59 protein-coding genes, 1 tRNA gene and 1 pseudogene (1 of these 61 cut by a window edge) are annotated in these 55,570 nt (G+C 71.6%); 35 read left to right on the top strand and 26 right to left on the bottom strand.

Annotated elements, in window-relative coordinates; all coding sequences use genetic code 11:
* Positions 1-467: 467 nt before the first annotated feature.
* The 7 genes and pseudogenes from msrA to GCL84_RS27115 all read left to right on the top strand — a co-directional run bounded on the left by msrA (position 468) and on the right by GCL84_RS27115 (position 5,256).
* A complete protein-coding gene (gene msrA, locus GCL84_RS27085) occupies positions 468-1,136 on the top strand; it encodes a peptide-methionine (S)-S-oxide reductase MsrA (RefSeq protein ID WP_156758407.1) in 669 nt (222 codons plus the stop codon).
* A 45-nt stretch (positions 1,137-1,181) separates the two neighbouring features.
* Positions 1,182-1,487, top strand: a complete 306-nt coding sequence (locus GCL84_RS27090; RefSeq protein ID WP_156758408.1) for a type II toxin-antitoxin system Phd/YefM family antitoxin — start codon at positions 1,182-1,184, stop codon at positions 1,485-1,487.
* Between the two features lie 8 nt (positions 1,488-1,495).
* The gene (locus GCL84_RS27095; protein ID WP_156758409.1) at positions 1,496-2,017 is read left to right on the top strand and encodes a type II toxin-antitoxin system RelE family toxin; all 522 of its coding nucleotides are present in this window, start codon (positions 1,496-1,498) and stop codon (positions 2,015-2,017) included.
* Between the two features lie 455 nt (positions 2,018-2,472).
* Positions 2,473-2,583: pseudogene (locus tag GCL84_RS27100) on the top strand (peptide-methionine (S)-S-oxide reductase MsrA); the annotation flags it as partial.
* Positions 2,584-2,757: 174 nt separating this feature from the next.
* Entirely contained in the window at positions 2,758-4,323 is a 1,566-nt protein-coding gene (locus GCL84_RS27105) for an Eco57I restriction-modification methylase domain-containing protein (protein ID WP_207710103.1), read from the top strand.
* A gap of 44 nt (positions 4,324-4,367) precedes the next feature.
* Positions 4,368-4,667 (top strand): YiaA/YiaB family inner membrane protein, encoded by a 300-nt coding sequence (locus tag GCL84_RS27110; RefSeq protein ID WP_156758410.1) that lies wholly within the window; start codon positions 4,368-4,370, stop codon positions 4,665-4,667.
* Positions 4,668-4,677: 10 nt separating this feature from the next.
* The gene (locus GCL84_RS27115) at positions 4,678-5,256 is read left to right on the top strand and encodes a YdeI/OmpD-associated family protein (protein ID WP_156758411.1); all 579 of its coding nucleotides are present in this window, start codon (positions 4,678-4,680) and stop codon (positions 5,254-5,256) included.
* A 50-nt stretch (positions 5,257-5,306) separates the two neighbouring features.
* Here GCL84_RS27115 and GCL84_RS27120 read toward each other — a convergent pair.
* Positions 5,307-5,379, bottom strand: a tRNA-Gly gene (locus GCL84_RS27120).
* A 229-nt stretch (positions 5,380-5,608) separates the two neighbouring features.
* Between GCL84_RS27120 and GCL84_RS29555 the strand changes: the two genes are divergently transcribed.
* The 11 genes from GCL84_RS29555 (at position 5,609) to GCL84_RS27175 (ending at position 16,084) form a co-directional block, all read left to right on the top strand.
* Entirely contained in the window at positions 5,609-7,084 is a 1,476-nt protein-coding gene (locus tag GCL84_RS29555) for a sigma-70 family RNA polymerase sigma factor (RefSeq protein WP_197523536.1), read from the top strand.
* Between the two features lie 154 nt (positions 7,085-7,238).
* Complete coding sequence (locus GCL84_RS27130) at positions 7,239-7,676, top strand: DUF983 domain-containing protein (protein ID WP_156758412.1); 438 nt, start codon at positions 7,239-7,241, stop codon at positions 7,674-7,676.
* 57 nt (positions 7,677-7,733) lie between these two features.
* Positions 7,734-8,597 (top strand): Fpg/Nei family DNA glycosylase, encoded by an 864-nt coding sequence (locus GCL84_RS27135; RefSeq protein ID WP_156758413.1) that lies wholly within the window; start codon positions 7,734-7,736, stop codon positions 8,595-8,597.
* 40 nt (positions 8,598-8,637) lie between these two features.
* Entirely contained in the window at positions 8,638-9,912 is a 1,275-nt protein-coding gene (locus GCL84_RS27140; RefSeq protein ID WP_156758414.1) for a histidine kinase, read from the top strand.
* 50 nt (positions 9,913-9,962) lie between these two features.
* Complete coding sequence (locus GCL84_RS27145; RefSeq protein WP_156758415.1) at positions 9,963-10,811, top strand: S49 family peptidase; 849 nt, start codon at positions 9,963-9,965, stop codon at positions 10,809-10,811.
* A gap of 75 nt (positions 10,812-10,886) precedes the next feature.
* Positions 10,887-11,696, top strand: a complete 810-nt coding sequence (locus GCL84_RS27150; RefSeq protein ID WP_156758416.1) for a LytR/AlgR family response regulator transcription factor — start codon at positions 10,887-10,889, stop codon at positions 11,694-11,696.
* A 1-nt stretch (position 11,697) separates the two neighbouring features.
* Positions 11,698-12,111, top strand: coding sequence for a hypothetical protein (locus GCL84_RS27155; protein ID WP_156758417.1), 414 nt, complete (start codon positions 11,698-11,700; stop codon positions 12,109-12,111).
* 48 nt (positions 12,112-12,159) lie between these two features.
* Positions 12,160-13,959, top strand: a complete 1,800-nt coding sequence (locus GCL84_RS27160; RefSeq protein WP_156758418.1) for a sodium/solute symporter — start codon at positions 12,160-12,162, stop codon at positions 13,957-13,959.
* A gap of 48 nt (positions 13,960-14,007) precedes the next feature.
* Positions 14,008-14,346, top strand: coding sequence for a rhodanese-like domain-containing protein (locus GCL84_RS27165; protein WP_156758503.1), 339 nt, complete (start codon positions 14,008-14,010; stop codon positions 14,344-14,346).
* A gap of 2 nt (positions 14,347-14,348) precedes the next feature.
* On the top strand, positions 14,349-15,248 hold the full coding sequence (locus GCL84_RS30755; protein WP_268891423.1) for a DUF4328 domain-containing protein: 900 nt from the start codon (positions 14,349-14,351) through the stop codon (positions 15,246-15,248).
* A gap of 623 nt (positions 15,249-15,871) precedes the next feature.
* Positions 15,872-16,084 carry a hypothetical protein gene (locus tag GCL84_RS27175; protein WP_156758419.1) on the top strand — a complete coding sequence of 71 codons (213 nt, stop codon included), beginning with the start codon at positions 15,872-15,874 and terminating at the stop codon, positions 16,082-16,084.
* Positions 16,085-16,550: 466 nt separating this feature from the next.
* Here the strand turns inward: GCL84_RS27175 and GCL84_RS27180 are convergent, their stop codons facing one another.
* The 4 genes from GCL84_RS27180 to GCL84_RS27195 form a co-directional block, all read right to left on the bottom strand.
* The gene (locus GCL84_RS27180; RefSeq protein WP_156758420.1) at positions 16,551-17,147 is read right to left on the bottom strand and encodes a DUF3558 domain-containing protein; all 597 of its coding nucleotides are present in this window, start codon (positions 17,145-17,147) and stop codon (positions 16,551-16,553) included.
* A gap of 3 nt (positions 17,148-17,150) precedes the next feature.
* Entirely contained in the window at positions 17,151-17,528 is a 378-nt protein-coding gene (locus tag GCL84_RS27185; protein WP_156758421.1) for a hypothetical protein, read from the bottom strand.
* A 97-nt stretch (positions 17,529-17,625) separates the two neighbouring features.
* Positions 17,626-18,381 (bottom strand): ESX secretion-associated protein EspG, encoded by a 756-nt coding sequence (locus GCL84_RS27190; protein ID WP_197523537.1) that lies wholly within the window; start codon positions 18,379-18,381, stop codon positions 17,626-17,628.
* Positions 18,382-18,426: 45 nt separating this feature from the next.
* Positions 18,427-19,620, bottom strand: coding sequence for a cytochrome P450 (locus GCL84_RS27195; protein WP_156758423.1), 1,194 nt, complete (start codon positions 19,618-19,620; stop codon positions 18,427-18,429).
* A 103-nt stretch (positions 19,621-19,723) separates the two neighbouring features.
* Here GCL84_RS27195 and GCL84_RS27200 point away from each other — a divergent pair, with 103 nt between their 5' ends.
* Both GCL84_RS27200 and GCL84_RS27205 read left to right on the top strand, forming a co-directional pair.
* Positions 19,724-20,647: a DUF5926 family protein gene (locus GCL84_RS27200; protein WP_156758424.1), complete on the top strand. Its 924-nt coding sequence runs from the start codon at positions 19,724-19,726 to the stop codon at positions 20,645-20,647.
* 16 nt (positions 20,648-20,663) lie between these two features.
* Positions 20,664-20,999 carry a DUF952 domain-containing protein gene (locus GCL84_RS27205; protein WP_156758425.1) on the top strand — a complete coding sequence of 112 codons (336 nt, stop codon included), beginning with the start codon at positions 20,664-20,666 and terminating at the stop codon, positions 20,997-20,999.
* 22 nt (positions 21,000-21,021) lie between these two features.
* Here GCL84_RS27205 and GCL84_RS27210 read toward each other — a convergent pair whose 3' ends face one another.
* From GCL84_RS27210 to GCL84_RS27250, 9 genes are all read right to left on the bottom strand, one after another.
* The gene (locus tag GCL84_RS27210) at positions 21,022-21,552 is read right to left on the bottom strand and encodes a ferritin (RefSeq protein ID WP_156758426.1); all 531 of its coding nucleotides are present in this window, start codon (positions 21,550-21,552) and stop codon (positions 21,022-21,024) included.
* Between the two features lie 124 nt (positions 21,553-21,676).
* Complete coding sequence (locus tag GCL84_RS27215) at positions 21,677-22,897, bottom strand: arginine deiminase (protein ID WP_156758427.1); 1,221 nt, start codon at positions 22,895-22,897, stop codon at positions 21,677-21,679.
* A 124-nt stretch (positions 22,898-23,021) separates the two neighbouring features.
* Positions 23,022-23,933, bottom strand: coding sequence for a non-homologous end-joining DNA ligase (gene ligD, locus GCL84_RS27220; RefSeq protein WP_156758428.1), 912 nt, complete (start codon positions 23,931-23,933; stop codon positions 23,022-23,024).
* Positions 23,923-25,374 (bottom strand): non-homologous end-joining DNA ligase, encoded by a 1,452-nt coding sequence (ligD, locus tag GCL84_RS27225; protein ID WP_156758429.1) that lies wholly within the window; start codon positions 25,372-25,374, stop codon positions 23,923-23,925. The genes ligD (GCL84_RS27220) and ligD (GCL84_RS27225) overlap by 11 nt, the downstream gene beginning before the upstream one ends.
* Positions 25,375-25,410: 36 nt before the next feature.
* Positions 25,411-26,259, bottom strand: coding sequence for a CPBP family intramembrane glutamic endopeptidase (locus GCL84_RS27230; RefSeq protein ID WP_156758430.1), 849 nt, complete (start codon positions 26,257-26,259; stop codon positions 25,411-25,413).
* 60 nt (positions 26,260-26,319) lie between these two features.
* Positions 26,320-27,105: a DUF2470 domain-containing protein gene (locus tag GCL84_RS27235; RefSeq protein WP_156758431.1), complete on the bottom strand. Its 786-nt coding sequence runs from the start codon at positions 27,103-27,105 to the stop codon at positions 26,320-26,322.
* Between the two features lie 97 nt (positions 27,106-27,202).
* Entirely contained in the window at positions 27,203-27,871 is a 669-nt protein-coding gene (locus GCL84_RS27240; RefSeq protein WP_156758432.1) for an IclR family transcriptional regulator domain-containing protein, read from the bottom strand.
* The gene (gene fahA, locus GCL84_RS27245; RefSeq protein ID WP_156758433.1) at positions 27,871-29,070 is read right to left on the bottom strand and encodes a fumarylacetoacetase; all 1,200 of its coding nucleotides are present in this window, start codon (positions 29,068-29,070) and stop codon (positions 27,871-27,873) included. The genes GCL84_RS27240 and fahA overlap by 1 nt, the downstream gene beginning before the upstream one ends.
* The gene (locus tag GCL84_RS27250) at positions 29,067-29,933 is read right to left on the bottom strand and encodes a hypothetical protein (RefSeq protein ID WP_268891424.1); all 867 of its coding nucleotides are present in this window, start codon (positions 29,931-29,933) and stop codon (positions 29,067-29,069) included. Before GCL84_RS27250 ends, fahA begins: the two co-directional genes overlap by 4 nt.
* A 67-nt stretch (positions 29,934-30,000) precedes the next feature.
* On the opposite strand from GCL84_RS27250, the gene GCL84_RS27255 reads away from it, so the two are divergent.
* Both GCL84_RS27255 and GCL84_RS27260 read left to right on the top strand, forming a co-directional pair.
* On the top strand, positions 30,001-31,176 hold the full coding sequence (locus GCL84_RS27255; protein WP_156758434.1) for a homogentisate 1,2-dioxygenase: 1,176 nt from the start codon (positions 30,001-30,003) through the stop codon (positions 31,174-31,176).
* Positions 31,177-31,258: 82 nt separating this feature from the next.
* Complete coding sequence (locus tag GCL84_RS27260; RefSeq protein ID WP_156758435.1) at positions 31,259-31,864, top strand: hypothetical protein; 606 nt, start codon at positions 31,259-31,261, stop codon at positions 31,862-31,864.
* A gap of 4 nt (positions 31,865-31,868) precedes the next feature.
* On the opposite strand, the gene GCL84_RS27265 is transcribed toward GCL84_RS27260, so the two are convergent.
* Positions 31,869-32,456: a TMEM165/GDT1 family protein gene (locus GCL84_RS27265; protein ID WP_156758436.1), complete on the bottom strand. Its 588-nt coding sequence runs from the start codon at positions 32,454-32,456 to the stop codon at positions 31,869-31,871.
* A 306-nt stretch (positions 32,457-32,762) separates the two neighbouring features.
* On the opposite strand from GCL84_RS27265, the gene GCL84_RS27270 reads away from it, so the two are divergent.
* The 4 genes from GCL84_RS27270 to GCL84_RS27290 are packed head-to-tail and all read left to right on the top strand — an operon-like array spanning position 32,763 to position 39,850.
* Positions 32,763-34,244 carry a cytochrome ubiquinol oxidase subunit I gene (locus GCL84_RS27270; RefSeq protein ID WP_156758437.1) on the top strand — a complete coding sequence of 494 codons (1,482 nt, stop codon included), beginning with the start codon at positions 32,763-32,765 and terminating at the stop codon, positions 34,242-34,244.
* Between the two features lie 10 nt (positions 34,245-34,254).
* The gene (gene cydB, locus GCL84_RS27275; protein WP_156758438.1) at positions 34,255-35,262 is read left to right on the top strand and encodes a cytochrome d ubiquinol oxidase subunit II; all 1,008 of its coding nucleotides are present in this window, start codon (positions 34,255-34,257) and stop codon (positions 35,260-35,262) included.
* On the top strand, positions 35,259-38,708 hold the full coding sequence (locus tag GCL84_RS30760) for an ATP-binding cassette domain-containing protein (protein WP_407924439.1): 3,450 nt from the start codon (positions 35,259-35,261) through the stop codon (positions 38,706-38,708). The genes cydB and GCL84_RS30760 overlap by 4 nt, the downstream gene beginning before the upstream one ends.
* An 11-nt stretch (positions 38,709-38,719) precedes the next feature.
* Positions 38,720-39,850, top strand: coding sequence for a GAF domain-containing sensor histidine kinase (locus GCL84_RS27290; protein ID WP_156758439.1), 1,131 nt, complete (start codon positions 38,720-38,722; stop codon positions 39,848-39,850).
* Here the strand turns inward: GCL84_RS27290 and GCL84_RS27295 are convergent.
* The 3 genes from GCL84_RS27295 to GCL84_RS27305 form a co-directional block, all read right to left on the bottom strand.
* Entirely contained in the window at positions 39,847-40,473 is a 627-nt protein-coding gene (locus tag GCL84_RS27295; protein WP_156758507.1) for a response regulator, read from the bottom strand. The two genes, GCL84_RS27290 and GCL84_RS27295, sit on opposite strands and share 4 nt — an antisense overlap.
* A gap of 6 nt (positions 40,474-40,479) precedes the next feature.
* Entirely contained in the window at positions 40,480-41,415 is a 936-nt protein-coding gene (gene coaA, locus GCL84_RS27300; RefSeq protein WP_156758440.1) for a type I pantothenate kinase, read from the bottom strand.
* 170 nt (positions 41,416-41,585) lie between these two features.
* Positions 41,586-42,188: a macro domain-containing protein gene (locus GCL84_RS27305; RefSeq protein ID WP_156758441.1), complete on the bottom strand. Its 603-nt coding sequence runs from the start codon at positions 42,186-42,188 to the stop codon at positions 41,586-41,588.
* Between the two features lie 123 nt (positions 42,189-42,311).
* On the opposite strand from GCL84_RS27305, the gene pheA reads away from it, so the two are divergent.
* Positions 42,312-43,244, top strand: coding sequence for a prephenate dehydratase (gene pheA, locus GCL84_RS27310; RefSeq protein ID WP_156758442.1), 933 nt, complete (start codon positions 42,312-42,314; stop codon positions 43,242-43,244).
* Positions 43,241-43,864, top strand: a complete 624-nt coding sequence (locus tag GCL84_RS27315) for a histidine phosphatase family protein (RefSeq protein ID WP_328618795.1) — start codon at positions 43,241-43,243, stop codon at positions 43,862-43,864. The genes pheA and GCL84_RS27315 overlap by 4 nt, the downstream gene beginning before the upstream one ends.
* Here GCL84_RS27315 and GCL84_RS30415 read toward each other — a convergent pair.
* On the bottom strand, positions 43,861-45,123 hold the full coding sequence (locus GCL84_RS30415) for a hypothetical protein (RefSeq protein ID WP_235926774.1): 1,263 nt from the start codon (positions 45,121-45,123) through the stop codon (positions 43,861-43,863). The genes GCL84_RS27315 and GCL84_RS30415 overlap by 4 nt on opposite strands.
* Before the next feature lie 222 nt (positions 45,124-45,345).
* Between GCL84_RS30415 and GCL84_RS30420 the strand changes: the two genes are divergently transcribed.
* On the top strand, positions 45,346-46,020 hold the full coding sequence (locus GCL84_RS30420) for a DUF4232 domain-containing protein (RefSeq protein ID WP_235926776.1): 675 nt from the start codon (positions 45,346-45,348) through the stop codon (positions 46,018-46,020).
* A gap of 31 nt (positions 46,021-46,051) precedes the next feature.
* On the opposite strand, the gene GCL84_RS27330 is transcribed toward GCL84_RS30420, so the two are convergent.
* Positions 46,052-46,696, bottom strand: coding sequence for a response regulator (locus GCL84_RS27330; RefSeq protein WP_156758445.1), 645 nt, complete (start codon positions 46,694-46,696; stop codon positions 46,052-46,054).
* Positions 46,693-48,291: a sensor histidine kinase gene (locus GCL84_RS27335; RefSeq protein WP_156758446.1), complete on the bottom strand. Its 1,599-nt coding sequence runs from the start codon at positions 48,289-48,291 to the stop codon at positions 46,693-46,695. The genes GCL84_RS27330 and GCL84_RS27335 overlap by 4 nt, the downstream gene beginning before the upstream one ends.
* A 90-nt stretch (positions 48,292-48,381) precedes the next feature.
* Here GCL84_RS27335 and GCL84_RS27340 point away from each other — a divergent pair, with 90 nt between their 5' ends.
* A complete protein-coding gene (locus GCL84_RS27340; RefSeq protein ID WP_156758447.1) occupies positions 48,382-48,720 on the top strand; it encodes a nucleotide pyrophosphohydrolase in 339 nt (112 codons plus the stop codon).
* A 161-nt stretch (positions 48,721-48,881) separates the two neighbouring features.
* Here the strand turns inward: GCL84_RS27340 and shbA are convergent, their stop codons facing one another.
* From shbA to GCL84_RS27355, 3 genes are all read right to left on the bottom strand, one after another.
* Complete coding sequence (gene shbA / locus GCL84_RS27345) at positions 48,882-49,565, bottom strand: RNA polymerase sigma factor ShbA (protein WP_156758448.1); 684 nt, start codon at positions 49,563-49,565, stop codon at positions 48,882-48,884.
* A 140-nt stretch (positions 49,566-49,705) separates the two neighbouring features.
* Entirely contained in the window at positions 49,706-50,239 is a 534-nt protein-coding gene (locus tag GCL84_RS27350; RefSeq protein ID WP_156758449.1) for a glucosaminidase domain-containing protein, read from the bottom strand.
* A 93-nt stretch (positions 50,240-50,332) separates the two neighbouring features.
* Positions 50,333-51,295 (bottom strand): SDR family NAD(P)-dependent oxidoreductase, encoded by a 963-nt coding sequence (locus GCL84_RS27355; RefSeq protein WP_156758450.1) that lies wholly within the window; start codon positions 51,293-51,295, stop codon positions 50,333-50,335.
* Between the two features lie 89 nt (positions 51,296-51,384).
* On the opposite strand from GCL84_RS27355, the gene GCL84_RS27360 reads away from it, so the two are divergent.
* Complete coding sequence (locus tag GCL84_RS27360) at positions 51,385-52,563, top strand: RtcB family protein (protein ID WP_156758451.1); 1,179 nt, start codon at positions 51,385-51,387, stop codon at positions 52,561-52,563.
* Here the strand turns inward: GCL84_RS27360 and GCL84_RS27365 are convergent.
* Positions 52,535-53,188: a helix-turn-helix domain-containing protein gene (locus tag GCL84_RS27365; protein ID WP_197523539.1), complete on the bottom strand. Its 654-nt coding sequence runs from the start codon at positions 53,186-53,188 to the stop codon at positions 52,535-52,537. The two genes, GCL84_RS27360 and GCL84_RS27365, sit on opposite strands and share 29 nt — an antisense overlap.
* A 79-nt stretch (positions 53,189-53,267) precedes the next feature.
* Between GCL84_RS27365 and GCL84_RS27370 the strand changes: the two genes are divergently transcribed.
* The 4 genes from GCL84_RS27370 (at position 53,268) to GCL84_RS27385 (ending at position 55,417) form a co-directional block, all read left to right on the top strand.
* A complete protein-coding gene (locus tag GCL84_RS27370; protein WP_197523540.1) occupies positions 53,268-54,095 on the top strand; it encodes a helix-turn-helix domain-containing protein in 828 nt (275 codons plus the stop codon).
* Positions 54,096-54,111: 16 nt separating this feature from the next.
* The gene (locus GCL84_RS27375; RefSeq protein WP_235926777.1) at positions 54,112-54,264 is read left to right on the top strand and encodes a DUF397 domain-containing protein; all 153 of its coding nucleotides are present in this window, start codon (positions 54,112-54,114) and stop codon (positions 54,262-54,264) included.
* Between the two features lie 167 nt (positions 54,265-54,431).
* The gene (locus GCL84_RS27380) at positions 54,432-55,013 is read left to right on the top strand and encodes a DddA-like double-stranded DNA deaminase toxin (RefSeq protein ID WP_156758455.1); all 582 of its coding nucleotides are present in this window, start codon (positions 54,432-54,434) and stop codon (positions 55,011-55,013) included.
* Positions 55,007-55,417, top strand: a complete 411-nt coding sequence (locus GCL84_RS27385; protein WP_156758456.1) for an Imm1 family immunity protein — start codon at positions 55,007-55,009, stop codon at positions 55,415-55,417. Before GCL84_RS27380 ends, GCL84_RS27385 begins: the two co-directional genes overlap by 7 nt.
* A gap of 97 nt (positions 55,418-55,514) precedes the next feature.
* On the opposite strand, the gene GCL84_RS27390 is transcribed toward GCL84_RS27385, so the two are convergent.
* Positions 55,515-55,570: the 3' end of a metallopeptidase family protein gene (locus tag GCL84_RS27390; RefSeq protein WP_156758457.1), read on the bottom strand. 295 nt of this gene lie beyond the right edge of the window; the window shows 56 of its 351 coding nt (coding positions 296-351); the start codon falls outside the window, past its right edge — the gene reads right to left on this strand; its stop codon occupies positions 55,515-55,517.

The raw sequence follows: 55,570 nt of genomic DNA on the forward strand, positions 1-55,570 counted from the left end.
GGCCCGGACTGGGGCCCGCCCGCCGGACCGTTCTGCGGTCCGCTCTGGGGACCGACCTGCGGCTCACCGGCCCTGCCACCCTGCTGCCCACCTGCCGGAACGCCCTGCGGCCCGACCGGCCCAGCCGCCGGCCGAGCAGGCTCGTGCGTGCTCACCGAAGCAGCGACAGCGTTAGCGGCAGGAGCGCGACCAGGTCCGCCGTCCGCGCGGCGGATCGGCTTGCTGGAGGCTTCCGCAAGGATCTCGTCACGCTGACGGGTGAATTCTGCGTGTGAGATCTCGCCCGCGGCTCGCCTGATCTCCAGGTCACGCAGCTCGCTCTGCCAACTCATCGGAACTCTCTCCCCTGCGTGCCGGCCCATCCGGTGAGATCCTGTCGGATCACGGGCACCCACACCCGCGGATGCGCGAACCGGTGACGAGATCGTGCTCATCCCGACGACCTCGGATGTCCGTACAGTGGAGGTATGGCACTGTTCGGACCGATCAAGTCCAAGATGGTAGACCCAGCAGCCGCGCTGGCCGGACGCGCTCAGCCCATTCCGTCGCCCTCCGAGCACGCCGTGCTGACCGGCCGTCGCATCAAGCCCCCGTTCCCCGAGGGCATCGAGACCGCCGTCTTCGGCCTCGGCTGCTTCTGGGGCGCCGAACGCCTCTTCTGGACCATCCCCGGCGTGTACTCCACCGCCGTGGGCTACGCGGGCGGCTACACGCCCAACCCCACCTACGAAGAGGTCTGCTCCGGCCTGACCGGCCACACCGAGGCCGTGCTCGTCGCCTACGACCCCTCTCAGGTCAGCTACGAGACCCTCCTCAAGACCTTCTGGGAAGGCCACGACCCCACCCAGGGCATGCGCCAAGGCAACGACACGGGCACCCAGTACCGCTCAGCCGTCTACTGGACCAACCACGCCCAGCGAGAGAGCATCGAGCGCACCCGGGCCGCCTTCCAACAGGCCCTCTTGTCCTCCGGTCACGGCAACATCACCACCGAGGTCGGCGAGGCCGGACCCTTCTACTACGCCGAGGACTACCACCAGCAGTACCTCTCGGCAGGCAAGAACCCGAACGGCTACTGCGGTCTTGGCGGCACCGGCGTGTCCTGCCCGATCGGCCTCGGGGTCCGCGAGGGCTGAGGCTCCACGCTGGAAAATCTGTGTAGTTTTCTGTATATTCAAGGCATGGCCACCATGAGGCAGCCGCGCGAGATCAGCGTTACCGAGGCCAGCAGGCGCGGTGTTGCTGGTCTCGTCGCGGACGCTGAACAGGGTGAAGACTTGCTCGTCACCCGCCATCATCGCCCTGTGGCAGTCGTCGTGAGTGCAACCCGCCTCGGGGAGATGGAAGCAGCAGCGGAGGACCTCCGCGACTTGGCGCTGGTCCTCGCGCGCTCGGCCTCAGACAACGGACGGCGAACCTCCTTCGATGACGTGCTGGTCGCGTTCGGCCACACTCACGAGTCGCTTGCCGCGATCGAGGACGACTGACGCAACAGATGCGGGACGTCCTCTTCACTGATGCGGCTATTGATGACCTGCGTCGACTCGGTCCTGATGTTGCACCCAAGGTCTTGAAGAAGATCAAGGTTCTCTTCGACAACCCCGAAGCGGGGCCTCCTCTCGGCGGCCAGTTGACTGGCTTCCGCAAGCTCGTGGTCGGTCGGAAGCACTGGCGTGTCGTCTATCGCATCGATGACTCCGGCTCTGTCGAGATCTGCGAGGTCTGGTGCGTCGGCGTCAGGTCCGATTCCGAGGTGTATGCCGAAGCCGCTGCCAGAGTGGCCGCCGTCCCCGATCAAAGCCCCGCGATGCTCCGATTGGCAGATGTAATCACCAAACTGGGCCGGTTGGCTGGCGATGTGGCGGTCGAAGTGATATCCCGGCCTGAGCCGGTTCCGGACTGGCTTGCTCAACGGCTCGTCAACTCGGTCGGGATCCCGGCAGAACAAGTGGCAGCGCTCGGACTCGAAGAAGCTGTGTCGCTGTGGGAGGAGTTCATGACCTCGCTGCGACAATGAGCGAGGGATCGGAAGCTCCAGTCTCAAGGTTGGCCCACTCCGGGCGCGAAGACGCGTGCGCGCGGGAAGAATCATGAGCGTGACACGCAGGCGTATGCCGTCAAACACATATATGAGGCGCTATTCGGCGAATATCTTCGAAATGTAGCCGAGACGGTGGGTCGAAGATGTATCTTTGAAATCGAGCGTGGAGCCGAGCTGCGGAGAAATTTTCAGCTCGACGATGCGTCGGTTATGGATGCCTCAGAGTTGCGCCCATGGGTATGGGAGGCTGATCGCCTCGCTGGCTCAGTGGAAATCATGGCGCGGCTTTGTGGGCTGCTGGTATCAACGTCAACTCTCGCCTTCAAGCAAAAATTGGTCGTAGGGATGTCGAGGAGACGAAGCTGCTGCAGGAGTCATTTTCGCTGGAAGATCCAAAGCCGGGAAAGAATCGCCTTCGTCTGTGTGATCCGGAGAACCAGAACGAGCAGTACCTCTCGGCAGGCAAGAACCCGAACGGCTACTGCGGCATGGGCGGCACCGGCGTGAGCTGCCCGATCGGCTTGGGCGTCCGGGAGGGCTGAGGGTCACTTGCCGTGGTGGTCGGGCAGGAGGCGATGCGCACCTCATCTCCTGCCAACTTGTAGACCATGCGGAGTTCGTGGCAGGGAGGTGCTGTCGGAGACCGCGAGCGGGCGAGGGCGGCAAGCGCCAGCCCGCCTGCGGTGGGGTGGTGCGTGGGTTCGTAGGATTCCGGGGTGGATCGGCGGAAGCGGTTTGGGGTGCACTACACCCCCTCCGCCCTCGCACGTTTCGTCGCCGAGCGGACGGCTGGCCAGCTCTCCGCCGCCCGTCCCATGGTGCTCGACCCGGCCTGCGGCGACGGAGAACTGCTCGAGGCCATCCGCGACCTCACCAACGCCCGGTTGGTCGGCTACGAGCTGGACCCCGAGGTCGCCGCCCTCGCCCAACAACGCCTGGGTCCCGACGCCGACATTCGGACCGGTGACTTCACCGAACTCGGGGGGCGGCTCGAACCGGCGGGCTTCGACGCGATCATCACCAACCCGCCCTACGTGCGCACCCAGGTCCTCGGCGGTCCGCACGCCGCCCGGCTGGCGGCCAAGTTCGGGCTCAAGGGGCGCATCGACCTCACCCACCCGTTCGTCGCGATGGCTCCACGGCTGTTGAAACCCGGGGGAGTGCTGGGTCTGTTGTGCAGCAACAGGTTCCTCACGACGCGCGCGGGTGCCAACATCCGCGCCCTGCTCACCGAGCACTTGGACGTCGTCGAGCTCTTCGACCTGGGTGACACCAAGCTCTTCGAGGCCGCCGTGCTGCCCGCGGTCGTCATCGCGGCGCGGCGGCCGCAGGGGCGCGCGGCGAGGTTCGCCAGTGCGTACCAGGTTCCGGGCCGGGGAGAGCCGGGTGATCTGTTCGCGGCGTTGGGCAACCCCAGGTCCAGCACCGTCTCCGTGGGGGCGCGGACGTTCGCCGTCGAGGTCGGGACGTTGGCGCGGGACGCGGCTGAGCAGCCGTGGCGGTTGAGCACGCCGGAGCGGGAGCGGCGGGCGGTGCGGGTGGCGGCGCGGACGTGGAAGACCGTGGGGGAGTTGGCGAAGATCCGGGTGGGGATCAAGACGACGGCTGATCAGGTGTTCATCGGGGAGCACTGGGACGGGCTGCCCGAGCACCGGGTGCCCGAGGCGGACCTGCTGCGGCCGCTGCTCACGCACGAAGACCTCCGCCCCTGGACCACGCCGGGGCCGCCCCGGGCGCGGGTGCTCTACCCCTACCTCGACCTGCCGCACCGGCAGCCGGTCGACCTCGGGCGCTACCCGCGGGCCGCCGCCTACCTCGCCGAGCACCGGGAGCGGCTCGAGGGCAGGCGGTACCTGACCGAGGCGGGGCGGGAGTGGTTCGAGATCTGGGTGCCGCAGCGGCCTTCGCTGTGGCGGGCGCCGAAGATCGTGTTCCCGGACATCAGCCCGGAGCCGCGGTTCGCGATCGACCGGAGCGGGGCGGTGGTCAACGGGGACTGCTACTGGATCAGCGTGCCCGAGATGGGGGGCGACGACCTGGCGCACCTGGTGCTGGGGGTGGCGAACTCCAGCTTCGGGACCCGGTTCTACGACGACGTGTGCGGGAACCGGCTCTACGCGGGCAGGCGGCGGTGGATCACCCAGTACGTGGGGCGGCTGCCGGTGCCCGATCCGGCGACCCCGGCGGCGCGGCGGGTCGTGGCGGCGGTGCGGCGGGTGGCCGGGGGCGACGCCGGGCACGTGGTCGAGGTGGAGCGCGCTGTCGCGCGGGTATTTGAGTAGAACACCTCAAGACAACGGTGCCGCAGGTCGCGCAGCATCTCTCTATGACCAACGAGACCAAGACCCCGTCCTCGCCGACCACCGGTGCGTTCTACGCGCAGGCAGCGCTGTCGTTCGCGATCGCCCTGGTGACGACCACGGTCGGCATCGCCTTCTTACCCGTCGACCCGTGGGTGCGGGCGTTCCTCGCGGTCGGCGCGCTGTACACGGTGACCTCGGCGTTCACCCTGGCCAAGGTCATCCGCGACCGGCAGGAGGACGCGGCGGTCAGCGTGCGGATCGACCGGGCCAGGATGGAGCGGCTGATGGCCGAGCACGACCCCTTCCGCACGCCCGGCGTCTAGCATCCGCTGCGTGGAGCCGACTTTCTTCGCGACGCCCGACGAGCTGCGGGCCTGGTTCGACGCCAACCACGCCGAGGCGGCCGAGCTGCTCGTCGGCTTCGGCAAGGCCGGGTCCGGCATCGCGACCGTCACCTGGTCGGAGGCGGTCGACGAGGCGCTGTGCGTCGGCTGGATCGACGGGGTGCGCAAGCGGGTGGACGACGCGAGCTACAGCGTCCGGTTCACGCCGCGCAAGGCCAGGAGCACGTGGAGCACGGTCAACATCGCCAAGGTCGCCGAGCTGATCGCCGAGGGCCGGATGCGCCCGGAGGGCCTGGCCGCCTTCGAGCGGCGCACCCTGGACAACTCCGAGATCTACAGCCACGAGCAGACCGAGGTCGCCTTCGTCCAGGAGCAGGAGGCCGTTCTGCGGTCTGACCAGCGGGGGTGGGAGTTCTGGACAGCCCAGGCCCCGTCCTACCGCAAGCAGGTGACCTGGTGGGTCATCAGCGCGAAGAAGCCGGAGACCCGCGAGCGCAGGCTGGCCCAGCTCGTCGAGTGCAACGCGGCGGGCGAGCGGATGGGCCAGTTCAGCCGCGCGAAGACCTAGAAGTCCTCGGACGCAGAAGAAGGCCGGTCGTGTGACCGGCCTTCTGCCTGAGCGGATGACGAGACTCGAACTCGCGACCCTCACCTTGGCAAGGTGATGCGCTACCAGCTGCGCTACATCCGCGTGTCCCGGTTTCCCGGTACGGCGGCAACTATATCCCACGCCGACTGCCGCCGGTAACGCGGGCCCCTGGGAATGGCCGGGTCGTGACTCTTCGTGATGTTCAACCTGAACGGACTATGGCGACGAGCGGTCCGTCGTTAACGTTCTTCACGGATACCGACCAGAAGGCGGGGGCATGTGGCAATCTCTTCACCACTGTCACGGGGGCCAGGAGGAGGTGCCGGGCCGGATGACCGGGGACCACCGGCCTGCTTCGAGCGGGTCCGCGGACGAGGCCACGACCTGCGACGACCGTGCCCTGCTCGCACGGCTGCGGGCTGGTGAGGACGCCGCGTTCGGCGAGCTGTTCTCCCGCCACAGCGACGCCGTCCGCCGGTTGGCGCTCGGGATGGTCACTGACCGTGCTGAGGCCGACGACCTGACCGCCGAGGCGTTCTTCCGGGTCCTGCAAGCCATCCGCCGCGGTTCGGGGCCCGTTGACAACGTCCGGGGATACCTCCTCACCGTTGTCCGCCGGGTTGCCTGGGAGTGGAGCGGGCGCCGCCGCGACGTGCCGGTCACCGATGAGGAGCTCGACTTCCGCGCGGGCCCCGAGCACGACGACAACGGCCGCTCCACCGAGCGCACCCTGATCACCCGCGCGTTCACCAGCCTGCCCGAGCGCTGGCGCAGCGTGCTGTGGAAGGTCGAGGTCGAGGGCGAGCGGCCCGCTGTGGTCGCGGGCAACCTCGGCCTGAGCCCCAACGCCACCGCCGCGCTGGCCCGGCGCGCCAGGCAGGGTCTGCGCGCGGCCTACCTGCAGGCCCACCTGGCCGCCGGGCGCGGCGCGACCAACTGCCGGGGCGTGTTGGAGAAGCTGGGCGCCTACACCGCGGGCAGTCTCACCGGCAGCGAGCGGCGCAAGGTCGGCGCGCACTTGGCCGCCTGCGCCGACTGCACTGACACCCAGGCCGAGTTGCAGGAGGTCTGCTCCGGGCTGCGCGCGCACGCCGCCTTCCTGGCCGTCCCGGTCGCCGGGCTGGCCGTCGCCCAGCACACCGCCGCCGGGGGCAGCCTGCTCGCCGGGCTCAAGGCCGTGCTGACCAGCGCGAAGTTCCAGGTCGTCGCGGCTGCGGGCTCGGCGGCGGCGGTCGGCGCGCTGGCGCTGGCGCCGTGGGCGGGGCAGTCGGAGCCGCAGGCCTACGTCGACCTCGACGGCAGTGCCCCGATCGTGGCGGCCACCGAGACGACGCAGAGCCCGGTGGGCACCAGCGCCAGCCCCGTCCAGACGGCCGCGTCCAGCGTGATCGCCCCTGCGGGCCAGCCGCGCCGGACCGCCCGGACACACGTCGAGGTGCCCACCACCGAGCGGAGCGGGCGCGCGCAGCTCCCGCCGTCGCCTGGGCCGACCGACGCCCCCGGGCAGGGGCGTTCCGCCGACGCCGACACCCACGCCGTCCCGGTCGAGGTCTTCGACGCGTCGCTGCCCCTGGTGTCCAGGCAGGTGTCGGTCGAACGGCGCACCGAGGAGCGCGACGACCAAGTGGTCGTGTCCGAGACGATGACGACAACCCTGGTCAACTCCGCGGGCCAGACCTCGGTCGCCACGACGACCGCGCAGTACCTGGAACCGCAGGCCACGGTGCTGCCGCCGGCCTCGTCGGCCCCCGCGACCCGGCCCGCGCCGCCGACGTGGCCCAGCCGCGCCCGCACCCCGAGCGGTTGATCAACTTTCCGCCCGGTGCGACAATCGTCCGCGATGACCAAGCGAGGCGCTTTTCACCCGTTGGGCCGAGAGCGGAGCCGGTACCGTTGTCCCTCGGTGGCCTAACGCACAGGTGGACCAACGTTCAGCAGCGCTACGCCGAGAGGGCTGAGAGATGACACGTCAGGTACGCGACGTGAACGGCAGGCTGTGGACCGTGCGCGGCACGCTCACCTGGCGCACCCCGGCCACCGAGGACGACTTCGAGCACGACGTGGCCGCGGGCTACGTGCCCGGGATCATGATGCTGGGGCTCGTGGCGCTGCTGGGCGTCGTGCTGATCACCTGGATGCCGGAGGACGTCGTCGCCGCGGGCTGGGTGCTGCTGCTGCTCGCGGTGCTCGCCCTGTTCTTCCCGGCCAGGTGGGCGCTGCGCAGGCCGTGGACGCTGATCGCCGAGACCGGTGACGACGGCGACGGCGAGCCGACGGAGCGCTGGGTCGGCACCGTGCGCGGCTACTTCGCCGCCCGCGGGGAGCTGGGTCGGATCGCCAAGAACCTGGGCGCGGACTCCCAGCCCAGCTACGAGGGCGTCCTCAAGCCCATCAACTAGACCCCTCCACCACGTCCAGGGCATGACAGGCGAGTCGATCCGGGTGAGACTAGTGCCGTGCCGGAACTGCCCGAGGTCGAAGCCCTCGCCCACCACCTGCGCGAACACGCGGTGGGGCGGACTGTGGCGCGCGTGGACGTCGCGTCGATGAGCGTGCTCAAGACCGCCGACCCGCCCTGGACGGCGCTCACCGGCCGCGAGGTCACCGGGGCCGGGCGCACCGGCAAGTACCTCGACCTGGACTGCGACGGCCTGCACCTGGTCGTGCACCTGGCCCGCGCCGGGTGGCTGCGCTGGGCGGACACCCTCTCCGCCGCCCCGCCCAAGCCGGGCAAGGGGCCGCTGGCGCTGCGCGTGCACCTGGGCCCGCCGGGCGAGGGGCCTGGCTTCGACCTCACCGAGGCGGGCACGAAGAAGGGCCTGGCCGCCTGGGTGGTCGAGGACCCGGCGACGATCGAGCAGATCGCCACCCTCGGCCCGGACGCGCTGGCGCTGACCCGCGACGAGTTCGGCGAGGTCATGGCCGCGCGCACCGAGCGGCTCAAGACGGTGCTGACCGGGCAGCGGGTGATCGCGGGCATCGGCAACGCCTACTCCGACGAGATCATGCACGTGGCGGGGCTGTCCCCGTTCGCCACGCCCGCCCGGCTCGACGCCGACGCGGTCGACCGGCTCTACGCGGCGATGCGCGAGGTGCTGACCTCCGCGGTCGACCGCTCCGTGGGGCAGGCGGCGGCGCGGTTGAAGGGCGAGAAACGCTCCGGCCTGCGGGTGCACGCCCGCACCGGTCTACCGTGCCCGGTGTGCGGGGACACGGTGCGCGAGGTGTCGTTCGCCGACAAGGCCTTCCAGTACTGCCCCACCTGCCAGACCGGCGGCAAACCGCTCGCCGACCGGCGTCTCTCCCGACTCCTCAAGTAGGTACCGTGGACGACCATGATCCGGTGGAGGGCGGTGGCCCGTGGGCCAGCTGCTGACTGAGCGCGCGGTGGTCGGCGTGGTCGCCACCCTGCTCGTGCTGGGGCTGTTCGTGGCCCTGTGCCGCCCGCGCAAGGCGGGATCGGTGGACGACGCGGTCCTCGACGCCGTCGGTCGGCTGTCGCGGGCGGCCCCGGAGCTGCGCGGCGGGCTGACCGAGCGCAGCGCCGACCAGGCCACGCGCGAGCTGGTCCAACTGCTCAAGTGCGTGGCCGTGGGCATCACCGACAGCGAGGGCACCCTGCTGTCCTGGGCGGGCGAGGCCAACGAGCACTACGAGGACCTCGAGGCCCCCGTGATCGAGGTCGTGCGCCGCGGCCACCGCGAGCACATCCAGCACGAGAACCTGCAGTGCCGCCGCCGGGGGAGCTGCCCGATGCGCACCGCGGTCATCGTCCCGCTGGTCATCGACGGCCAGATCGAGGGCACGCTGATCCTGGTCGGCGGGGTCGACAGCAAGCGCTTGATCCGCGCCGCCAACGAGCTCGCGGGCTTCCTGTGCATCCAGCTCGAGCTGGCCAAGCTCGACGAGTCCAAGCAGGCGCTGGCCCGCGCCGAGATCCGCGCCCTGCGCGCCCAGATCTCCCCGCACTTCATCTACAACACCCTCAACACCATCTCGTCGCTGATCCGCACCGACCCCGAGCAGTCCCGCGAGCTGCTCCAGGACTTCGCCGACTTCACCCGCTACTCGTTCCGGTCCTCCGGCCTGTTCGCCACCCTCGCCGACGAGCTGGCCAACATCGACCGCTACCTGACCATCGAGTGCGCCCGCTACCGCGAACGCCTCAACGTCCGCCTCCGCGTCGCCCCCGAGGTCCACTCGGTGGTCGTCCCCTTCCTCGTCCTGCAACCCCTCGTCGAGAACGCCGTCCGCCACGGCATCGCCAAGAAGCCCGGCGGCGGCACCGTCAGCGTCTTCGCCCACGACAACGGCTCGGAAGCCCTCATCACCGTCGAGGACAACGGTGTCGGCATGGACGCGGACCGGCTCTTCGAAGACCTCCGGGACGCCCACAAGACCGGCAGCCACGTCGGCGTCGGCAACATCAACCAGCGCATGCGCCAGGTCTTCGGCGACGAGTACGCGCTGATGGTCGAGACGGCCCCCGGCGCGGGCATGAAGATCACCCTGCGCGTGCCCAAGTTCTTCCCCGGCGTCCGCCCGGACCTGCCGGACTTCTCCGAGGAGCAGAACCGCCGAGACCGCCAGGACCGCCAGGAACACCAAGATCGCCACGATCCGCCCGCCGCGTGAGGCGCAGCGGCGCGACGGCAGCGCACCCGACCTGCCCGTAGGGTTGGGGCATGGGTGCTGCGGGCAAGTTGGTCGGGCGGTTGGCGGAGATGCGGGACAAGCCGGACAAGGGCCCGGTCGTCGCCGTCGTGCGGCTGCACGGGGTGATCAGCGCCGCTGGTGCGCCCATCGGACGCGGGGTCATCAACGTCTCGACGGTCGAGGGGCTGCTCAAGCGGGCGTTCGGCAAGCCGGAACTGGTCGCTGTCGCCGTTGTGATCAACTCGCCCGGTGGGGCGCCGACGCAGTCCGCGCTCGTGGGGGAGCGGATCAGGGAGCTGGCGGCGGAGAAGGGCGTTCCGGTCCTGACCTTCTGCGAGGACGTCGCGGCGTCCGGGGGCTACTGGCTGGCCTGCGCGGGCGATGAGGTCTACGCGCACGCGACCTCGCAGGTGGGGTCGATCGGGGTGATCTCGTCGAGCTTCGGGCTCGACGGGCTGCTGGACCGGTTCGGCGTGCAGCGGCGGGTCTACGCAGCCGGGGCGAACAAGGCGCGGCTCGACCCGTTCCAGCCCGAGTCGGAAGAGGACGTCCGGTGGCTGCGGGGGTTGCAGGACGAGTTGCACGGGCTGTTCATCGACTGGGTGCGCGAGCGGCGCGGCGACCGGCTCAAGGGGTCGCCGGAGCAGCTTTTCTCCGGGGAGGTCTGGACCGGCGCCAAGGCGCTCGAGCTGGGCCTGGTCGACGGGCTGGGCAGCGTGCGGTCGGTCATCGGGAAGCGGTTCCCCGACGCCGAGATCGTGGTGAACGAGCCCAAGAAGACGTTGCTCGACCGGCTGCCGATCCGGGCTGGGGACCGGGTGCTCGGCGCGTTGGACGCGATCGAGGCGCGGGCCACGTGGTCTCGCTTCGGACTGTGACACTGCCCCTCGAATGGGTGACACTGGGGGAGGGCATGGACAGCGCGAGAGGCGCGGGGCAAGATTGCGCTCACCGTGAGTACTGCCACTAACACACCCGGGCTCGTCGTCCTCGCCGTCGACGACGAGCAAGCGGGCATTGACGAGCTCGTCGCGCTGCTGGACGACAACCGGCACGTGCGGCGCGTGCTCGGGGCCTCCAACGCCAACGAGGCGCTGCTCGTGATGGCCGGGGACGACGAGGAGCTGGCCGCGCGCAAGGAGGCGGGCATGCCCGTCGTCGACGCCGTGTTCGCCGACCTGGACATGCCCGGCCTGACCGGGATGGAGCTGGCCAAGGTGCTGGCCGGGTTCAAGCCTGCCCCGGTGCTGGTCTTCGTCACCGCGCACAGCCACGAGGCCGTCGCCGCGTTCGACCTCGGCGCCGTGGACTACATCCTCAAGCCCGCCAAGCAGCCCCGGATGGACAAGGCGATCGAGCGCGTCCTGGAAAAGATCAGCCAGAACGCGGGCGGCGCGGCGGCCGCGGTGCCCGAGCAGCGCGACGACGAGGTCATCCCGGTCGAGCTGGCGGGCACCACCAAGCTGGTCTCGCGCGCGGCCGTGCGCTGGGTCGAGGCCCAGGGCGACTACGCCCGCCTCTACACCACCGACGGCTCGCACCTGGTGCGCATCCCGCTCGCCCAGCTCGAGGAGCGCTGGGAGAAGGCCGGGTTCGTGCGCATCCACCGCTCCTACCTGGTGCCGCTGTCGCTGATCACCGAGCTGCGCATGGGCGGGTCCGGGTACTCCGTGGTCATCGGCCACGAGGAGAAGGTGCTGCCGGTCAGCCGCAGGCACACCCGCGAGCTCAAGGACAAGCTGGTCCGCGGCGGTGGTTCGTGACGTGAGCGACGAGCCAGCGGGCACCCCGGCCGCCGAGCAGCAGGCCAAGCCGTCGCGCCCGCCCCGGCGCAAGCGGGTGGTCCTCGCGGACTCGCGCGCCCCGGTCACCGTGCTGCGCACGGTGCTCGAGCTGGAGGAGCAGACGAGCTGGGCCGAGGAGGTCGTGCGCGGCTTCATCCGCACCCAGTTCTGGACCGCGGTCCGGCTCGCCCTGGTGGTGATCTCCACCCTGGGGGCGCTGCCGCTGGTGTTCTTCTTCGCGCCCGGCCTGTCCGAGGTGTCCGTCGTCGGGGTCGCGCTGCCGTGGCTGCTGCTCGGGATCGTGCCCTTCCCCCTGTTGTTCGGGCTGGCGTATTGGTACAACGTGCTGGCCGAGCGCCAAGAGCGCGACTTCGTCGACATGGTCGAGAAGTGACCTGCACGGCTTAGACAGCGGACACGACGGGGCGGGGATCCAGGAGCCGTGGAACTGAACCTCTGGGCGGTCGCCTGCATCCTGCTGGTCTGCCTGGCCACCTTCACCATCGGTTTCCGCAGCTCACGGCTGGCCAGCACCACCCAGGACTTCCTCACCGCCCGCCGCACGGTCCGCTCGCGGCGCAACGCCGCGGCGGTGTCCGGCGAGTACCTGTCGGCCGCGTCGTTCCTCGGCGTGGCCGGGCTCGTGCTCAAGGACGGGGCCGACGCGCTGTGGTACCCGATCGGCTTCACCGCGGGGTACCTGGCGCTGATGCTGTTCGTGGCCGCGCCGCTGCGCCGGTCCGGGGCCTACTCGCTGCCCGACTTCGCCGAGGCGCGGCTGGGGTCTCGGCAACTGCGCGGGCTCTCGACGGTGTTCGTGGTGTTCATCGGCATGCTCTACCTGGTCCCGCAGCTCCAGGGCGCCGGGCTGACGCTGAGCCAGATCGTGCCCGGCGTGCCGCTGTGGGCGGGGGCCGTGCTGGTCGCGGCGCTGGTCGTGGTCAACGTCCTCGGCGGCGGCATGCGGGCGATCACGGTCGTGCAGGCGTTCCAGTACTGGCTCAAGCTGTTCGCGATCGCCGCGCCGACCTTCGTGCTGTGCGCGCTGTTCCTCGGGGAGGGCGGGGTGGACGGCATCGGCGGCACCGGGCTGTCGCAGCCGATGGCGCCCCGGTTCACCACCGAGACCACCGTCGAGGTCGCCACCGACGTTGTGCTCCAGGTCCGCGAGGGGCTGCCGCTGTGGGTGGAGGGCGACGGCGTCGTCGACGGGTCGCGCGCGCGCGGGAGCGTCTACTGGGGCCCGGGTGAGCACACCGTCGGCGCGGGCGCGCGGCTCCGCTTCGCCGAGGGGGCGCCGGTGCCGGTGGTGAGCGGGGCGCCCGCGGACAACGCGACGTGGCTGCGGCCGGTGTCCGGGGTGGGCGACCTGCTGACGACGTACTCGCTGATCTTCGCGACGTTCCTGGGCACCATGGGCCTGCCGCACGTGCTCAACCGCTTCTACACCAACCCGGACGGCCGGGCCGCGCGCCGCACGACCCTGCACGTGCTGATGCTGCTGAGCCTGTTCTACCTGTTCCCGGTCGTGCTGGGCGCGCTCTCCCGCATCTACACCCCGGAGCTGCTGGTGACCGGGACGACGGACGCGGCGGTGCTGCTGCTGCCCGGCAAGATCGCCCCCGGGGTCCTCGGGCAGGTCCTCGGCGCGGTGACGGCCGCCGGGGCGTTCGCGGCGTTCCTGTCGGCGTCGTCCGGGCTGGTGGTGAGCGTGGCGGGCGTGCTGTCGACCGCGGGCGGCGGGCGCGGGCGGGTGCGCGACTTCCGCTGGGCGACGGTGATCGCTGGCGTGGTGCCGCTGGCGCTGGCGCTGCTGTTCCCGACCGGCGACGTGTCGCTGAGCGTCGGGCTGTCGTTCGCGCTGGCGGCCTCGACGTTCTGCCCGGTGCTGCTGCTGGGCATCTGGTGGCCGCGGATCACCTGGGTCGGCGCGGCCACCGGCATGTGCGTCGGCGGCGGGCTGGTGCTGCTGTCGCTGCTGATCAGCATCATCAGCGGCCTGACCGGCGACTGGGCGCCGGAGTTCCTGCTGCAACCGGCGCTGGTGACCGTCCCGATCGCGTTCCTGACCGTCTACCTGCTCAGCAAGGCGACCTCGGGCAAGGTCCCGCAGGAGACCAACCGCATCCGGATGCGCATGCACGCCCCCGACCGCCTCGGCTTCATCCGCGACCGCGACATAGCCCGGTTCGGCACCGCCGAGGAGCGCTCGAAGCTGGCCAACGGCCGCCACCGGCGCTGAGCTTCACCCGCAGGCAACGGCCACCCGTGGCAGCATTGACCGGTGATGATGCCGCAGCAGGTGCCCAGCACCACCGTCGCCGACATCCCGGCCGACCTGCCCGAGGGCACCGTCCTGCTCGACGTGCGGGAGCAGGACGAGTGGGACGCGGGCCACGCCCCGGCCGCCGTGCACATCCCGATGAGCGAGCTGGCGGGCCGCCTCGACGACCTCGACGAGTCCAGGTACCTGGTCATCTGCCGCGTGGGCGGCCGCAGCGCCCGCGTCACCGCCTACCTCAACGCCAACGGCTGGGAGGCGACCAACGTCGAGGGCGGTATGCAGGACTGGTCCGCCCAGGGCCGCCCCGTCGTCAGCGACGTCGCAGACACCCCGACGGTCATCTGACCGTGCGCCCCCCGCAGCCGCGTTTGCGCTGGGTGGCGACCCCGCCGCCCGGCAGCGAGCCGCCCCGGCCGCTGGCTCCCCCTGGCCCGTACCTGGGCCCGCCCGCCTACCGGACGCCGCCGAGGTGGGGCTTCCCGACCCTGGCCTGGCGCTGGCCCAAGGCGGTCGCGGGCATCGACGAGCCGCTGCTGTCCCCGGTCGACCGCCTGCGCCGCCGGGCCAAGACGGCGTCCACCGCCCTGTGGCTGCTCGCCGCCGTCGCCGCCGTCGCCACCCTGGCCGAGGGCTGGCGCTACGCCCTGCTCCTGCTCAGCAGCGACGGCGCCCTGTCGCGCGGCACGGTGGACCTGTCCGACAGCCTGGTCGTCACCGCGGGCGTCCTGACCCTCGTCACGGGCTTGCCCGCCGTCGTGACAGCGGTGTGGTGGCTGCTCACCGCCCGCGTCGTCGCAGCGGACGTCGCGGGCTACGACCCCCCGCGACCGGACTGGGTCGTGCTGCCGTCCCTGATCGCCCCCCTGGTCAACCTGGTCGTCCCCGGCTCGATCGTCGCCGAGCTGGAACACGCCATCCTCCGCCGCGACCCGGGCAAGCGCCCCACCCCGACCCCCCTGGTCCGCTGGTGGTGGGCCACCTGGGCCCTCGGCGCCATCCTGTTCACCCTGACCACCATCTGGCGCTTCCGCACCGGCGCCCAAGCCGAAGCCGACGGCGTGGTCCTCTCCGCCCTCACCAACGCCACCGCCGCAGCCGTCGCGATCCTCTCCGAACTGGTCGTCTCCCGCTTCACCGCCCTGCTGGCCCCCATAGACATCACCACCACCCGCCGCCTGCGCGTGGTCAGCGTCAAGGACGCCCCGGAGATCACCCTCCGCCCCCGCCCAGCCCACGCCCCCCGCTGATCTACCCCCCGATCACCGGCGGCGCGGTCACCTCATCGGTCCCGAACAACTCATCCGCGTCATCCTCAACGAGGAACGACGCCCGCTGGTGCTCCAAGTCCTCCCCGCCACGGCCTCCGCCTCCGCCCCCGCCGCCCCCCATCGGCGCGCCACCCCGCCCGCGACCGGCGTCGGCAGCCCCCGCACCGGCACCAGCCATCCCCGCACCAGCACGCCCCCGCCCCTGCTCCTCAGCTCCCGCGGCGCCACCGGCGCCCAAGCCCTGACCACTGCCCCCGGGACCGAACCCGCCACCGCCCGCCCGGGGCCCACCACCAGCCCCGAACCCACCACCCGAGCCGTTTCCACCGGGCCCGAACCCACCCCGGCCCCCACCGACTCCACCCACCCCGCCAGCACGCATCCCACCAGGCCCACCCCGACCGTTCCCAAGGCCACCAGGCCCGTTTCCAGGACCACCAGGCCCATCCCGGTACCCAGGCGAAACCCTGCCCGGCGGCATGGCACCCGGCGGCACCCCACCAGGCGGCAACATGCCCGGCCCGCCGATCCCACCGGGAGGAACATGCCCACCCGGCCCCTGCCCAGGCGGCGTCGGCACACCAGGCCCACCCGGCGGCGGCGTGAACCCACCAGACGTGGTCGGCGCCGACCACCCACTAGCCGTCGTCGACCCCGGCCCGTCCCACCCGGATGGCGGCGCCACCGGCGTGCGCCCATCGGTGCGGCCGGTGGTGCGCGGGTCGCTCGTGGTGCGCGGGTCCTCGGCGGGTGGGGCGTCGGCCGGCTTGGCCTCGGGTGCGCCGTACTCGGTGGGCATGTTGGTGGTGTTGTAGCCGGACTCGCCCGCGTAGGTGTTCATGGTGCGAACGTTGTGCGCGTTGGCTTCCCGGTTCTGGGTCACCTGCTGTTCGTAGGTCTCGCTCGCCCCACCCAGCGTCCTGATGTTGTCCCAGATCCCGGGCTCCTCCGGCACCGTCGGAACCACCTGAACGGTGCCCTTGGCCTGGTCGAAGGACCCGACTTGCCGGTGCAACAGATCCTGCATCGTCTTGAGGTGCGGGTGCGCGGCTTCGTGCTGCGCCGCGATCGGCGCCGCCCCCCGTGCGGCGGCCCCCGATGCGTCGCCCTGCCAGATGGACTCCATATGGGCGGTCAGCCGACCGATGTCGCTGGCACGGCGCTCGTAGTCGCTCGCCAGCGTGTTGATCTCGACTGCGGCGGCGGTGAGCCGCTCACCACCCCGACCCTCGGCGAAGTTCTTGTAGATGGCCTCACCGGTCATGCACACGTTGGGAAGCACTAGCTCTCCTTGAGCTTGTCCACGACCGAACTGGCGATCTTCTGAACGTTTGAGCACGCGGTCGCGGGGTCACCCCCGGCGACGGAAACGTTGAAGGCCATCCCGGGGTTCATGCCCACGAAGACGTTGCACCATCCGTCAGGACGGTCATCTGTACCGCCGTCCGCCACAGCGGCGGGGTAGCCGTTGACCGTGGTGGGCTCGAAGTAGGCGAGCTTGCCCTCTTTGTTGCCTCGGTAGATGTCGCTGAGACCGTTGACGTTGCCCTCGTTGAACACAACGCCGTAAAGGGCACGATTTTCGGCATCCCTCCAGGCGCAGTTGGGGCCGTTGGAGGTTGTCACTGGGAACTGCTTGCCCAACCCGAACGACGCAAGTTCCTGCTCGGTGAACAGTTGGCAGGGGTCGGCCAGGTAGCGACCTGCCTCGATCGGGTTCTCGATTGGGGGAGCGCCGCTAGCGTCAGGATGCGCGGATGTGCTGCTGGTGCTCACGCTCGTTTCGGTGGCGACTGGTGTCCCAGTCTCCGTGCACCCGGCCAGCACGGCGCAGGCCGAAGCGGTGATGGCGAGCACGACTCGCTTGGGCGGGGACATGGGTCAGGCTCCCGACTGTGTGATGGCTGAGTTGTTGCCTGCCTCGGTGCCCGCGTACTGCTCCCGAGCAGATTGCAGGGCCTCGACGAACCTCGTTGCCATGAGGAGCATCTGATTGTTGTGTTCGGTGGCTCTGACCAGGCTCGTACGCGAGGCGGACAACTGATTCTTGCTAGCAGGATCGTCCGCAGGCGAGTCGATCAACCGCTGCGTCTCCTCCAGTCGGTAGCCTGCCGCGTCGATCTCGTCCTTGACCTGCTGCCAACGTTTGAGCAAACTATTAAGCTCGTCGAGGCTGGTGACAGCAAAGTGACCGCCGGGTGCTTCTTGAGCGCCCACGGTGATCGGCGGCACTGCTGGCGGTGTGTTGCCCTCGGGCATGGTTGTTCCCCCACAGTCGACCTTGCTCCGGATGACACCGTATTGGGTGCGCCTGACGACCGGGTGGTTTCGTCCCACCGTCACCCATTCGGCGGAATCAACTTTCGCGGGGCAGCGCCCGATGAGCGTCGTACAGACGTCCAGCCAATGCCGCCCGATCGGCGGGCCCCACTAGCACCTGACCTCTGGGAAGCGTCACGTTCTGGTACCGCCCCTGGACCGTGTCCACGTACCGGATCGGCTGCGGCGTCGAATGCCGCTGCCCGTTCCCGTGTCGCAGCGCCGTGTAGAGCTGTCCGCCGCCCGTCGTGGGCAAGCCGGAGATGCGCTGGAGTTCCCGCACGACCGGCGGGGCCTGGCGCACGCCCGCCGCCGTTCGGTTGACCCCGCCCGCGGCGGCTTGGATGTCCTCCGCGAACGCCGTGATCACCGGGCCCCGCGCAGGTCGAAGCTCAGGAAGGTGTCGCAACAAGGTCTCAGCAGGTCGGTCCGCAGGGGCAGGAGTGATGGTGAGGGTGCCCGTGTCCTGTGTGGCCAACACCGCCGTGCGCCCGGAAGCGGCCACGAGAGCGCCGGTGGTGCGCCCATCCATAGCCATCCATCCGTAGAACTCCGTCCGCGGAGTGCACAGCAGCGCCAACACCGCGACCAGGTCCGCATCAGCCCGCCCCCGCCGGTCCAACGCGCCCAGGGCAGCCAGTTCGGTGCGAACCTCGGTGGTCGCCCGGATGTCCTCGTCCGGTGGGTACCAGAGCGCCTCGGGTTCAAGGGTGATGTGCAGCTTTCCCAGGCGTTCCCCGGTCACGACGCGGGTCGCGGTGGTCAAGGACAGCGTGATCGGCTTGTCCAGCATTGTCGGCCCCCCAGGCGCATGCGGATGCCGCATCATTACACGGCGTCAACCCGCCGTCACGGGGAGGGAGTGGAAGCCGCGGATGACGAACTCCGGGCGGCGGGTCGGAGTGCCCGCGGGGGCGAGGTCCGGCAGGCGGGTGGTCAGGGCGCGCAGGGTCGCGGCTACTTCCACCCGGGCCAGGGGGGCGCCGACGCAGTAGTGGATGCCTGCGCCGAAGCCCAGGTGGGGGTTGGGGGAGCGGGTGATGTCCAGTGCCCCTGGGGTGGGGAAGACCTCGGGGTCGTGGGCGGCGGAGCCGAGGAGGGCGGCGATCTTCTGGCCGGGTTCCAGGGGGAAGCCCGCGACGGTGGTCGGTGCGGTGGCGGTGCGCTCGAACAGTTGCAGCGGGGCGTCGTAGCGGATGAGTTCCTCGATCGCCGTTGGCAGCAGGGTTTCGTCGTGCGCCAAGAGTTCCCACTGGGGGCGGTGGGCCAGCAGGGCGTGGACGCCGTTGCCGATGACGTTGACGGTGGCCTCGTGGCCTGCCATGAGGACCAGGACGGCGGTGGCCACCAACTCGTCCTCGGACAGCCGGTCCGCACCGTCGCGGGCGGCGACCAGGTCGCTGAGCAGGTCGTCGGACGGGTGGGTGCGGCGGTCGGCGATCAGCGAGCGCAGGTAGGCCACGAACTCGGTCGCGGCGGTCTCCGCGGCGAGGGCCGGGGCGGGTGGGAGGTCGTACTCGTACATCTTCACGATGGCGTTGGACCACGGTTGCAGCAGGTCCCGGTCCTGTGCGGGCACGCCGAGCAGTTCGCCGATCACCTGGATCGGCAGCGGGGCCGCGACCAGGTCGAGCAGGTCGGCGGAGCCCTCGTCGGCGATGCGGGCGGCCAGCGCCGCCACCAGGTCGTCGGCGAGGGCGTCGACGCGGGGGCGCAGGCGCTCGGTGTGGCCGCGGCCGAAGCCCGCCGCGATGAGGCGGCGCAGCCGGGTGTGCGTCGGGGGTTCGGACTCCAGCAGGGAGTTGCGGTGCAGCAGGTTGAACGACGCGAACGCCTCGACCGGCGCCGCGTCCGTCCACAAGCGACCTAGCGAGCGGTCGCGCAGCACCGCGTTGGCCGCCTCGTGGGTGACCGCGACGGCCAGGCCGAGGCCGGGGTGGTGGTGGACCGGGGCGGCGGCGCGCAGGGTCGCGAAGGCCGGGTACGGGTCGGCGATGAACGCCGGGTCGGCCGGGTCGAAGGTCGGGCTCACCCGCGCCACGGTAACCCGCTCGGCAACCCGCTCAGCACAGTGCGCCACTGGCACCGGTAGCGTCGGCCGGAGCGAAAACCGCCATCCCGACCAGGAGCCGCAGATGTCCAGGCGATCCGCCGAGAAGAACCAGCGCAAGGCAGACGACAACCCGCGCCGTCCCTGCCCCTGCGGCTCCGGGAAGCGCTACAAGGCCTGCCACGGCCTGGCTGGCGGTGTGGTCGAACTCCCGGTCAACCGGCCGTTCGAGGGCATGGCCCTGGAGTGCGAGCTGATCGCCATGCGCGAGTTCGTGCCCTCCGGCACGGCCAAGCTCCCCGGCACCGACCTGGTGCTGGCCACGGTGCTGCCGATGGCCGCGGCGGCGCTGGTGCGCGCCGACGGGGTCAAGTACGTCGGCCTGCAGGTGCAGACCCGGTCCAGCGACGTCAGCCGCGACCTGGCGCGGGCGGTGCTGTGGGCCCGCGACGCCGAGCCCGGCGACGTGCTGGCCGTGGTGAGCCCGGAGTTCGACGCCGGGGACAAGCCCGAGCGGTTGCAGGACCTGGTCGACACCGCCGCCGCGCTCGAGGTCGAGGTGCACGACGACTTCACCTGGTGGATGCCCGAGGGCAGCGAGCCCAGCGGCGAGGTGGCGCTGTCGCTGGAGCGGGCCAACAACGCGATCCTGCCCACCGAGCGGATCGGCGAGGCCGCCTACTGGGTCGACGCAGGCGAGAAGGCGCACCTGCGCTGGGTGCGCCCGGAGCCGGAGGACGACCTGCTGGCCGCGCTGGCCCGCCTGCACGCCGCGGGCGAGCTGGGGTTGGGCGAGGGCACCCGGTACGCGGGCTCGTTCCGCGCGCACGGGCTGCTGGTCCCGGTGTGGGACCTGGACCGGGAGATGCACGCCAGGGAGTGGGCGGAGCCCGCGGCCGAGCTGGGCAAGCGGCTCGAGACGGCGCTGGCGTCGGTGGGCGAGACCCCGCTGACCCCGGCCGAGCGGCGCTCGCGCGACGGTCTGCTCAACCGGCAGAAGACCCTCTGACCAGCGGGGACCGCTTGTGATCGTGTACATCACGGGGCGGGCCGACTGGCCCGCCCCGCAGATCGGGATCGACCCGGCCGCGGGGTTCGTGCACTGCTCGGACCCCGGGTCGGTGCTCATCCCGGCCCGCCGCCTGTTCGCCGGGCGGCGGGACCTGCTGCTGCTGGAGATCGACCCGGCCCTGGTGGGGGTTCCGGTGCGCTGGGAGCCCGGAGACCCGCCGGAGCCGGGCGGCCCCTGGTTCCCGCACGTCTACGGGCCCATCCCCGCGTCGGCGGTTGTCGCCGTGCACGAGTTCCCGTGCGACGACGACGAGGGATTCCGACTGCCGGAATCCCTCGCCGTCCGCTGACCACGACCTCCCAGGCCGGGCCTTAGAGCGCACCACCCGCCGCGCGCGGCGCGGTCTTGTCCGCGCTGGCGTCGCCGACGGCCTCGCGGGCCAGGAAGTTCTCCACGTCGAACAGGTTGCCGTTCGAGCGCTTCATGACGTTCAGGAGCGTGGTCATCGAGGAGACCTCCTCGACCTGCTCCTTGAGGAACCACTGGACGAACTGCTCGCCGAGGTAGTCGTCCTCGTCGCGGGCGGTCTTGGCCAGCGTGACGATCTGGTCGGTGACCGCGCGCTCCTGCGCCAGCGCGAGCTCGACGAGCTCGACGGCGTTGTTGAAGTCGTTGCGCGGCTCGTCGACGCCGGTCACGTGCGGCGTGACGTCGTTGTCGAGCAGGTACTGGGTGAGCATCATCGCGTGGTTGCGCTCTTCCAGCGACTGCTTGTAGAAGTGCTTCGCGAGCTGGGGCAGGTCCTGCCCGTCGAACCACACCGCCAGGGCGATGTACTGCTGCGACGCGCTGAACTCGTTGCGGATCTGGGTCTGCAGGAGATCGTTGAACTTTGTGGTCATGGCATCAACGATAACCGCGCGTTGTGCATTTATCGAATTCGTGGGATGGTCTCTTCGTCACATTAGGAAAGCCTATCTGACCCATTAGGAAAGCCTCTCCTAAATAAATTCAGGCAAGGCAAACCTAAACGATCGGATCGCGCAGGACCGGGCAGGACATGCACCGGGGACCGCCGCGGCCGGTGCCCAGTTCGGAGCCGCTGATCCGCAGCACCTCCACCCCGGCGTCCTCCAGCCTGGCGTTGGTCTCCACGTTGCGCTCGTAGGCCACGACGACGCCCGGCGCGACGGCGAGGGTGTTGTTCCCGTCGTCCCACTGCTCGCGCTCGGCGGTGACCGGGTCGAGACCGGTGTGGATCACGCGCAGCCGGTCGATGCCCATCGCGGTGGCGGCGGCCTCCAGGAACGGCGTCGGGCCCTCGACGGAGACGCCGTCCTCGGCCGCGCGCAGCGTGTAGGCGGTCAGCGTGTCGCGCACCGCCGGGTACATCACCACCGCGTCCCGGTCGACCATCGTGCACACCGTGTCCAGGTGCATCGTGGCGCGGTCCTGGGCGATCGGGACGGCCAGCACGGTGTGCGCCAGGCCGTCGCGGAAGGCCGACCGGGCCAGCGACTCCGCGCCCGCGGGGGTGGTGCGCTCGCCGACGCCGATGGCCAGCACGCCGGGGGCCAGCAGCAGCACGTCGCCACCCTCGACCGGGGCGGAGTGGGCGCCGTACGCGCGGCCCGCCGAGCGGAAGCGCGGGTGGTAGGCGTAGATCAGGTCCAGCAGCGCCGTCTCCCGGGCGCGCGCGGGCATGGCCAGCGACGCGATGGCCACCCGGTCGCCGATCCACACCGACGAGTCGCGGGTGAACAGCAGGTTGGGCAGCGGGTCGACGACGAAGTCGTGCGGGTGGTGCATCTTGCGGACCAGCGACGCGCCCTCGGCGTCGGGCAGCTCCTCGAAGGTCAGCCCGCCCATCAGCACGTCGGCCAGGCCCTTGGCGTCGACGGTCGCGAGGTGGCTGGCCAGCGCGTCACCCAGCTCCTCGCCCAGGCGGCGGCGGTCGACCGCGGTGTTCGCGGCGGCGGCGTGCGCGCGCTCGTCGGCCAGGGCGGCGACCAGGGTGTCGGCGAGCAGCATGACCTCGACGCCGCGGCCGGTGAGGACGTCGGCGAACCGGTCGTGCTCGTCCTGGGCGCGGTCGACCCACGGGATGGAGTCGAACAGGAGCTGGTCGTTGTTGCGCGGGGTGAGGCGCTTCAACTCGTTGCCCGGTCGGTGCAGCAGCACCGCGCGCAGCGGTCCGACCTCGCTGTCGACGCGGGGGGCGGGCTGGGCGGCATCGGGGTTGGTCACGGGTTCGAGCGTAACCACGGTGGCAGCGAATCGCTGCCTCCAAGCGAGTGTGACAGGGAGAAACGCCACAGATTACGGCTTTCAGCCGCGATTCGTTTCGTCCAAGCGGCGTTCGCGCGATGAATCATTGCGGCAGTCTTGGCCCGGGCTCCACCAGTGCGGCGAACAGGTCGCCGAGGTCGTCGAGGCGGTCCAGGACGTCGTCGGCGGTGAAGGTCAGGTCGTCGACCGACTCGCACGCCGCAACCTCCGCCCAGGTCACGGGGGTGGACGCGGTGGGCAGCGGCCGGGCGCGCAGCGAGTAGGGGGCGACGGTGGTCTTGTTCGGGCTGTTCTGCGACCAGTCGATGAAGACCTTGCCGCGGCGCAGGTCCTTCGCCATCCGGGAGACGACGAGGTCGGGCATCGCCTCCTCCAGCCGCTCGGCCAGCGCCTTGGCGTAGTTCGAGGTGCGCTCGGCGGTGGACGTCGTGACCGCCGCGTAGACCTGCATTCCCTTGGAACCGCTCGTCTTGACCACCGGCGTCAGCCCGTCCTCGGTCAGCGCTTCGCGCAGGGCCAGCGCGACCGGGCAGCACTCCACGATGGTGGCGGGGGCGCCGGGGTCAAGGTCGAACACCAGCCGGTCCGGGTTGCCCCGGCCGCCGCGCGGGCCGACGAGCCACTGCGGCACGTGCAGCTCCAGGCCCGCCAGGTTCGCCGCCCAGACGAGCGACGGCAGGTCGTCGAGCAGGGCGAAGTCGAGGCTCTCCGCACCGGTCGTGGAGCCGGGCGTGCGGACCGCGGCGGTCTTGATCCAGTCGGGGGCGTGCCGGGAGGCGTTCTTGTCGAAGAAGCCGGGCTTGGCCACGCCGTCGGGGAACCGGCGGAACGTGACCGGCCGCCCGGCCAGGTGCGGGGTGATCGCGGGCGCGACCCGGGAGTAGTAGTCGATCACGTCGCCCTTGGTGAAGCCGGCGTCCGGGTAGAGCACCTTGTCCAAGTTGGACAGGCGAATCCGCTGCCCCTGCACGTCGACGAGCACCTCACCCGACACCGCCGGACCACCTCTCCACGTCGTCCGGGTCCTTGTCCGGTCGCAGCCCCCGCCACGACGGCGCCCGCATCCGCCCGTCGGCCGTCCAGTTCCGGAACACCACCTCGCCGACCAGTTCCGGCCGCACCCAGTGCGCGCCGCGCGCCCGCTCCGGGGGCACCTCGTTCGCGAACGGGGAACCCTTGCGCTCCAACCGCTCCAGCTCGGCGTGCAGCAACCTCAGCACCTCGTCGGTGAACCCGGTGCCGACCTGGCCGACGTAGCGCAACCCGGCGTCCGACGGGACGCCCAGCATCAACGACCCGAACACCCCGCTGCGCCTGCCCTCGCCGGGGCGCCACCCGCCGATGACGACCTCGGTCGCCCGCAGGTCGGCGATCTTCACCCAGTCCGCCGAGCGCCTGCCCGGCAGGTAGCGCGAGTCCAGCCGCTTGGCGATGACCCCCTCGAGCCGCTGCTCCCGCGCGGTGTCGAGCACGGCGGACCCGTCGCCGGGGAAGCTGGGGGACAGGTTCCAGTGCGGCCCCCGCAGGTCCAGCCGCTCGAGCAGGTCGCGCCTGCGCTCGTAGGGCAGGTCGAGGCACGGCACCCCGTCGAGGTGCAGCACGTCGAACACCACGTAGGTGACCGGGAAGTCGGAGACGAGTTTGCGCGTCAGCCGCTCCGCGCTCGTGTTCATCCGCTTCTGCAGCGTCCCGAACGACGGCTTGCCGTCGGCGAACGCCACGACCTCCCCGTCGAGCCAGACCCGGGTGCTGCCCAGGTCCTCGCCCAGCGCCCGCAGCTCCGGGTAGGTGCCGGTGATGTCGTTGCCCTTGCGGGAGAACAGCTTCAACCGCCCACCCTCGACCCTGGCCAGCGCCCGCACCCCGTCCCACTTGAACTCGTAGGCCCACCGCTCGTCCTCGGCCGCGGGCGGCAACGAGCCGGGCACGGCGAGCATGGGCTCGATCAACTCCGGCAGGGGCGCCCTGTCCGGGTGCTGCGCGGGCTCGGACCGCCGGACCATCCAGTCCTTGTCCGACCGGCCCTGGAAGAAGGTGTACTTGCCGCTGACCCGCGAGCCGTGCAGCACCACCGCCACCTCGCGGTCGCTCCACTTCACCGTCTCGTAGGCGCCCCGGTCCCAGATGAACATCCGACCGCCGCCGTACTCACCCCGCGGGATCGAGCCCTCGAACGCGGCGTACTCCATGGGGTGGTCCTCGGTGCGCACCGCGAGCCGGATGTCCCCCTGCTCCTCGGGCAGTCCCTTCGGCACCGCCCAACTGACCAGCACCCCGCCCCGCTCCAACCGCACGTCCCAGTGCAACCGCGAGGCGTGGTGCTCCTGGATGACGAACGTGTCGTCGTTCCCCGCGGGCAGCGGCCCCTCGCCCGGCACCGGCTCCGGCGTCCGCCCAGCGTCCCGCTTGCGCCGGTACTCGCCGAGGCCGCCCATGGCCCCTTACTACCCGGACCAGCCCCCGCGCGCCAGCTATGGCAGCCAGGACACCACGCCGCTCAGCAGCGAATACCCCACGAAGGCGACCACGTCGATCACCGTGTGCGCGATGACCAGCGGCCACAGCCGGTTCGTCTTCTGCCAGTACCGCCCGTACACCAGCCCCATCACCACGTTGCCGATGAACCCGCCGAACCCCTGGTACAGGTGGTACGACCCGCGCAGCACCGCCGCGAACACCAGCGACGTGTTCTCCCGGAACCCGAGCTGCCGGAGCTTGGTCAGCACGTACCCGACGACCAGCACCTCCTCCGCCCACGCGTTCCCGGCCGCGAGCAGGACCAGCACCACCGGCCGCCACCACGTCTCGCCCAGCGTCGACGGAGCCACCGCCAGGTTGATCCCCGCCGCGTGCGCGACCAGGTAGAACCCGAGCCCCGGGACGCCGATCAGCGCCGCGAGCCCCAACCCCCGCAGCGCGTCCTTGCCCTTCTGCGCCAGGTCGAGGCCCACCGCCGACAGCCGGTACCCGGCGCGGTAGAGCAGGTAGACGCCGAGGGCGCCCCAGGCGGTGAGGCGGATGACGCCGGTGAGCTGCTTGAGGAAGTCGACGACGGCGGACTGGGCCTGGGGGACGTTGATCGCGACGGTCTGCTCGGACAGGCCCGCGGGCAGGAGCAGGGAGTCGAGCAGGGACAGCAGGCTGGCCAGGCCCGACAGGCCCAGGGTGACGGCGAAGACGACGAGGAGTTCGACCCGGATGAGCCTGCGCTCGGCCGGGTCGTCGACGAACTGCTCCACCCGCCGGGGTGGGGAGATCCACTCTCGCACGAGGTCCGAAACTACCCCCGGCGCTGTGCCGCGAGGAACGGACAGTGACATCGGAGTTGTCAGGGAGGCCGGCTGTCCGTTCCTCGCGGCGTCCGGTCCGGCGCTGGGTCGTCAGCCCCGGCGCTGTGCCGCGAGGAACGGACAGCCCACGAGCGCCCGCAGCTCGCGGCTCAGCTCGGCGGGGGTGTCCACCGGGCGGGAGAAGGCCAGCCGCACGTCGTGGTCGGTGTCGACGGCCTCCACCCGCAGGCGCAGGCCGTAGCGGTCGATGCCCAGCGGGCGGACGTGGCCGCCGCGCAGGTCGGCGGGGAGGTGGCGGACCAGGGCGCCGACGACGTCGGTGTGCGACAGCTCCAGGTGGCGCAGCCAGCCCGCCTCCTGGGTGGCGAACGGGTCCGGGGCGGCGCGGACGAAGTCCTCGCGGGAGACCGGGTCGGTGCCCTCGCCGTCGGCCAGCACCATCGACGCCGGGACCAGGGTCAGCAGGGTGGCGGTGTGGCCCAGGTCGAGCAGCCGGGGGTCGGGGCGCTCCTCAGCCACGGCAAGCGCTTGCGCGCGGGCCTCCCCGGCGGACAGGGCGCGCAGCCAGCCGGTGATCCAGAGCAGGCCGCGGATGGACTCGCGCAGCGGGACCGGGGCCGGGTCGGCCAGCTCCACCATGGTGGCCAGCTCGCCGCGCGGCGCGGTCCAGGCCGCGCCGACCAGCTCGTGGTCGGCGGGCAGCAGGACGCTGATGGTCCCGTCGGTGTGCACGTGGTGCAGCAGCGGGGTGAAGCGGTCGGCGCGGGCGGGGTCGCCCGCGGGGACCAGGGTGGCTCGGCCGCCGAGGGCGGCGATGGTCCTGGCGCGCTCCGCGGGGTGCGGAGCGCGGGGACGGGGCGCGTCGGGACTGCTCACTGGGCCACCTCCTACTTAGGCAACCCTAACTTGAGATCCGGCCTGCGGGAAAGACACCTCTTCGCGTTACTTTCAATCGCCCAGCCGGTGGGTGTCGTCACCGTAGGGCGTCAGCGATCAGGAGCGCGGCGGTGACGACCCCCGGCCCGACCACCCCGGCATCGATCGGCTCGAAGCTGACCACACCCACGCTGGCCCGCAGCCCGGACACGCCGCGCACCGGCGCGGCGATCCCGTGCGCGCCCGGCTGCAGCTCGCCCAGGCTGACCACCCACGGCCCGTCCTCGGCGCGCAGCCCGACCGCCCGGCCCGCCGCGCCCTTGTACAGCGGGTGGCGGGTGCCGACCCGGTAGGCCACGTGGTAGCTCGTCCACGACGGCTCGACCACCGCGACGGCCTGCGCCTCGTCGCCGTCGGCCACGGTCAGGTGCGCGGTCGCGCCCGAGGTCTCGGCCAGCTCGCGCAGCGCGGGCTGGGCGGCCACCCGCAGTTGCGGGGCCACCTTGGCGGCCAGTTGCAGCAGGCCGAGCCCGAGCCGCACCTTGGAGCCCTCGCGGCGCACCATCCCGCGCGTCTGCAACGGCACCAGCAGCCGGTAGACCGCCGCCCGGCTGGCCCCGATGGCCAGCGCCAGGTCGCTGATCGTGGGCGCCTCGGTGTCGGCGTCGGCGACCGCCTGCAGCAGTGCCAGGCCCCGGTCGAGGGTCAGCGAGCTCTCCTTGCCGCCCGCGGGGTCGCGCGGCGCGCTCGACCGGATGCCGGGCATCAGGTGGCCGCCAGCACGGTCCCGGCGACCTCGGCCAGACCGACCACCGACCCGTCCGGGCCCGGGGCCGTCGCGGTGATGACCACGGTGTCGCCGTCGAGCAGGAAAGTCCGCTCGCTGCCGTCGTCGAGCCGGACCGGCTCCTGGCCGCCCCAGGACAGCTCCAGGAACGACCCGCGCTGGTGCTTGCCCGGCCCGGAGACGGTCCCGGAGGCGAACAGGTCGCCGGGTCGCACGGTCGCGCCGTTGACGGTCATGTGGGCGAGCTGCTGGGCGCACGAGTAGGCCATCCCGGCGAACTCGGGCCGGGAGACGACCGTGCCGTTCCAGGAGACCTCGATGCCGATGTCCAAGCCCCAGTGCGAGTCCTCGACCAGGTAGTCCAGCCGGGGGTGGCCGGGGTCGGGGACCTCGACCCTGGCCGCGGCGAAGGCGTCGAGCGGGGTGATCCAGGCGCTGATGGAGGTGGCGAACGACTTGCCCAGGAACGGGCCGAGCGGCACGTACTCCCAGGCCTGGATGTCGCGCGCCGACCAGTCGTTGACCAGGGCGACGCCGAAGATGTGGTCCGGGGCCGCCGAGGTGCGGACCCGCCCGGCGACCGGGCCGCCGCAGACGAAGCCGACCTCGGCCTCGATGTCGAGCCGGGTGCTGGGGCCGAACTCCGGGCCCTGGTCCCCGCGCCGCTGCCCGTGCGGGCGGACGACGCCGGTGCCGGAGACCACGACCGTCCCGGACCGGCCGTGGTAGCCGACCGGCAGGTGGGTCCAGTTCGGCAGCAGCGGCTCGCCGTCCGGCCGGAAGATCCGGCCGACGTTCTCGGCGTGGTGGCGCGAGGAGTAGAAGTCCACGTAGTCGCCGACGGTGAACGGCAGCCGGGTCGGCGCCTCGGCCAGCGGGACGAGCACGGCCCCTGGCGGCGGGGCCGTCGCGGTGACCAGCTCGCGCAGCCGCGCCCGCAGCGACGTCCACGCGGGCCGCCCCAGCGCCAGCAGCGGGTCGAGCGACCCGGCCGCGACCGCGTCGGCCAGCTCGGGCGCGAACTCCCCGGCGATCGGCCGCAGCGGCAGCGCGTGGTCGCCGACCCGGACGGCCACGGCGGGCCCGCCGGGCAGCTCCACGACGCCGTAGGGCAGCGTCTGCGGCCCGAACGGCTCGTCCGCCCGGAACGCCGGGTCGGCGATCCAGGAGCCGCTCACAGCAGGCCCAGCTCTTCCAGGTCGGTCACCGGGGCCGACAGCGAGCACGACCCGTAGGAGCCGAAGACGGCGCGCACCGCGTGCGCGGCCTGGTCGGACAGCCCGGCGGCCTCCTCGGCGAGGAGCTTGCTGTCGGTCTCCGACAGCGCGGCCCGCACATCGCCGCCGGAGAGCAGGCGGGCGGTGGCGACCAGCAGGTTGAGGAACCCGTGGTGGGTGAACCCGGTGGCTTCCTCGGTGTGCCGGACGGCGTTGTGCAGGCCCGCGGTCGCCTTGAACGAGGCCTCGCCCGCGCTGATCACCGACAGGAAGTCGGCCACCTCGTCCACGCTGGGGAACGCCTCGTGGCTCAGCCCGCCGGTGCGGATCTTGGGCCAGCTCCCGTGCTCGACGACCCGGCGGATGCCCTCGAGCCACTCCACGCCGCCGCGGCGGGGCTCGACGACCCGGATGACGTCCTCCGGCACGAACTCGTTCACCCGCTCCAGCCAGACGTCGTCGATGTCGGCCGGGGCGGGCATCTCGACCATGCGCAGGGCCAGCAGCTCCGTGCGGGACTCGACGATGGACAGGGCCTTGGGCACCCCGCCGAGCCCGGTGTCGATCACCAGCGACAGCGCCACCGGTTTCGCGGGCTTCGCCTTCACCAACTCGGTGATCAGCTCGGGCAGGCGGGAGGCCTGGCACAGGAACAGGCCGACCAGGCCTGCCCGTTCCCCGTCGCGTCCCGCGAGGTGCAGGCGCACCGCGTCGGGCATCGTCGCGCTGCCCGGTGGGAACAGGGCGGCGTCGTCGACGAGCCGCGCGAACAGGGGCGGGATGCCGCGTGGGCCGGGCGGGTGCAGGGGAACGGCGCTTGACACGGCTGACACGCTAGTGGCGTATCGGCTACTGAACAAAGATGTCCGACATCCGGACAGCGGAGGACGCATGCCGCACTACCGCCGAGTTGGGAAGATCCCCAGCAAGAGGCACACAACCTTCCGTTCACCCGACGGTTCCCTGCACGCCGAAGAGCTGATGGGCGCCGAGGGCTTCTCCGCCGATTCGGCGCTGCTCTACCACCGGCACCTGCCCACCGCGATCATCGACGCGGTCGCCGTCGACGAGTTCCGGCTGCCGCTCGCGCCGAACCACCCGCTCAAGCCAAGGCACCTGCGCACCCAGGCGATGGGGTGGGCCGCGGGGCTCGACGCGGTCACCGGGCGGCGGTCGCTGGTGGGCAACGCGGACGTGCACATCTCCTTCGTCGTGGCGTCGGCGCCCAGCCCGCTCTACCGCAACGCGGTCGGCGACGAGCTGTTCTACGTCCAGGGCGGATCGGCGGTCGTCGAGACCATCTACGGCGCCCTGCCGGTCGCCGAGGGCGACTACGTGGTCATCCCGACCTCCACCACCTACCGCGTGGTGCCCGAGGGCGACCTGCGGCTGTACGTGGTGGAGGCGACCGGGCACATCGGCCCGCCCAAGCGCTACCTGTCCAGCCGCGGCCAGTTCCTCGAGCACTCCCCGTACTGCGAGCGCGACCTGCGCGCCCCCGGCGAGCCGCTGGTGGTCGACGGCGAGGACGTCGACGTGCTGGTGCGCCACCGGGCCGGGCTGACCCGCCACACCTACGCCAACCACCCGTTCGACGTCGTCGGCTGGGACGGGTGCCTGTACCCGTGGGCGTTCCACATCGGCGACTTCGAGCCGATCACCGGCCGGGTGCACCAGCCGCCGCCGGTGCACCAGACCTTCGAGGGGCCGAACTTCGTGGTCTGCTCGTTCGTCCCGCGCAAGGTCGACTACCACCCCGAGTCGATCCCGGTGCCCTACAACCACGCCAACGTGGACTCCGACGAACTCATGTTCTACGTCGGCGGGGATTACGAGGCGCGCAAGGGATCGGGAATCGGAATCGGTTCGCTGTCGCTGCACCCGGCCGGTTTCACGCACGGTCCACAACCCGGAGCGGCCGAGGCGTCAATCGGCGTGGAACACTTCGACGAAACGGCGGTAATGGTCGACACTTTCCGCCCGTTGGACCTCGCGGACCCGGCGTCCACCTGCGAAGACCCGCGCTACGCCTGGAGTTGGGCACGCCGAGGTCCCGATTGGGACTAGGCCGGTGACACCCCTCGCCGATGGGCCCATAATGAGCGTCCCCCGGGCTGGCGGGGAATTGACGCTGCACTGACGGGACGGCATGGGTTACACGAAAGAACTGGCGGACCCCTGGGGTCTGCTGCTGGCTGCCAGCGCGGGTTGCGTCGCCTGGGCGATCCACCTGCCCGCCGTCGGCGCGATCGCCGTCGGCCTCGCGATCCTGGCCGGTCGCGCGGGCCTGGCCCACCTCAACCGCGACCCCGAGGGCGAGCGCCCGGAGGTCGAGGTCGCCGCGCACAGCGAGGAAGCCGCCTGCCTGCTCCGAGCCAGCGCTGCCGAGAACGACTTCGCCGCGGCCCTCGACGAGCACCGCCCGGGCCCGCTGGCCGACCGGGTGCCCGCGCTGACCGGGTCCGTCGCCGCGGCCGTCGACGCGCTCTACCGCCTGGCGGGCCGGGTGACCCTGGCCAACCGCGTCCTCGCCGAGGCCGACACCGAGACCCACGCCCGCCTCACCGCCGCCCGCACCCGCCTGCTGTCCGACCTGGAGGCGGGCACCGCGGGCTTGGAGTCCCTTGTCGAGCAGGCCGGGGCGCTGCGCAAGCTCACCCAGACCTCGCTCACCGCGCTGTCGGAGTCCGTGGCCGCCCTGCGCCACAGCCTCGCCGACACCGAGGAGACCACCCGCCGGGCCGTGGGCGCCTGAGAGCTCAGACCAGTTCGATGACGGACTCGACCAGCAGCCAGGCCCCGAAGAGGAAGAACAGGGCCGCCGCGCCGTAGCGGATCAGCTTCTCCGGCAGGGACTTGCCCAGGGCGCGGCCGATCACGATCGCCAGCGCGTCGGCGGCGACCATGCCCACGGTGGAGCCGATCCACACACCCGCCCAGTGGTGGTCGGTGGCCAGGGTGATGGTGGCGAGCATGGTCTTGTCGCCCAGTTCGGACAGGAAGAACGCGGTGCCGACGGCGATCACCACGGACTTGGTGACCTGGTTGGCCTTGGCCTTCTCGTCGTCGGTGAGCGAGTCGCCGCGCAGGGTCCAGAAGCCGAAGCCGACGAAGGCGACGGCGGCGGCGAGGTTGATCCAGCCGGTCGGCAGCGCCGAACCCAGGCCCACGCCCAAGGCGACCGAGGCCAGGTGCACGACGGTGGTCGCGATGGTGATGCCGAGGATGACCGGCCAGACCTTGAAGCGGGTGGCGAACGTCAGAGCCATCAGCTGCGACTTGTCGCCGAGCTCCGCGACGAAGATGACCCAGAAAGACACGAGCGTGCCGAGGACGAAGGCGTCCATTGGTTCGCGTGACCCCTGACCGTGATCAGGCCGGACCCCAGGACGCGCGCGACCTCGATCCGGCATACGGATATGCCTGGATCGAAGGTCTCGCCCGCCTCGGATCACCGGGGCCGCCCGACCGGGTCCGGCGAACCGGGCCAGTGTGTCGATCGGGACGTTGGGGGCTACTCCCCTTCGCTTTCCGGCGCAACTATAGCCGATCCGCCATGAAAAGCCACGTGCCCCCGCTCACGGGACCTACGTCCCGGCCGCACGGGACCCGGGCACCTGGGACCGGGACCCGCGCGGGCGGAGATTGGTGTCGTGGACGTACTAGACCTGGCGCGGTGGCAGTTCGGCATCACCACCGTCTACCACTTCCTGATGGTGCCGCTGACCATCGGGCTGTCGGTGCTCGTGGCGGGCATGCAGACCGCGTGGGTGCGCACCGGCGAGGTCAAGTACCTGCGGATGACCAAGTTCTGGGGCAAGTTGATGCTGGTCAACTTCGCCATGGGCGTGGTGACCGGGATCGTCCAGGAGTTCCAGTTCGGCATGGCCTGGAGCGAGTACTCCCGGTTCGTCGGCGACGTGTTCGGCGCCCCGCTGGCGATGGAGGGCCTGGTCGCCTTCTTCGTCGAGTCCACCTTCCTCGGCCTGTGGATCTTCGGCTGGGACCGGCTGCCCAGGCGGGTGCACCTGGCCTGCGCGTGGGCGTTCAGCCTGGCCACCATCGCCAGCGCGTACTTCATCCTGGCCGCCAACTCCTGGATGCAGCACCCGGTGGGCGTGGAGATGGTCGACGGCCGCCCCCGGCTCACCTCGATCTGGGCCGTGCTGTCCAACAACACCGCGCTGACCGCCGTCCCGCACGCCGTCGCGGGCTGCTTCGCCGTCGGTGGCGCGTTCCTGGTCGGCATCGGCGCCTGGCACCTGTGGCGCGGGCGCGACGACGACGGTCCGGTGTGGCGGGCCTCGGTGAAGCTGGGCGGCTGGGTCGGCGTGGTCGCGTTCAGCGCGCTCGCGGTGACCGGCGACCTGCAGGGCAAGCTGATGTTCGAGCAGCAGCCCATGAAGATGGCCGCCGCCGAGGCGCTGTGCCACACCGAGGAACCCGCGAGCTTCTCGGTCTTCGCCGTCGGCGACGTGTCCAGACCGGACTGCGAGAACGTCAAGTCGATCACCGTCCCGGCGCTGCTGTCGTTCCTGGCGCACAGCGACTTCACCAGCGAGGTGCGCGGCATCGAGCAGCTCGTGGGCGAGTACCAGGACAAGTACGGCACGAACTACCCGGTCGACGACCGGCTCGGCGAGCTGAGCGGGCAGCCCATCGACTACGTGCCCAACCTGCCGGTGACCTACTGGGGCTTCCGCTTCATGATCGGCTTCGGCGCGCTGTCCGCGCTGGCCGCCGCCGCGACCCTGTGGTTCACCCGGGGCGGGCGGGTGCCGCGCACGAAGTGGTTCCCCCGGCTGGCCCTGGCGGGCATCGCGACGCCGTTCATCGCCAACAGCGCGGGCTGGATCTTCACCGAGATGGGGCGCCAGCCGTTCGTGGTCGCGCCCAACCCGACCGGGGTCGACGGGGTGTGGCTGTTCACCGCGCGCGGTGTCTCCGGCATGGGCACCGGCGAGATCCTGACCTCGCTCATCGCGCTGACCACGGTTTACGCCGTCTTGGCCTGCGTCGAGGTCTACCTGATCCGCAGGTACGCGCGGGCGGGCGTGGCCGGGGTCATGCCGCCGGAGAAGATCGACTCCGACGACCCAGCCGAACCGGGCGACAAGCTCGCGTTCGCCTACTGAAGGGGGCGCTGTGGACCTCGCGACGATCTGGTTCTGCGTCATCGCCCTGCTGTGGCTGGGCTACCTGTTCCTCGAGGGCTTCGACTTCGGCGTCGGCATGCTGATGCCGGTGCTGGCCAGGGACAACACCGAGCGGCGGGTCATGGTCAACACCATCGGCCCGGTCTGGGACGGCAACGAGGTGTGGGTCATCGTCGCCATCGGCGCGACCTTCGCCGCCTTCCCCGGCTGGTACGCGTCCCTGCTGAGCGGGGTCTACCTGCCCGTGCTGCTGGTGCTGCTCGGGCTCATCGGGCGCGGTGTCGCCTTCGAGTACCGGGGCAAGGTCGACTCGGCCCGCTGGCGGCTGGTCTGGGACCGGGTCATCTTCTTCGGCTCGCTCGTCCCGGCGTTCGGCGTCGGGCTGCTCATCACCACCTCGGTCTTCGGACTCCCGTTGGACGCCAACGGGAACCGGGTCGGCTCGCCATTCGCCTCGATCCAGCCGGAGACCGTCCTGGGTGGACTCGCGGTGGTCGGTTTCGCGCTGGTGCACGGGGCGGTGTTCCTGTCGCTGAAGACGGACGGGGAGATCCGGCACCGGGCGCGGGCGCTCGCGCTGCGGTTCGGCGGGTGGGCGCTGCTGCCGCTGGCCGCGCTGGTGGTGCTGGCACAGGTCTCCTCCGGGTCCGGCTGGGGCTGGCTCGCGGTCGGGGCGGGGTTCGCCGCCGGGGCCGTGGCGTTCCAGCGGCTGGACCAGGGGCGCGAGGGGCAGGCGTTCGCCGCGCTGGGCGTCGTGATCGCCGCAGCCGTGGTGGCGCTGTTCGGCGCGCTCTACCCGGACGTCCTCCCGTCCACCCTGAACCCGGAGTGGTCGCTGACGGTGGCCGACACGGCGTCCTCGCCCTACACGCTCCAGGTGATCAGTTGGGTCGCGCTGTTCGGCACCCCGGCGGTGCTGGTCTACCAGGGGTGGACGTACTGGGTGTTCCGCAAGCGCGTGAGCACCGCGCAGATCCCGGAGGTGCACGTCCCATGAGTTCTCCCGGCACCGGCCTTCCCGCCAGTCGGCCAGCCGGGGGTGGCGGGCGGCGGGGACGACCCCCCGTCGCCCGCCGTGGGGGCCCGCTGGGCCCCCTGCCAGGGCTGTCGCCGTCGGCGCGGCGGGCGCTTCAGGGGTGTGGCGCCCTGTCCGCGCTGGCGGCGGTGGCCGTGGTCGTGCAGGCGTGGGCGTTGGCGGGCGCCGTGGCCGGGCTGGTCGGGGGGACCGGGGTGCCGCGCTGGGCGCTGCCGGTGCTGGCCGGGGCGATCGTCGTCCGGTCGCTGCTGGGGTGGGCGACGCAGGTCGTGGCCGTGCGCGCGGCGGCGGGGGCCAAGGCCGAGTTGCGGGCGCTGCTGCTGGACCGGTCGCTGGCGCTGGGGCCGGAGTGGATCGCCGACCGGGGGCCCGCCGAGCTGGCGGCGCTGGCGACCCGGGGCCTCGACGCGCTCGACGACTACTTCGCGGTGTACCTCCCGGCGCTGGTCACGGCTGTGGCGGCGCCGTTGTCGGTGGGTGCTGTCATCCTCGTCGTGGACTGGCCGTCGGCGTTGGTGGTGGCGCTGACGCTGCCGCTGATCCCGCTGTTCGCCGTGGTCATCGGCCGCTACACCGAAGACGAGGTCGGGCACGCCGCCACGGCGGTGGAGCGGCTGTCCGGGCAGGTGCTCGAGCTGGTGCGGGTGCTGCCGGTGCTGTCGGCGTTCCGGCGCGCGCACGCGCAGGCCGAGGCCGTGCGGGCGGTGTCGGACAACCACCGGCGGGGGGCGCTGGGCGTGCTGCGGGTGGCGTTCCTGTCGGCTTTCGCCCTGGAGTTGGTGGCCACGCTGTCGGTGGCGCTGGTCGCCGTGGTCATCGGGCTGCGGCTGGTCTCGGGCGACCTGAGCCTGGCGGTCGGGCTGTTCGTGCTGGTCGTGGTGCCGGAGTGCTACTTGCCGCTGCGCGCGGCCGGGGCGGCGCACCACGCGAGTGCGGACGGTCTGGAGGCGGTTCGGCGGGTGGCCGCTGTGCCGGTCGCGCCCGCCTCGGGTGGTCGGCCGGTGAGCGGCTTCAGCGAGCTGCGCGTCGACGGGCTGCGGGTGCGTCGGCGCGACGGCTTCGCCCCGGACGGGGTGTCGCTGGTGGTGCGGCCGGGGGAGGTCGTGCGGCTGGACTCGCCGAGCGGCAGCGGGAAGTCGACGCTGTTCTCGGTGCTGCTGGGTTTCGTGTCCCCTTCGGACGGTTCGGTCGCGGTGGACGGGGTCGCGTTGGCGGAGCTGGACATCGCGGCGTGGCGGCGGCTGGTCGGGTGGGTGGCGCAGCGGCCCGTGCTGGCCGACGAGGTCGTGGGCGTCCCCGCGCGGTGGGCGCGGGAGGTCGGGGTCGAGCACCTGCTCGGGCGGCGCGTGGTCGAGCTGTCGACGGGGGAGCGGCAGCGGGTCGCGGTGGCGCGGGCGCTGGCCCGGCCGGGCGTGCGGCTGCTGGTGCTCGACGAGCCGACCGCGCACCTGGACGCCGGGTCGGCCGCCGTGGTCATGGCCGCCATCCAGCGCGCGGCCGACCGGGGCGTGGCCGTGCTGATGGCGACGCACCGGCCGGTCGAGGGCGCGGGGGTCGTCGCCGAGCACGAGGCGGTGCGCGCCGAGCCGGTGCCGCGCGGGCCCCGGGTTCGCGTGCGCTCGTTGGTGACGGGGCGGCTCGTGAGCGGCGCACTGCTCGGCGCGGCTGCGCTGGTGTGCGGGGTGGCGCTGACAGCGCTGTCCGGTTGGCTGATCGCCAAGGCGTCGCAGCAACCACCGATCCTGACCCTGTCCCTCGCGGTCGTCGGTGTCCGCTTCTTCGGCCTGGCCCGCGCAACCCTGCGCTACCTGGAGCGGCTGCGCACCCACGACGCCGCGTTCGCCCTGGCCACAACGCTGCGGGTCGGCCTGTGGCAGACGCTCGTCCGGCTCGGCCCCGCACGGGCCCTGCGCCACCGCGAAACCCTGCACCACCTCGTCGACGACGTCGACACCGTCCGCGACCTGACACCCCGCGTGCTCACCCCGCCGATCGTCGCCGCCACGGTGTCCCTGGCCGCCGTGGGCGTGGTGACCGCGATCCTGCCCACCGCCGGACTCGTCCTCGCGGTGGCCGTGCTGATCGCGGGCCTGGGCGGCCCAGCACTCGCACTCGCCGCCGACCACCACGCCACCCGCACCGCCGCCGCGACCAAGACCACCCTGCGAACCACCACCCTGACCCTGCTGGACGCCGCCCCCGACCTCCTAGCCCGCGGCGAGGCCACCACCCACCGCGCCACCATCGCCGCCCACGACCGCCTGCTGACCCGCTCAGCCCGCCGCTCGGCCTTCGGTGCCGGAGCGGGCACCGCGCTGATCACCCTCACCTTCGGCCTCGCCGCCGCCTCGATGGTCGCCGTGTCCACCGGCGCCCCGATCGACCCGGTGCTGTTCCCGATCCTCGCGCTGATCCCCTTGGCCCTCCCAGAAGCCCTCACCCCCCTGACCACCGCCGCCGTCAACCTCGCCCCCCTACGAGCCGCCCTCCCCGACCAACCCCCCACCGAGGCGACCCCCGCCCCTGCCAACCCCGTCCCCCTGCCAGCGGCCCTCCCCACCCAGCCCTCCACGGCACCGCCCGCCGCTGCCGCCGACCCCGCCCAACCCCGCGCCGCTGCGATCGACCCCGTTCCCGCGCGAACGCCCCTACCCACCCGACCCCGCACGGGGCTGGCCGCTGCCGCCGACCCCGCCCCCACCGACTTGTCCACAGCACAGGCAGTTATCCACAACCAAGATCCACAAACCCCCGCGCCCGCCCCCGCCCCGGTAGACTGGCCTCGGGGACGCCCCCCAGTGGAGCGGCGGGGGATGCCGGTGGCGGCGTTCGACGGGGTTTGCGTGGGGTGGCCCGGCGGGGCGGATGTGTTGCGTGCGGTCGATTTTGAGGTTTTGCCTGGTGAGCGGGTTGTCGTGGTGGGGGAGTCGGGGGCGGGGAAGTCGACTCTGGCGGCGTTGGTGTTGGGGTTTCTCGAGCCGCGGGTTGGCGCCGTGCGCCGGGGGGAGGCCGTTGGCTGGTGCCCGCAGGAGCCGATGTTGGCCGCTACCTCGATCCGCGAGAACCTGCGGCTGGCCAAGCCCGCTGCGGCGGACGGTGAGCTGCGGGCCGTCCTCGACCGGCTCGGCGTCCACCTGCCCCTGGACACCACCGCCACCACCCTGTCCGGCGGCGAGGCGCACCGGGTCGCGCTGGCCAGGGCGCTGCTCGCCGACGCGGACGTGCTGGTCGTCGACGAGCCCACCGCCCACCTCGACGCCGCGTCGGCCGCCGCCGTGCGGGCGGCCATCGCCGGGTACCCGGGTGCGGTCCTGCACATCACCCACCACGCGGAGGACGTCGAGGGGGCCACGCGGGTGGTGGAGGTCGCGCGCGGCGGGGTCGTCGAGCGGCCCCTGGTGGGATGACAATGCAGCTCATGGACCCGACGCTGGCGGCGCGCACGCTCACCGCCGCCACCGAGATAGCCACGGCCGCGCTGGCCGGGGAGGACCCGGCGGCGGTGCTGGACCTGGTGGTCCGGGCCGCGGCCGAGTTGGCGCAGGCCGACCTGGGGCTGGTCATGGCGGGCAACCCGGACGGGTCGCTGACGGTCGAGGCGGCGACGGGGGCCCCGGAGCCCGACCCGGTCGGGCTGGTGCTGTCCGCCCGCTCGTCGGCGGCCAGGGTCGCCCGGGGCGGTGTGCCGATCGTGGCCGACGACGTCACCACCGACCCGCGGACCGCGCCGTACGTGCCGCGCGAGCTGAGCGTCTACGGGCCGTTCGCCGCCGCGCCCTTCGGCACCAGGGAGAGCAGGCTCGGCGCGCTCACCGTCTACCGCAAGCGCCGCTCCGAGCCGTTCGAGAACGACACCGTCGACATGCTGACCGCCTTCGCCGCGCAGGCAGGCCTGGTCCTGGTCCTCGCCGAGGGCGCGACCGCCCGCAACCGCGTCGACCTCTACGAGGAGCGCGACCGCATCGCCCGCGACCTCCACGACGTCATCGTGCAACGCCTCTACGCGGCCGGGATGCAGCTCGACCTGCTCGCCCGCCGCCCCACCCGCAAACTCCCCAAGCGCGACGCCACCCGCCTCTCGGACGCCATCGACCAACTGGACACCGCCATCGCCGACGTCCGCGCGGTGGTGCGGACGTTGCGCACCCCCGACCCCGCCGAACCCACCGCCGACCTGGCCGAATCCGCCCGCGCCGAGGTCGACACCGCCCGCGAGCTGCTCGGCTTCGCCCCATCCCTGGACCTGGCAGGCGACATCCGCGGCGTTCCCGTGCCCATCGCCGACAACACCCGAGCCGCCCTCCGCGAGGCCTTGTCCAACGTCGTCCGCCACGCGGGCGCCATGCGGGTGGCAGTCCACCTCCGCCGGGAAGCGGGTCTGCTCCGCCTCACCGTCGCCGACGACGGCTGCGGAATCCCCCGGGGAGTGACCACCCGAGGCCTCAAGAACCTCCGCGAACGCGCCGAGGGCGCGGGCGGTCACTGCGACATCCGCTCATCCCCGAGATCGGGCACCACCATCACCTGGGAAGTCCCAGTCCCCGGCTAAGCCCTGGGCCGCCGCGCCACCCACGCCACGGCCTGCGTCCGCCGCTGCATCCCCAGCTTCGACAACACCGACGTCACGTAGTTCTTCACCGTCTTCTCCGCCAGGAACAGCCGCTCAGCGATCTCCCGGTTCGACAGCCCCTCGCCGATCAGCTCCAACACCGCCCGCTCCCGCTCGGTCAACCCCGCGAGCTCGTCGGCCTCCGCGCTCCGCCGCATCCGGTCCAGCACCCGCGAGGTCGTGACCGGGTCCAACAGCGACCGCCCCGCCGCCACTTCCCGCACCGCGTTGACCAGGTCCTGCCCCCTGACCTGCTTCAACAGGTACCCCGCCGCCCCAGCCATGATCGCCTCGACCAGCGCCTGCTCATCGTCGAAGGCCGTCAGCACGAGGCACTGCGGGGCCGGGGTCAACGCCCGGAGGGAGCGGCACAGCGACACCCCGTCCCCGTCGGGCAGGCGCACGTCGACCACGGCGACGTCGGGTCGGGCCGAGCCCGCGCGCGCCAGGGCCTCGGCCACGCCGCCCGCCTCGGCGACCACCTCGATGTCCGGTTCGCCGTCGAGCAGGTCGCGCAGGCCGCGCCGGACCACCTCGTGGTCGTCGACGAGCAGCACACTGATCACGGGTCAGAGCTTACGGAGCCGGACCCGGCTGGTGCGGTGGTCGGGGCCCTTGCGCAGGACCAGCGTCGCGCGGGGGCGGGTGGGCAGGATGTTGTTGATCAGGTTGGGCTCGTTGGTCTCCTTCCACAGCTTCACCGCCTCGGCCGAGGCCTGCTCGTCGGTCAGCGAGGCGTAGTGGTGGAAGTGCGAGGCCGGGTCGGCGAAGGCGGTGGAGCGCAGGGCCAGGAAGCGGTCGACGTACCAGCGTTCGATGTCGTCGGGGTGGGCGTCGACGTAGATCGAGAAGTCGAACAGGTCCGACACGGCCAGGCGGGGGCCGGTCTGCAGGACGTTGAGGCCCTCGACGATGAGGATGTCCGGGCGGCGGACCACCTGTTCCTCGCCGGGCAGGATGTCGTAGGCCAGGTGGGAGTAGACCGGGGCGCGGACCTCCTCGGCGCCGGACTTGATGTCGGAGACGAAGCGCAGCAGGGCGCGGCGGTCGTAGCTCTCCGGGAAGCCCTTCCGGCTCATCAGGTCGCGGCGCAGCAGCTCGGCCTTGGGGAACAGGAAGCCGTCCGTGGTGACCAGGTCGACGTGCGGGTGGCCGGGCCAGCGGGCCAGCAGGGTCTTGAGCACGCGGGCGGTTGTCGACTTGCCGACGGCGACGCTGCCCGCGATGCCGATTACGAACGGCACCTTGTGCACCGTCTGCGGGTCCTCGCCGAGGAACTCCGTGGTCGACTCGTAGAGCCGCTGCCTGGCGCCGACCTGCAGCGAGATGAGCCGGGAGAGCGGGAGGTAGACGTCGGCGACCTCGTCGAGGTCCACCGGGTCGCGCAGTCCGCGCAGCGCCACCAGCTCGTCCAGGGTCAGCGGCAGCGGGGTCGACTTGCGGAGCTTTCGCCACTGCTCGCGGCGGAGCTCCACATACGGACTCAGCTCGCGCACCCGGGTCATGACCGACTCCTCGCCGAGTTGGTGGTGGTGCGTACCGCGTCAACGTAAGTGTTCATCGGGTGTTTCCGCTGTGACCGATTACACCGATCGGGCGAAGTTCAGTGTGGCGCACATGACGTGGCGCCCGTCCATGATCAGATTATGACCGCTCTGACCTGCGCAAACGTCAACTACTTCGCGGGGAAGACCTCGTCCCACGCGGCAGCGAGCTGGCGGGCGCACACCGCGGGCGCCACCTGCCCGACCCCGGTGCCCAGCCCCGGCACGGCGATGGTCCGCACGACGTCGCGCACGGGGGTGCCGTCCTCGACCTCCCCGGTCAGCCACAGCCGGAACACCGCCCGCGCCGCCAGGTACGGGTGCACGGTGTCCGGGGGCAGCGGCTCGCCCGGCTCGCGCATCGTCGGGGCGGTGATCAGCCACGCGGGCCGCGCCGCCTCGGTGGAGACGATCAGCGCCTCGCCCACCGGCAGCTCACCGCCGTGGTAGGCCAGCACCGCGCTGCGCACCGACTGCTCGACGGTCGGGAACGCCGCCGCGTAGACCGCGTCGATCCCGCCGCGCATCCAGCCGTAGGAGTTCGCGGGGGAGACCACGGCGTCGGCGTCGATCTCCAGCAGCGACCCGCGGTGGACCCGGATGCTGGGCCTGCCCTCGGCCGCGGTGTCCCACGCCCGGGCCAGGTCCGCGCTCACCGCGCACAGCACTAGCTGCGGCCCGCCCGTGCGCCGTCCTCGGACGGACGCCGTACCGGTCTCCGAATCCGCAGTCACGCTCCCAGCATGGCATTCGCGGCGTCCCGCGCGGAACCGCCGTTTGGTAACCGCCACCACAACCCCCGGTGTCGGGGGAGATCGCCGACCGGCGGCGCGCGCCCGGGTCAGTAGGGTGGTCGGGTGCCCACCATCGCCTACTTCGGACCACGGGGGACGTTCACCGAACAGGCCGCGCTCGGTTTCACCGAACAGGCCGCGCTCGGTGGCGACGCGGACCTCGTCCCGCACGCCACGATCCCCGCCGCCGTCGGGGCGCTTCGCGCGGGGGAGGCCGATTTCGCCTGCGTGCCGGTGGAGAACTCCGTCGAGGGCGCGGTGTCGGCGACCATGGACACCCTCGCCGCGGGTGAGCCGGTCGTCGCCGTCGCCGAGCACGTGCTGCCCATCCGCTTCTCGGTCCTGGTCCGCCCCGGGACCACCGCGGCCGACGTGCGGTCGGTGGCCAGCCACCCGCACGCCCTCGCCCAGGTCCAGGGCTGGCTCGCGGCCACCCTGCCCGCCGCCGCCCAGGTCGTGGCCAACTCGACCGCCGCGGCCGCCGTCGGGGTCGCCGGGGGCGAGCACGACGCGGCCGTCACCGCCCCGGTGGCCCTCGGGCACTACCCGCTGGAGGCCCTGGCGACCGATGTCGCCGACGAGCCCGACGCGCGCACCCGGTTCCTGCTGCTGGCCCGCCCCGGCGCCCTGCCCGCGCCGACCGGGGCCGACCGCACCTCGGTCCTCGCCGTCGTCGCGCACCGGCCCGGCGAGCTGTCGGCGCTGCTCAGCGAGCTGGCGATGCGTGGGATCAACCTCTCCCGCATCGAGTCGCGCCCGCTGCGCAACCACTTCGGCGAGTACCGCTTCTACCTCGACTTCGACGGCCACGTGGCCGAGGAGCGGGTTGGCGACGCCCTCGCCGCCCTGCACCGGCGCAGCCAACTGGTCCGCTTCCTCGGCTCCTACCCCAAGGCGGACGGCAGCGGGTCGGCCGCGCCCGAGGCCAACCGCGACGCCGACTACCACGAGTCCGCGCGGTGGCTCGCGGGCCTGCGCGAGGGGGAGCACGCGTGACCCTGCGCCTGATGCTGGTCCGCCACGGCGAGACCCCGTCCAACGTCGCCCACCTGCTCGACTCCCGCCCACCCGGCCCCAGCCTCACCGAGCAGGGCCGCCGCCAGGCCGAGGCCCTCGGTGAGCGCCTGGCCGACCACGACGTCATCGCCGTCTACGCCAGCACGGCCATCCGCGCCCAGGAGACCGCCCAGCCCGTCGCCGACGTCCACGGCCTCGCCGTCGAGGTCATGGACGGCCTCTTCGAGCTCCAGTGCGGCGACCTGGAGATGCGCGGCGACGAGGAGTCCCTGCGCGCCTTCGGCGAGGTCTACCTGCGCTGGGTCCACGGCGACCTCGACGCCGCCATCCCCGGCGGCGAGACGGGCACCCACATCCGCTCCCGCTACCTGGCCGCCCTCGACCGCGTCCTGGAACACCACCGGCCCGACGCCGAGGGCACCATCGTCGTGGTCAGCCACGGCGGCGTCATCCGCCTGGCCGCCGAGTGGCTGGCCGACAACGTCACCCCGCAGATGGCGGGCGTCCAACTCCTGGCCAACACCGGCCACGTCCTGCTCCGCGCCACCGGCCCCACCTCGTGGCACTGCGAGGAGTGGACCGGCGTCGAGGTCCCCTAAGCGCAGGTGACGTCCAGGTCCAGGCGTCCGGCAGGCGCGCCCCCGGACTGGAGCCGGGCGCCCATGGTCAGGCGGGGCGCGGCGAAGGCGTAGTCGCCGGGCAGCAGGTCGGCGTCGAAGTCGAGGCCCGCGTCGGCGAGGGTCACCGAGGAGCGTTCGCCGAGGCGGACGGTGACCTTGGCGCCGTCGGCTGAGGTGACCTCGACGTCGGCTCCGCCGGGGCGCGGGGTGCAGCGGCCGGTGACGGGGGAGACCAGCTCGCCCAGGCCGGTGACGCTCATGGTGACGGCGCCCCGGGCCGCCCCGTCGAGCCGGGCCAGGTCGAGGGAGCGCGGCTCGGTGGCGCTGGTGGCCGGCTGCGGCGGGGTGTCGACCACGGGGCTGCCCGCCGCCCGGACAGCGCCCGGGCGGGGGATCGTGCCGCCGGGGAACACCCGCCGGATGGCCATGGTCGCGGAGTCCTGCACGTGCGCGTAGCTCGACGACCCAGCGGGCTGGTGGGCCAGGATCACGACGATGAAGCGGCGGTCCTGCCCGACGACGCCGGACGAGTTGAGCACGCGCAGGTCCGCCTGGCAGCACATCCAGCCCTGCTTGACGCCCATCACCGGCTCGTTCGGGAGGCCGTCGGGGACGCCATGGCGCTGGTAGAAGCCGTCGGCGCCGTGCGAGGTGAAGGCCTGCAGGTTGCCGACCAGCTTGTCCTGGAGCCACTGCGGCAGGCCGCCCTCGCCCGCGAGCATCCGCGCGTAGTAGTTCGAGATGTCGGACGAGGTGATCCGGGTCAGGCCCCACCAGCGCGCGTTGACCGGGGGCTGGACCTCGGTGAGCCGGTAGCGGGCCTTGACCCGGTTGACCATCTCCGGGCCGCCGTGCGCGGACCAGAACCGGCTCGCCGCCTTGTCGTCGGAGGAGCGCAGCATGGCGTCGGCCTGCTGCCAGTCGAAGTCGCTGAGCTGGACCTCCCCGCGCGCGTGCCGGTGGTAGAGGTCGTCGGCGATGAACAGCTTCACCAGCGACGCCGACCCGTAGTGCTTGTGCGGCAGCTCGCCGTTGTCGGCGTGGACGTCCTTGACCCGGTCGTAGAACGAGATGGCGACGATCGTCCCGCGCGCGGCCGCCTCGCGGTCGGCCGCGCGCACCAGGGCGGCGATGTCGTCCTGGCGGGCGTCGGCGTCCGCCACCACACCCAGCCCCGTGGCGAACGCGAGGGTGAGGCCGAGCACGACCTTGGTTTTGTGCCAGGTTTTGAGACGCACAATGACGCTCCGGGAAGGCGAGGGACCTGCGCGAACCTGCCGGAGCGTGACACGGCCCGCTGCCCACGGCGACTGGGAACACAGTGCTCAGCGGGGCGCGCGAGGTTGGGTATTAGCCAAACGTGGGTACCTCTGGTGAAGAGACAACCTTTCGGGGGGTCCGCACGTCCACTGAGTGGACCATCCAGGAAGACCGGGGTACGTCTGGAGGCGAGATCTACTGTGCACGCTCACACCATCGGGCGAAAGACGCTGATCGCGACCGGTGTTCTGGTCGCCGCGGTCACCGCGGGGTGCGGAACCGGTGCCACCGACGCGGGCTCGTCACCCGGCACGACCACCCCGTCGGCGAGTTCGGCCGGTCAGCCGGTGACCACCTCGACCACCGCCCCGCCTGCGACCTCCGCCGAAGTCCCACAACCCACCCGCGCTCCCGCTGACGCCGAGGCGGCCGACGGCGCGTCGTCCTCATCGGACTGCAAAGCCGCCGACCTGACGCTGTCCATCAAGGACGGCGACGCGGCGGCGGGCACCGTGTACCGCAAGCTCGTGTTCACCAACTCGGGCGACCGCACGTGCACGATCCAGGGCTTCCCCGGGGTGTCGTACGTGGCGGGCGACGACGGCCACCAGGTCGGGCCGGCCGCCTACCGGGTCGGCGAGAAGGGCGCGCCGGTCACGTTGAACCCGGGCGGCGACGCGGCCGCCGACATCGGCTTCACCAACGTGCAGAACTTCGACCCGAGCGCCTGCCAGCCGACCGAGACCCGGGGTCTGCGCATCTACCCGCCGCACGACACGGCGGCGATGTTCGTCCCGCTGTCCGGCACCGGCTGCTCGGTCCCCGACCTGCCCGGCCAGAACAACCAGCTCACCGTCAAGACCGTCGTCGGGTAACCAGGATTCCTCAGTAGACGGGCCGACCGCATCAGGGGTCGAGCAGGCCGCCCCGCCAAGCCCACGCGGCCAGCTCGACCCGGTTGCGCACGCCGAGCTTCCCCTGCGCCGACTGCAAATGCGTCTTGACGGTAGAGACAGACAGGTACAGCTCGGCGCCCACCTCGGCGTTGGTCAACCCCCGCGCCACCGCCCGCACGACGTCGGTCTCACGCCCGGTGAGCGGGTTGTCGACGGCCGCCTCCCCGGCCGCCGCGGCGAAGTGCCGCAGCAGCCGCACCGTCACCCGCGGCGAGACCAGCGCGTCCCCCCGAGCCGCCGCCCGCACCGCCTCGATCAGCAGCTCCGGCCCGGCGTCCTTGAGCAGGAACCCGCTGGCCCCGCCGGTCAGCGCCGCGTGCACGTACTCGTCGAGGTCGAACGTGGTCACCACGACCACCTTGAGCGGGTCGGCGACCCCCGGCCCGGCCAACCGCCTGGTCACCTCGAGCCCGTCCGGGCCGGGCATCCGGATGTCGACCAGGCACACGTCCGGGCGCAGCTCCCGCGCCGCGGCCAGCGCCGCCGTGCCGTCGGCGGTCTCGGCGACCACCTCGATGTCGTCCTGGGTCCCCAGGATCATCGCGAACCCGGTGCGCACCATCGCCTGGTCGTCGGCGATCAGGACGCGGATCACGGGGTGCCTCCCAGCGGCAGCCGCACGTCGACCACCCAGCCGCCGCCCTCGGCCGGGCCCGCGGTCAGGCCGCCGCCGAGCAGGGTGACCCGCTCGCGCATGCCGACCAGACCGTAGCCGGTGCCGCGCGCGGCCTGCCGCGCCTCACCGTCGTCGGCCACCTCCACCCGCAGCTCGTCGCCGCTGTGTCCGATGCGGACGGCCACCTCGGTCACCGCCCGCGCGTGCCGGGCCACGTTGGTCAACGACTCCTGCACCACCCGCAGCACACTGCGCCCGATCTCCTGCGGCAGCGCGGGCGGCAGGTCGACCGCCACCCGCACCGGGGCCGCGGTGAAGCCGTTCGCCAGGGCCAGCAGGTCCGACTCGAGATCACCGGTGGCCGACTCCGGCATGTGGTCCGGCGCCCGCATCGTGCTGACCAGCCGCCGCATCGCCGTGAGCGCCTCCACCCCGGCCTTCTCGATCCCACCCAACGAGCCCATCGCCGCCGACGGCTTGAGCTGCGCCGCCTGCGCCTGCACCACGATCCCGGTCACGTGATGGGCGACGACGTCGTGCAACTCCCGCGCCAGCGCCATCCGCTCGTCGAACACCGCCGCGCGCACCTCCTGCGACCGCTCGGTATCGCGTGTTCGCAGGTACAAGGCGCCCCCGATCGCCACCACCGCCAGTCCACCGGCGATGAACAGGTGTTCCAGCGTCGAACGGGAGCTCACCCCGTCCCGCAGGACCAACAGGGTGAACAGGTCGGCCAGACCCAGCGCCCCCACGACCTTCGCCGCCGTGCGCAGGTCCTTGTCCCGGCACACCGCCACGACGATCACCAGGTGGGCCACCACCACGCTCAGCGGCGTGACCCGCTCCGGTGCGGTGCCGAACACCGCCACCAGCACGCCCGTGGCCGCGGCGACACCTGCGGCTTGGTACCCCCACCGCGAACCGCCGAGGGCCAAGCCGCTGGTCACCACCAGCGCCACTCCCACGATGGCCGCGACCACCGTCGAACCCCGCGCTCCCCAAGCCGAGCTGTTCGCCAGCCGGGCGGCGTCGAGTGTCAGCAGAACGGCCAGGACCAACCCCACCGGCCAATGGCCCAGCCCGCCTCGGCGGGCCAGCACCCCGCCCAGCACGCCCGCGCCGACTACCACCACCGAAGTGAACGCGCCCTCGTAGAACATCATGGTCGGGAAACCCCAACCGGACATCGCCCGTGCGATCACGAGCCCGGCCGCCAGCAGCACCGTCAGCACGGCTCCCGGGATCGCCGCCCGTGTGCGGGTGTAGATGACGACCCCGATCATCGCCGCGACGCCGAACTCCTCGCTGGTGAGCAGGAATGGAACGCCACCCCACGTCTCCGGCCGCTGGTCGGTCAGGATGAACACCAGCGACAGCGCAGCCCACCCGGCCAGACCCCCGGCCAACCCCAGCACGGGCCTGCGCAGCGCCACCAGCACCCCAGCGGCCAGCGGCAGCGTCGACGCCGTCATCGGCAGGTCCATGACGGGAAGCCCCACCCGGACGACGTCGACAATCCAAGCGGCGACGAACAGGCCGATCAGCCACCGTCCCGCGTGTTCCCCGATTCTCATGCGTCCCACCGTAGGAACCACCCCCACCCTGCGGATCGTCTCGCAGGCTGCCACCGCATCGGCCGATCGGCCAGTCCCTAGGGTGGCGCGGTGACCCTCGAAGACCTCTCCGCCCGCCAGCGCGCCTTCTCCGAAGCCCGCGACTGGTTCCGCTGGCACACCCCGAAGAACCTCGTCATGGCCCTCACCGGCGAGGTGGGCGAGCTGACCGAGCTGTTCCAGTGGCTCACCCCCGAGGAGGCCGCCGCGATCATGGACGACCCCGACCAGCACCCCAAGGTGCTCGACGAGATGGCCGACGTCCTGCTCTACCTCGTCCGGCTGGCCGACGTGCTGGGCGTGGACCTCATCGCCGCCGCCAACGCCAAGATCGACCGCAACGAGACCCGCTTCCCGCCGGGCGTCGGCCGCGCGGCGCTCGAGCGCTAGGCCGTGTTTCGGAAGTCCGTTCGGTGAGAGTCGTGATTGGGGTGGTTCCTGGCGGTGCGGGGTGGAGGTGCCGGTACCGGTGTTGTGCCGGTGCCTTCGCCCCGTGCCGTCAGGGGCCGCTCCGGCGCGGCTATCGCGAACAGCGTCTTTCGAAACACGGCCTAGCCCCGGACCATCGCCCGGGGTCCCTGGACGCGGCCGGCGGCGCCCGCGGTCTTGCGGAGCCGGTTCAGCGCCCGGTGCTGGGCCACCCGGATCGCCTCCGCTGTCGTGCCCACCGCGTCCGCCGTCTCCTGGGCCGACATGCCCATGACGACTCGCATCACGAGGATCTGGCGCTGGCGCGGGGTCAGCACGCCGAGCAGGCCGCCGGTGCGGGTCTCGAGCTCGTGGCGCAGGACGACCTCCTCCGGCAGGGCGTCGTCGCTGGGCAGGTCGGGCGACTCGGCGGTGGGGTCGGACTTGTCGCGGGTGTTGGTGCGGTGCACGTCGGCGATCTTGTGCGCGGCGATGCCGTAGACGAAGGACAGGAACGGGCGGCCGAGCTGCTGGTAGGTGGGCAGGGCGCGGTAGACGGCCAGGCAGACCTCCTGGACGACGTCCTCGGCGGTGGTGATGGAGCGCGACAGGCGGCCCAGCCTGCCCCGGCAGTAGCGCAGGACCACCGGGCGCAGGAAGCGCAGGAGGGCCTCGACCGCGCCGCTCTCCGCGCGGATGGCCGCGGCGACGGCGGCGTCGAGGTTGTCGGCGGTGACGGTGGCTGCTCGGCGCGGGGGGACCGGGGCGATGGCCAGCGACGCCTCGAGTGCGGCGATCTCCGCGTCCAACTCGACTGTGGCGAGCATGTGTTCCTCCTGCGCCGTGGTGACTACACCAGGTAGAGAGCGCGGGAAGCGTCGCCAAATACAGGACCCTTGGCCCTATTTTTCCGCCTGCGTCGTGGTGTCCTCCGCGATCCCGCAACGGAAAGCGCGCGGGTGGTCACTCACGGCTTCGGCTGGTCGAACGCGTACATGTCGTGCTCGCGCATCAGCTTGATGACCTTCTCGGCGTAGCCGGGATCGGTGGCGTACTTCTTGGCCACCTCGGTGATGAACGCGTCGGGGTCTTCCGCCAGCGGCAGCGCCCCCTCGTAGTACTTGCTCGTGGTGATCAGCCGCCCGTAGTCGCGGAACGACGCCTCCTTGGTCTCGTAGACCCGGAAGGACCCGACCGCGGGGTGGCAGTCCGGGGTGCACTCGGTCGTCGGGTGGTCGCGGCAGCCGATGGCGATCGGGCCGTGCCCGGCCGCGTTGCACTTGAACCCGAAGTAGTTGTGGTCGACCTTCGCCATCTCGCTCTTGCCCCACCCCGACTCCAGGGCCGACTGCGCCGCGGCGACCGAGGCCGGGATCCGGAACTCCTCGGCCACCGCCCTGGCCGCGGGCTCGATGGCGGCCAGGTACTCGGGGTCCGCCGACGCGGTGGTGGGCAGGAAGGCGGCCAGGGCGGCTGCTGCTATCAAGGGACGGACGACCATGGGGTGCTCCTGACGCTCGACTGTCTTGAGCGTCCGAGCAGGTCAGGCGACCCGCAACAGCATGTCACCCGGTGGTGTGCGCCCCGATCGGGTTCACAGCACGAGGCCGGTCTCCTCGGCGCACAGGTCCCACAGCGCCCGGCGGCCGGCGATTTCGTCGTGCTGCCAGGGCAGGTAGTGCGTCGGGCGGCGCTTGCGGTCGTGCCAGAAGGCGCCCGTGTGGTGCTTGGGCTGGGCAGCGGCCGCAAGCCACACGATCGTGTCAGCGCCTTCCCCCGCCGTGCGCAACAACGGGCCCATCACCTTGTTGAACCCGGGCAGCGACTGCGTCACCCCGGGGGTGCCGGCCCAGCCGGGGTGGGTGCTGTGCACGGTCACGCCGTCGGGCCGCAGCCGCTCTGCGAGCTGTTCGGCCAGCACGACCTGCATCCGCTTGGTGCGCGCGTAGGCGGTGGTGCCGTTGTACTTGCCGTCGCGGTACTGCGGGTCCTCCGGGTGCAGCTTCGCCGCGTACATCCCGCCGGAGGTCACGAACACGACGCGCCCGTGCGCCTTGGCCAGCGCGGGCCGCAGCAGACCGGTGAGCAGGTACGGGCCGAGCACGTGGGTGGCCAGCGCGACCTCGTTGCCCTCGTCGGTCTCGGTGCGCTCGGGCGGCATCGTGCCCGCGTTGTGCACGAGGACGTCGAGGCTGCCGTGCTGGCCCAGGAACCGGTCGGCGAACGCGCGCACCGACTCCAGGTTCGACACGTCGCACTCCTGCAGCTCGAGGTGCGCGGTGGGCACCTCGTCGGCGATCTCGTTCCTGGCCTCCTCGCCCTTCTCGGCATCGCGGACCAGCATGTGCACTGTCGCGCCCAGTCGGGCCAGGCCCGCCACGGTCGCCTTGCCCAGCCCGGAGTTCGCCCCCGACACCAGCGCCGTGCAGCCCTCCAGCGACCCGGGGGCCGGGTCGGCCGCCCAGAACCGGCTGCGCACCCGGTACCCGATCTTGGAGTAGCCGGGGACGATGGCGCGGTCGAGAGCCGCATCGAGGAGATCGGTGGCCTTGCCCATGCCCGTTGACGCTAATGCCGGCCACAACAACGCGCTTGACGAGAAATATGTTCGTACCCAGGGGAACGCGTGTCTCTATCCTTCGCCGCATGGCAGCGACCACCATCACCGGCAGCACCGTCGACATCCGCCTCTGGGCCGACCCGGCGACCGTCGAGGACCAGGCGATGCGGCAGCTGCACAACATCGCCGCCCTGCCCTGGGCGTTCAAGCACGTGGCCGTCATGCCCGATGTGCACTACGGCAAGGGCGCGACCGTCGGCTCCGTCATCGCCATGCGCGACGCGGTGTCCCCGGCCGCCGTCGGCGTCGACATCGGCTGCGGCATGTCCGCCGTGCGCACCTCGCTCACGGCGGCCGACCTCCCGGCGGACCTCTCGCGCCTGCGCTCGCGCATCGAGGCGAAGGTGCCGGTCGGCTTCGGCATGCACAAGTCCGAGGCGTTCAACGACCGCGACGGCGCGGACTGGGCGCAGTTCTGGAAGGGCTTCGACGACCTGACCCCCGTGGTGGGCAAGGAAAGCGGCCGCGCCCTCAACCAGATGGGCACCCTCGGCGGCGGCAACCACTTCATCGAGGTCTGCCTGGACGAGGACTCCCGCGTGTGGCTGATGCTGCACTCGGGCTCGCGCGGCATCGGGAACCTGCTGGCCCAGCACCACATCGAGGTCGCCAGGGGCCTGGCGCACAACGCCGCCCTGCCCGACCCCGACCTGGCCGTGTTCCTGGCGCACACCCCGCAGATGGCCGCCTACCGGCACGACCTCTACTGGGCCCAGGACTACGCCCGCCGCAACCGCGCGGTGATGATGCGCCTGGTGTGCGACGTCGTGCGCGCGCAGTTCACGGGCGTCCGCTTCGAGGAGCCGATCTCGGTGCACCACAACTACGTCGCCGAGGAGACCCACTTCGGCGAGGACGTGCTGGTCACCCGCAAGGGCGCCATCCGCGCGGCCCGCGGCGACCTGGGGATTATCCCGGGATCGATGGGCACCGGCTCGTACATCGTTCGGGGGTTGGGCAACCCGGACTCCTTCGAGTCGGCCTCGCACGGCGCGGGCCGCAGGATGTCGCGGAACAAGGCGCGCAAGCAGTTCAGCCCGCAGGACCTCGCCGAGCAGACCACGGGCGTGGAGTGCCGCAAGGACTCCGGCGTCGTCGACGAGATCCCGGCCGCCTACAAGGACATCGATGCGGTCATCGCCGCCCAGAGCGACCTGGTGGAGGTCGTGGCCCGCCTCAAGCAGGTCGTGTGCGTGAAGGGCTGAGCGCGTCGTCGAACGCCCGCAGGTAGGGCTGGGCGTTGTCCTTCTCCAAGACCAACGTCGTGTAGTCCAGTTCGAGGACCGCCACCGGCGCGGAGTGCGGGAACCGCAACACCTGCACCCCGTGCCGGAACGGCGGCGCCGCGATGACGTGCACGTGGTCGGGCACCGCGAACCGCTCCACGGTGTCCTGGTCAGCCACCCCCTCGGGCACGTAGTGCGTCCACGTCGCCGATCCACCGGGCCACCGAGGCCGCGTGGTGGCGGGTGAGAAGGTCCGGATCTCGCTCGCCAGCGCCCACAGCGCCTCGATCACGCCATCCGGGTCCCGGGCCTCCCCGACCCGGTGAATGGTCCACTCGGTCAGCGCGCACTCCCGGGCCAACCGGTACAGGTGCGGCCGCCGCTTCGCGGCGATCGCGGTCAACGCGCACAACCCCCCGATCTCCATCGGCTCCGGAGCCCGCCGCCCGTTCATGATCCGGTTCACCATCGCCGGTGACATCCCCATGACCTGCGCCAACTCGCGCGTGGTCAACCCCTTGCGCCGCCGAGCGGCCTCCAACTCCGCCGCGAGCAACATCGCCCGCGCCGACACAGCCCTGATGTCCGTCTCGCCATCTGTCACGCCACTTATTACGACGTAATGAGTCACGCATGTCAAGGCGAAGATGACGGGGGAGTGTCGATGCTGCACAATCCTCGCCATGTCGACTGCCGAACTCGATCCACTCGTCGCCCGCGTCCTGTTCGGGAGCATCCTGGGAGCCGCCCGGACCACGGCCGTGCTCAGCCAGGCCGCGGTGGCCGAGCGCACCGGTATCGCCGCCGAGCGGGTCGCCAACCTGGAACAGGGCCGGTCCGCGCCCACCCCCGACGAGACCGAGTCCTTTGTGGCCCTGTACGACCTGCCCAAGGACCGAGCCACCGAACTCCGCGACTACGGCGCCATCGCGGCAGACCGAGCGCCGGTGACCGGTTCCGCCGGACGGCGGCGGAACTACGCGGTCTACGAGCGCGCGGCCTCCGAGATCCAGATGGTCTACCCCTGTGTGCCGGGCCTGTTGCAGACCCACGCGTACGCCTTCGCCCAGATCCGCCGCTCGCCCGTGGTCTCACCCGCCACCGCCGATGAGCGAGCCCAAGCCCGAGCGGATCGAGGTGCCGCCGTCATGGCCCGAACTGATTGCCGCCTGTCCGTGGTCATCGGGGAGGAGGCGCTGCACCGCGAAATCGGTGGCCGTGACGCCCTGCGCGAGCAGCTCAAGCGGGTGCTGGACTTCGTCGCCCTCGACCACGTGAATGTCCAGGTCTTCCCGTGGTCGGCAGGCGAGACCTCTGGGTTGTCGTCCTCGTTCACGATCTTGTCGATCGCCCAGGGCCTCTTGCGCCTCGCGTACACTGAGGCGCTGACAGGGACCTCCTACTCGAAGCGGCTCGGGGCATTTGTCGAAGCCTTCGAGGATGCCCGGGAACGGTCCCTGTCACCAGAAGATTCCCGGCGATTGTTGGAGCGACGCATCAATGACCTCTAAGGCCACCACCGGGCCAGTGCGCAAGTCATCCTTCTCCGGTGGCCACGAGAACTGCGTCGGCCTGGCCCCCACCCCCACCGGCTGGGCGGTCCTCGACCTCAAGAACCCCACCGGCGGCACCCTCCACTTCCCCCGAACGGCCATCACCCACCTGACCCGCCGCGCCTAGGCCTAACCGTGGCCTCGGTAGGGGACTTGGTTGCTGCGGTACGCGGGGTCATCAACCAGATTCGCGATGCGCAACCAACGCTTGTCGAGGCAGGTAATCGGTCTCATCAAGCCGCTCGGTCGGCTGAAGACGCGACGAGGGGCACAAGGGCGGTCGAGCCGCGAGCGGTGGCAGCGGCCTACCGGGAGATGTCGGCGCGGATTGACCAGGCTGGGCGGATGATCGCCGGTGCCGCTGATCTGCTTGCCGGGTACCTCGCGTCGGTGGAGTCAGGAGTGCCTGCCGTCGCGGGTGCGGTACGAGTTGATCCGGTGGGCACGCTACCCACGTCTCCCGGCGACGGCGACGAGGACCCACGGGTCGAAGCTGCCCGCAACAGGCTTCCACGACCGGTAACCCGTGGACGGGGCCAGAAGACCCGCGGCGAGTGGTTCACGCCAGAAGGTGATTCCGCCACCATCGCCAGCGGCACCGATGCCCGATCGGTGCGCGTCGACGCCGTGCTTCGTGAAAAGAATTGTCCGCTTTATCCCTTGACGGTTGTCGCCGATGCAGAACTGAAGCTCGCGGTCCATATGCGCGACAACGAGATCAAGCGAGCGACATTGGTGCTGAATAATTTTCCGTGTCCCGGTCCATATGGATGCGACGAATTGATTTCTGTTGTCCTCCCGCCGGGTTACGTTCTAACCGTGTACGGACCCGATGGGTTTAAGAAGCGCTATTTGGGAGGTGCGAAACCGTGGTAGTCGCGCGAGCGTGGTACGACCTCGGCCAGCAGGAGCCGATCCTGCTCGAGTCCGCGCAGCAGCTCGACGCGCTGCTCGACCGGATGGAGGTCGAGGCCGTCGAGGCAGGTGTTCCGGTCGCCGCGACTATCGAATGGGTTGATGGAGCAGACAGGCGCGTCACTCAGTTCGGACTCAACCCGAAAGAAAAGAGAGGCTTCGTCGGCCACGTTGAAGACCGAAAGAGCGTGATCAGTACCAATGGTTCCTCGGACTCCGAGCCGATCTTCTATGACTACACAGGCAACGAGCGTCCGATAGCGGCCAATGCCGAGATCGACCTCTCCACTGTGCGCGCTGCCGTGCACCACTTCGTGGCTGAGCGCGGAAGCCGGAACGAGTCCATCACCTGGCTCGATCTCTGAACCGCTGACCCCTCGTGATCGAGGGGAAGCAGCCGACCTGCGTGGCCTGGCAGGAATGGGAGGAGCCCGCCACGCCGGGGTCTGAATACCCCAGCGGCTAGCCCCAGCCCAGTTCGTGCAGCTTCTCGTCGTCGATGCCGAAGTGATGGGCGA

This window comes from Actinokineospora pegani (assembly GCF_009745975.1).
Taxonomy (GTDB): Bacteria; Actinomycetota; Actinomycetes; order Mycobacteriales; family Pseudonocardiaceae; genus Actinokineospora; species Actinokineospora pegani.

What these genes read in the sequence shown, in the direction of transcription:
- GCL84_RS27210 (WP_156758426.1), bottom strand. Translation starts at nt 21,552, where the DNA reads ATGACCACAAAGTTCAACGATCTCCTGCAGACCCAGATCCGCAACGAG.
- GCL84_RS27335 (WP_156758446.1), bottom strand. Translation starts at nt 48,291, where the DNA reads ATGAGAATCGGGGAACACGCGGGACGGTGGCTGATCGGCCTGTTCGTC.
- GCL84_RS27145 (WP_156758415.1), top strand. Translation starts at nt 9,963, where the DNA reads ATGGGTGCTGCGGGCAAGTTGGTCGGGCGGTTGGCGGAGATGCGGGAC.
- GCL84_RS27360 (WP_156758451.1), top strand. Translation starts at nt 51,385, where the DNA reads ATGGCAGCGACCACCATCACCGGCAGCACCGTCGACATCCGCCTCTGG.
- GCL84_RS27110 (WP_156758410.1), top strand. Translation starts at nt 4,368, where the DNA reads ATGACCAACGAGACCAAGACCCCGTCCTCGCCGACCACCGGTGCGTTC.
- GCL84_RS27185 (WP_156758421.1), bottom strand. Translation starts at nt 17,528, where the DNA reads ATGCCCGAGGGCAACACACCGCCAGCAGTGCCGCCGATCACCGTGGGC.
- GCL84_RS27165 (WP_156758503.1), top strand. Translation starts at nt 14,008, where the DNA reads ATGCCGCAGCAGGTGCCCAGCACCACCGTCGCCGACATCCCGGCCGAC.
- GCL84_RS27260 (WP_156758435.1), top strand. Translation starts at nt 31,259, where the DNA reads ATGGGTTACACGAAAGAACTGGCGGACCCCTGGGGTCTGCTGCTGGCT.
- ligD (WP_156758429.1), bottom strand. Translation starts at nt 25,374, where the DNA reads ATGGGCGGCCTCGGCGAGTACCGGCGCAAGCGGGACGCTGGGCGGACG.
- GCL84_RS27240 (WP_156758432.1), bottom strand. Translation starts at nt 27,871, where the DNA reads ATGCCCGGCATCCGGTCGAGCGCGCCGCGCGACCCCGCGGGCGGCAAG.
- GCL84_RS27290 (WP_156758439.1), top strand. Translation starts at nt 38,720, where the DNA reads ATGGACCCGACGCTGGCGGCGCGCACGCTCACCGCCGCCACCGAGATA.
- msrA (WP_156758407.1), top strand. Translation starts at nt 468, where the DNA reads ATGGCACTGTTCGGACCGATCAAGTCCAAGATGGTAGACCCAGCAGCC.
- GCL84_RS27190 (WP_197523537.1), bottom strand. Translation starts at nt 18,381, where the DNA reads ATGCTGGACAAGCCGATCACGCTGTCCTTGACCACCGCGACCCGCGTC.
- GCL84_RS27370 (WP_197523540.1), top strand. Translation starts at nt 53,268, where the DNA reads ATGTCGACTGCCGAACTCGATCCACTCGTCGCCCGCGTCCTGTTCGGG.
- GCL84_RS27090 (WP_156758408.1), top strand. Translation starts at nt 1,182, where the DNA reads ATGGCCACCATGAGGCAGCCGCGCGAGATCAGCGTTACCGAGGCCAGC.
- GCL84_RS27180 (WP_156758420.1), bottom strand. Translation starts at nt 17,147, where the DNA reads ATGTCCCCGCCCAAGCGAGTCGTGCTCGCCATCACCGCTTCGGCCTGC.
- GCL84_RS27355 (WP_156758450.1), bottom strand. Translation starts at nt 51,295, where the DNA reads ATGGGCAAGGCCACCGATCTCCTCGATGCGGCTCTCGACCGCGCCATC.
- GCL84_RS29555 (WP_197523536.1), top strand. Translation starts at nt 5,609, where the DNA reads ATGACCGGGGACCACCGGCCTGCTTCGAGCGGGTCCGCGGACGAGGCC.
- GCL84_RS30760 (WP_407924439.1), top strand. Translation starts at nt 35,259, where the DNA reads ATGAGTTCTCCCGGCACCGGCCTTCCCGCCAGTCGGCCAGCCGGGGGT.
- shbA (WP_156758448.1), bottom strand. Translation starts at nt 49,565, where the DNA reads ATGCTCGCCACAGTCGAGTTGGACGCGGAGATCGCCGCACTCGAGGCG.
- GCL84_RS27350 (WP_156758449.1), bottom strand. Translation starts at nt 50,239, where the DNA reads ATGGTCGTCCGTCCCTTGATAGCAGCAGCCGCCCTGGCCGCCTTCCTG.
- coaA (WP_156758440.1), bottom strand. Translation starts at nt 41,415, where the DNA reads ATGACCCGGGTGCGCGAGCTGAGTCCGTATGTGGAGCTCCGCCGCGAG.
- GCL84_RS27200 (WP_156758424.1), top strand. Translation starts at nt 19,724, where the DNA reads ATGTCCAGGCGATCCGCCGAGAAGAACCAGCGCAAGGCAGACGACAAC.
- GCL84_RS27095 (WP_156758409.1), top strand. Translation starts at nt 1,496, where the DNA reads ATGCGGGACGTCCTCTTCACTGATGCGGCTATTGATGACCTGCGTCGA.
- GCL84_RS27255 (WP_156758434.1), top strand. Translation starts at nt 30,001, where the DNA reads ATGCCGCACTACCGCCGAGTTGGGAAGATCCCCAGCAAGAGGCACACA.
- GCL84_RS27130 (WP_156758412.1), top strand. Translation starts at nt 7,239, where the DNA reads ATGACACGTCAGGTACGCGACGTGAACGGCAGGCTGTGGACCGTGCGC.
- GCL84_RS27265 (WP_156758436.1), bottom strand. Translation starts at nt 32,456, where the DNA reads ATGGACGCCTTCGTCCTCGGCACGCTCGTGTCTTTCTGGGTCATCTTC.
- GCL84_RS27230 (WP_156758430.1), bottom strand. Translation starts at nt 26,259, where the DNA reads ATGTCACTGTCCGTTCCTCGCGGCACAGCGCCGGGGGTAGTTTCGGAC.